A 57,671-nucleotide genomic window follows, 5' to 3' on the forward strand; every position below is an offset into this window, starting at 1 on the left:
CAGCCGGTGCCAGGCTTGGGCACATGGGCTTTGGCTGCACTGGCACTGCTGATGGCTTGTGCGGCTGGTGCACGGCCTTGGCGCGGCGCTAAGGTGGGAGGTTGAGGGCGCGAGTTGAGGGGCGCGTATTGGTGGCCCCTGACATAAGAGAAAGGTGAAAGGTGCCCTCTAACGAGGGCGCTTGATCAAGCCGAGACTCCACACCTAGGACACACTCGGACGAGAGGACGCATGGAAAAAACCGCGTCCCATCGCACAGGGCGGTGGCGCCCCTGCACCGAAGAACGTGTTGACGATCTCCGCACCGTCGCGTCAATCTCAAAAAAAGAGATCGTGCAAAGCAAGGTGCCCATCTTCGCTTGTTGCCGCGAATCACCTCCTTTTGGATACCAGCACGGTCTGCACAAAGATCATGAACACGCGCTAAAACAGCGCCATCATCATGGTTAACGGCCAGATGACCCGACGCTAGTCGACATCTGTGCAGCCACACTGCATCACGAAATATCGCAGGTTGAAATCAAGCAGCAACCTTCTACGGTTCTCTTGGCACTGCACCCAAGCGCCACGAATAAGACTCCTACAATCACAACGAGTACTTAACCTCGCAACTAGGCCTTGCAACTCGATCTCCGCAACTATTGTCCTCTTTGCTTCATGGATTGACACAGCCCATGCCCGCCCCACCTATTCGGCGCATTGCCCATCTGGATATGGATGCCTTCTTCGCATCGGTGGAGTTGCTGCGCCAACCACAGCTCAAAGGCTTGCCGGTAGTGGTGGGCGGCAGAAGCCGCAGTGCAGGCTGGCTAGGCAATGCAGCTTTAGAGGCTCTGCCTGCTCATGCCATTCCATTAGAAGCCTTTGCCCGTCTACACAGTTATACCGGGCGCGGCGTCATCACAACAGCCACTTATGAAGCGCGGCAATTTGGGATTGGCTCGGCCATGGGCATGATGAAAGCGGCCAAGCTGTGCCCTGATGCGTATTTGCTGCCAGCAGATTTTGAGCAGTATCGTGCGTATTCACGCCGCTTCAAAGCCATCATTGCCCAACATGCACCGGCCATCGAGGATCGCGGCATTGATGAGGTGTACATCGACTTCACCGACGTGCCTGATGGGCAAGAAGAAGGCGGGCTGCTGCTGGCCCAGCGTATTCAGCGCGCCATATATGCCGATACGGGCCTGACCTGCTCTATTGGCGTGGCACCTAATAAGCTGTTGGCTAAACTGGCTAGCGAATGGCACAAGCCCAACGGCATTTTCATACTAATGCCAGACCAAGTGACCGAGAAACTTTGGCCTTTGCCCTGTAAAAAAGTCAATGGCATCGGCCCAAAAACCAACGACAAACTGCTCACTCTGGGCATTCACACCCTGCATGATCTGGCCCATACACCAGAGCAGGAGCTGATCGATGCCTTCGGCTCTACCTATGGTGCTTGGCTGCATCGCATCGCCTGGGGGCAAGACGAGCGAGCTTTGGTTATGGAGAGTGCGCCCGTTTCAATGAGTAGGGAAACCACATTTGAGCGCGACTTGCATGCCAAAGCAGACAAAGCCGAACTTTCTGACATATTCACCCATCTCTGCCAGCGCGTAGCGGCCGATTTGCAACGCAAAGGCTATGCCGGACGGACCATTGGCGTGAAAATTCGCTTTCCGGATTTCCGCTCAGCCACGCGCGCCATCTCGATCAACCACCACACCCAGGATGCCGCCACCATCCGACAGATTGCAGGGCAATGTCTCAAGCGCATTGACTTGCAGCGGCGCTTTCGCTTATTGGGTGTGAAGGTAGACAACTTGCTCCCCCTCGAAGAGGCGCAGGACGTCGATAGCAAACTACTCAGCCAAACCAAGCCACACCATGCGTGCGCAGCGCAACTATCTTTGCCTTTTGATGAATGAAATCGGCTGCGCTGCTGCAAATGCAGCGTTTACGGTGCGGAAGAGACGACTGGCGCATCTGCCACGCTGGTGGTATTGGCTAAAGTCGCCCCTTGTGGTGCGAGCAAAGCATTGATAGTGCGTACCTCATCCATGCCCAATGTTCCACTGGCTTGGGCCAGTCGCAAGTGGCTCATCAAAACCGTATAGCGCGCCTGCGCCAGATCTCTGCGCGTCTGAAAAAGCTGGCTTTGCGCGTTGAGCACATCGATATTGATGCGCACGCCAACCTGGTAGCCCAGCTGATTGGCTTCCAGCGCGCTTTGCGAAGAAGCCTCTGCCGCTTCCAGCGCTTTGACTTGGCTTTGACCTGATTGCAAGCCATAAAACGCTTCGCGCGTGGCCTGCGTTGCGCCACGGTTGACTTGGTCAAGCTGTGCACGCGCCTTCTCTTCAAGGGCCAGCGTTTCTCTGATGCGATTTTGCACCGCACCACCTGCAAACAATGGCATATTCAATTCCACGCCGACACTGGCCTCACGGCTGCGCATGCCTGGAATTGGGCTGGAGATGGTGCCATCGCGGTTGTTGGTTTGCCCCACCCGCGCATTCAAGCTCACGGTGGGCAAATGGCCAGTTTCGGCTTTGTCTGTTTCCAACTTGGCAATGTCCAAGGCCAGCTTGGCCTGGCGCACTTGAGGCTGCTGTTCTTGCGCCCAAGACACCCAGTCGAGCACATTGTCAGAAGCCGGATGCGGCAGTGCCGCTGGCAGTTTGAGCGGCCAAGGTTGGCTTTGAATCAGACCAACCGTTTGGTCCAGCGCCAGCTTCTTGACTTGCAAGTCATTGGCCGATGCGATTTCTTGCGCCCGAATCAAGTCAAAACGCGCCTGCGCTTCACGGGTGTCGGTGATGGTGGCGTTGCCTACCTCAAAATTACGCTCAGCAGCGGCCAATTGCTCGTTCACCGCCGCCTTTTGGGCTTGCACGAACGCCAACGTATCTTGCGCAGCCAACACATCAAAATAGGCCTGCGATACACGCACGATCAAGTCTTGCGCTGCCGCATTGAGTGCATATTGCGCAGACTCGACTGCCAATTTGCTCTGCGCCAGTTGCAGCTTGTCTGCAGGACGATAAAGCGATTGTGAAGCGATCAACGCCACACTATGCGTGGTGCCTGTGTGCTGCAACCCTTGCGGATGCACCCGCGTTTGCGCACGCGACAGATCTGCCCCCACGCCCACTTGTGGCAGCAGCGGCGCACGCGCTTGCTCACTGCGGCGCTCTGCAGCTTCTTTCTCTGCTTGCACTGCACGCCATTGCGCGTCGTAGCCGGTGGCGTTCTCCACCATATCCAGCAGGCTTTGTGCCTGCGCAAGCACAGGAGCGGCGCACAGCAGTGCAGATAAACCAAAACGAAGAGTGCAAGGAATAGGCAAACGCATGGATAAGCAATGGAGTAATGCCGCCAACTCAGGCATACGGCAAACACAGAACGAATAGGTGGCGATAGGCTAACGGCAGATTGTTGCATACGATGGCACAGCTTGCGGCACGTTTACACACCACGCCCGACTGGTTTACATAATCAGCACAGGCGCTGCGTGCACCAAGAACCACCGCAGGCGTGTGCGCATACCGTCACAATCCACACAATGGCGCACTATGATGTGCGCTCATTCAATACACAGCACAAAAGCGCTTTACGCACATGGATTGGGATAATTTGCGCTATTTTCTAGCGCTTGCTCGCACCGGCACCTTGATCAATGCCGCTCGTACCGTACAGGTAGACCACACCACTGTCAGCCGCCGCATTCAGGCGCTGGAAAAGCAAATGGGCGTGCCCCTTTTTGCCCGCGAAGCCGCAGGCCACCGCTTGACCGAGGCAGGTCGGCATTTGTTACCACAGGCCGAGGCCATGGAGGAGGCGTTCCTGTCCATTGAAAGCAGCTCTCTAGCCAAAGCAGAAGAAGGCCTTTCTGGCTTGGTGCGTGTGGGCGTGCCAGAAGGGCTCGGTGCGAAAGTGCTGGCTGCCCCTTTGGCCGACTTGGCCAGACAACACCAAAACCTGGTGATAGACCTGCTGGCTTTGCCTCGTCTGTTGCACCTTTCTCGGCGCGAGGCAGATATTGTGATTTCACTGGAGCGCCCCACACGTGGCTCGGTCGTGGTCACCAAACTCAGTGACTATGTCCTGCGCCTGTATGGCGCCAAAACCTATTTAGAGCAGCATCCCCCCATCGCCACAGTGGACGATCTGGAACCACACACCTTCATTTCGTATGTGGATGATTTGCTCTTTTCCAAACAGCTGCAATTTCTTGAGAGCTTTTTTCAACCTGCGCATTTTGGCCTGCGCAGCACCAGTATTTCTGCGCAATATGAAGCCGTGCGCCACGGCACTGGGCTGGCCATTTTGCCTGCCTTCATTGGCGACAAAGACCCCTCGCTCACATGTGTGCTGCCACAAGAAGCACGTTTTCATCGCACCTTCTGGATGTCCATGCCAGCAGAAATCCGCCACCTAGCACGGGTGCAGGCCGTTTGGCAATTTTTACGCGATACCGCACGTGCACCAAGCAGCGGCCTATTGCCACAGTAACGCCCCCGCGCACTCAAAGCCGGCCATGAAGCGGCAAGCTGCAATCAAGTATTCGTGCATGGCCAAGGAGTCCGATTACAATTAATGCAGCGCGGCACTGCTCCACCAAGATGATGCAGGCCGCAATGAGGCCACACACGCTGGCCAACCCAATGCAATTGCACACCGCTGAATGGCAACATTCGGCGGTGCGTTTTTTTGGAAAGCGAAAAATGACCACTCTTCCCGTTACCAAGCGCGGCGCAGAACTACTCAAAGCAGAACTGCAGCAACTCAAAAGTGTCGACCGCCCTGCAGTGATCAATGCGATTGCCGAGGCTCGCGCCCAAGGCGACCTGAGCGAAAACGCGGAGTACGAGGCAGCCAAAGACCGCCAAGGCTTTATCGAAGGCCGCATCAAAGACATCGAAGGCAAGCTCGCTGCCGCCTTGGTCATCGACCCCAGCACGCTCAGTGCGGAAGGCAAAGTCGTCTTTGGCGCCACCGTCGAGTTGGAAGACGAAGACAGTGGCGACCGTGTCACCTACCAAATCGTGGGCGAAGATGAGGCCGACATCAAGCAAGGTTTGCTCAATGTCTCCAGCCCAATCGCACGCGCCTTGATTGGTAAATTTGAAGGCGATGTCGCTGTTGTCAACGCCCCAGGCGGTGAAAAGAGCTACGAAATCGTTTCTGTACGCTACCTTTAAGTCAGACACACTGCACACGACCACTCCAGCGACCTACAAGGACATGCCCATGCGCCCCATTCTTCAACAACAGTTGCCTGTGTATGCTGCAGCGTTGTGGTGGGGCAGCCTGTCTGCCATTGGGTTTCTGGCCGTGCCCATGCTGTTTGCCCATTTGCCCACCGCCAGCATGGCAGGGCAAGTGGCAGCCAAGCTCTTCTCCGCCATGACCTGGGTGTCACTGGCTTGCTGTTTTGTGCTGATTTTTTGCTTCCGCCCTGCACGCGATGGACAAGAAGAAGCATCAACCTCGGCCAGCCCAGCATCACCTGATGCGTCATGGGCACTGGCGCTAACAGGCTGGATTCTCGCAGGTGCAATTGTGGCTCTGCTCAGCGAATTCGGCATTGCCCCACGCATCATCGCGCGGGAAAATCTGGCTTTGTGGCACCGTATCGGAACCGCGATGTACGCTGCGCAATGGCTATGCGCCAGCGTGGTGATGTGGAAACTGGCCTCACGCATCCAACGGCCACGTTAATAAGCGTGGCCTTCGCACTGCTGCGCCCCTTCAGGCCAATGCCACTCAATGTGCAGCAGCTTCTTGCGCAGGTGCTTTCTGCGCGGCAGGCTTTTGAAAAATGCTCGAGCGCAAATGGGCCCCTTCACCAATACCGCGCTTGGCAAACCACCCCTGATTCATCTCCAGCACATACCGAACAGGCTCTTTAGAGCAATGCGAGTCCGTCGTCATGGGTTGCATATCAGCCGTATTGACAATGCGGCCATCATCAGCCACGAAAGCGGCGGTCAATGGCAACAAGGTATTTTTCATCCAGAAACACTGCACATTAGGCGCTTCAAATACGAAGAGCATTCCTTCCTGTTCAGGCATGTTCTGACGGTGCATCAATCCGATCTCGCGCTGCACCGGTGTCGCAGCCACTTGTGCATCAATGCGGTACATGTTGCTCGACAACTCCAGACGAGGCAGATTCATCTGCGGCTGGCCCTTCGCTTGAGGCCCAACTTGAGCATGCACATTTGCAGCCAACGCAAATGCAAGCGCACCAGCCCATGGGGTTAACGAACACGACACACGCCTTTGTCTTTGTGCCTTGCGTAGCCCATGCAAGACGACCGTAATGAAGGAAAGAAAATAAGCGCTCATAAGATAATCTGAACAAGACAAAACTGAAAACGGCCCCATCATACCCTTGCACACAGCAGCCAATGTCGCTGCACTGGCAATCGCGCCTGCCCGACAAAATCAGCCAAGACACATACAATAGCGCGCATTATTGATAGAGGCTATGCGGTGTTCATACCCACATAGCGGACCTCTTCATCCCTCCTCCCCCCACGCAAGCCTAGCGGCAGGCCAGCCTGCTTGCCGCCAGCACCTGCGCCACCTGGGTTTTATGCCCTACGCCCTCATGGTTGCCTCAATTCACATCGTGCCTTTCGCCGCGTTTAACGGCATGCAAGACTTTTTGCAGGCGACGCACGCCACGCTGGAACTACCAGGGTTGCGCAGTTTACTCACGCGCCACACGTTAACCCCTACACACTGGCTGCATGTGCCTGAAGGAAGCTTTGTCACGCCACATGAGCAGGCGCTTGTACAGGCCGTGTGGCCTGCACTTGCGCAGCAAGCGGCCTCCACAGAACAAGAGGCGCCGCCCGTGTCCTTAGCAGCATGGACTGCGGCACAACACGGGCATAACATTCACAGTCAAGATGGCTGGGCCTTGATGGCGCCAGCACACTTGCACATCACCACCGACTCCATCTCGTTGCTTGATCCCAGCGGCCTGGCACTCAGCGCACAAGACAATGCAGCGTTGCTCCAAGCAGTGCAAGCACTTTGGGCTGAAGATGGCCTCACTTTACAAGCATTGCCCAACGGACACTGGCTTGCAAAAGCCCCATGGCTACACGGTTTAGCCTTGCCATCATTAGATCGCGCCATCAACCGCGACGTTCGCGCTTGGATGCCTGAATTGCGCCAAACCAAGACGCTGCAACGTTTGCAAACTGAAGCCCAAATGCTGCTGTACAACCACGCTGCCAATGATGCGCGCACCGCACAGGGGCTTGCCCCCATCAATGCATTGTGGGTATGGGGCACAGGCAGCATCCCTGCATCGCCAATGCAAACGACCCTGCAGATCGAAGTGCATGACACGCTTCGCACTGCCGCTTTGCGGGGCGATTACCGTGGGTGGACTGCCGCATGGCAGACCTTGGATCAAGTACTTCTCGATAGCGTGCAGAACGCGCAGCAAAACACTGACTCGGTGCAATGGATTCTCGCTGGCGAGCAGCAAGCGGTCACGCTGTCGCCGCACACACCAAGCTGGTTCACCCGTTTAACACAAGGCTGGACTTCATGGCGCAAAAGCGACCCCGTCCAAGCCTTGCTACAACAGCTATAAGCTTGCTTGAGAAAACCACTCACGAATACCTCAACCACCTGACTGTTTGCCATTGTTTGAACCTGATTGATAAGTCGTCCCCGTGAAATTCCGCCAACGCCAACCTATTGCAGCCGCACAAAATGCCCTAATCCACGCAGGCACGCACCCATTTCTTGCGCAATTATTTGCAGCCCGGGGCATTGACGATGCCGCACAGTTAGACAATAGACTGCAAGCGCTGCTCCCCCCACAGCAACTCAAAGGCAGCCAAGAAGCCGCCCAATTGCTGGCCGATGCCATTGCCCAGCAGCAACGCATCTGCATCGTGGCTGACTACGACTGCGATGGCGCCACTGCCTGCACCGTCGCCATGCGTGGCCTGCGTATGTTGGGTGCGCAGCACCTCGACTACATCGTGCCCAACCGCATTGAAGACGGCTACGGCCTCACACCCAAACTGGCAGAACGGGTGCACGCCTTGGGTGCAGACTTGTTGGTCACGGTAGACAACGGCATTGCCAGCATCGAAGGGGTTGCCCACGCGCAGGCCTTGGGGCTTAAAGTTTTGGTCACCGACCACCATTTGCCCGGTGAAGTCATTCCCGCTGCCAATGCGCTCATCAACCCCAACCAGCCCGGCTGCACCTTTCCCAGTAAAAACCTCGCGGGTGTAGGTGTGATGTTTTACACCCTGCTGGCTCTGCGCAGTCTGCAAAGAGACAGCGGCCTGTACCAAACCCAGGCGCAACCACGGCTTGATGTGCTGTTGCCCTTGGTGGCCTTAGGCACTGTTGCCGATGTGGTTCCTTTAGACGCCAACAACCGTTTGCTGGCAAGCCAAGGCTTGGCCCGCATCCGTGCAGGGCAACTTCCCCCCGGCATGGCAGCTTTGTTTGAGATCAGCCGCCGCAATGCCGCACGCGCGCATGCCAACGATTTGGGCTTCGCCCTCGCCCCGCGCCTGAATGCTGCGGGCCGTTTGACGGACATGACTTTAGGCATTGAATGTCTACTGACTGATGATCTGCAAAAAGCGCAGGAATTGGCCCAGGCGCTGGACGACATCAACCGCGTGCGCCGTGATCTGGAAGCGGACATGAAGCAAGTAGCCATGGGCAGCATTCTGCAAAAACTCGCTCGCAACACACGCATGCCCGCGGCCATCACCATATCCGACGAAGGCTTCCACGAAGGCGTGGTCGGCATTGTGGCTGCGCGCATCAAAGAGCAATACCACCGCCCAACATTTGTGTTTGCACCAGGCGCCAGCCAAGAAAACAATGGACTGCTCAAGGGTTCAGGGCGCTCTATTGCAGGCTTTCATTTGCGCGATGCCCTCGACCTACTGGCCAAACGCCACCCAGGTGTCTTAGAAAAATTCGGTGGCCATGCGATGGCTGCAGGCTGCACCATCCGCGCCGAGCATTTGGACACCTTTCGCCAAGCCATTCAAACGATTGCAGAGGAATGGCTCGACGATGCAGCGCTGCAAGGCGAAACATGGGTTGATGGGCCTTTGCCCGCTCAGTTTCGCTCCATTGAAACGGCCGAAGCACTACAAATGCAAGTGTGGGGACAAGGCTTTGCAGCCCCTTTGTTCATGGAACCCCTGCATGTACTTGAACAACGTGTGGTGGCCAGTAAACACCTAGCCATCAAAGTGCTGCACCACGGCCAAGTGGTAGAAGGCATTTGGTTTGGCAGAACTGAGCGCTTGCCTGAGCAAACGCCGCTGGCCTATCGCCTGGAAACCGATGAATGGATGGGGCGCAAACGCCTGCGATTTTTGGTGGAAGCGCAAGGCTAAGAGCGGCTAACGCACCCCACCAAACCGAAGGTTTGCGGTTGAGACTAGGCGCAAAACCGCAGGCAGTACGAGTAGTACGACAAGGTTTTGCTTTCGACGTATCAAGGGTTGTGTTGGTCGCTCTAAATCGTGTCGACTTGATCGCTGTTGACATACAGGCCTGTCTGTTCACTACCTCATGAATAGGAATAGGGCCAGATTTTTTGCCTACCCAATGTTATCTGTCTGAAAAAACCGACACCACGACTACAGCGACGGTGCTACCTTCTGCGCTCCCTTTGTGGGGCTTGTTTCGGCTGGCATGCCACCCCAAGCCAGCGCTGCATCTCCACACCTGAAACGTCCTACGTCAAAAGCATGCCACGCGCCATGCTTTTGACGCCATTGATAACAGAGACAAAGCAAATGGGCACAGACAAAACAACACCCACGGCGGGCCATACCGAGACCATCGTTCACCAAGAAGGAGCGCAACTGGACTTCAGCAAAGACATGAGCTACGGCGATTACTTGCAGCTAGACGCTATCTTGAACGCACAAAAGCCCTTGTCCCCCAACCACAATGAGCTACTGTTCATTGTGCAGCACCAAACCAGCGAGTTGTGGATGAAGCTGATGCTGCATGAACTCCATGCAGCCATGGCTGATGTCCGCACAGGCGACTTCCCCCCTGCTTTCAAAAAGCTCGCACGGGCCTCTCGCATCATGGAGCAACTGGTATCCGCCTGGGATGTACTGGCGACGATGACCCCGCCTGAGTACACCGCCATTCGCCCATACCTGGGCTACTCGAGCGGTTTTCAAAGCTACCAATACCGCAGTATCGAATTCAGCTTGGGCAACAAAAATGCAGCCATGCTCAAACCGCATGCCCATCGCGCCGACTTGCTCGCGCAGGTTCAAGCCTGCTACGAAGCCCCTTCACTGTATGACTTAGCCTTGGCGGCACTGGCAAAGCAAGGGCTTGACATTCCCGCAAGCTGCCTAGCGCGTGACTGGCGTCAACCGTACATTGCCGATGCACAGGTGGAGGCAGCTTGGCTGCAGGTTTATCGCAATCCCGAAACCCACTGGAACCTTTACCAATTGGGGGAGAAGCTCGTCGATCTGGAAGATGCCTTTCGGCTTTGGCGCTTCCGTCACGTCACCACGGTTGAGCGTGTCATTGGCTTTCGCAGAGGCACGGGCGGCACAGGCGGCGTGAGCTATCTGCGCAAAATGCTGGACGTTGTACTGTTCCCTGAGTTGTGGAGCTTGCGCACAAGCCCGTAGCCTAGTCTTGCGGCGGCATACCCTCTGCAATCCAATCAAGCGCGCGACAGGCCACGCAAGCATTCCATGGTATTTCTTCGTCTGCAGAAAATTGGCGTGCACCATGCACCAGCCACCCCTGTTTTAACCAGAAGGAGACCTCATGAGTTTGTTTGCATTAACTGGGAAAGTTGCGCTGATCACAGGTTCATCACGCGGCATTGGCCGTGCCATTGCTGAGCGCATGGCCGAACAAGGTGCCAAGGTCGTGATTTCATCGCGCGGGCAAGAAGCCTGTGATGCGGTCGCCAAGGCGATCAACGAACGCCATGGGGCGGGAACAGCGATCGCCATCGCTGCCAGTATTTCATCGAAAGAGGCGCTGGCCAGTTTAGTCTCCAAAGCACGCGAGCAACTCGGCCCGATTGATGTTTTGGTGTGCAATGCCGCCTCAAACCCCTATTACGGACCGATGGCTGGCATCAGTGACGAGCAATTTCGCAAAATTCTGGACAACAACGTGCTCTCTAACCACTGGCTCGTCAATTTGGTTGCCCCAGAGATGAAGGAGCGCAAAGCGGGCTCCATCATCATCGTGTCCTCGATTGGCGGCTTGCGCGGCTCACCCGTCATTGGTGCCTACAACATCTCCAAAGCAGCTGACTTCCAACTGGCACGCAACCTAGCCGTGGAACTTGGCCCACACAATGTGCGTGTGAATTGCATTGCGCCAGGGCTGATTCAAACCGATTTTGCCAAGGCCTTATGGGAAAACCCTGAAACCTTGGCCAAAGCCACCTCTACCACGCCACTGCAGCGCATTGGCCAACCCGATGAAATTGCAGGTGCAGCCATTTTCCTGGCCTCTGATGCAGGAGCATTCATGACGGGGCAAAAACTGGTTGTCGATGGCGGTGTCACTATCGCATGATGCATACCTCTACACTCCATACACACACATGTCTTTGGCGTTAATGCCCACAGCCGCCTCCTCTGCACGAAAGGCCTAACGTGAATGCTACGACCACCTCCACCGCAGCGTTACCTTTGCGCACCGCGTGGGTCATGCTGTTAACATTGATTGGTGGTTTCGCACTCAGCCAAGCTTACCGGACAGTGGCAGGCATTTTGTCCGTCCCCTTGATTGCGCAATTTGGCCTCAGTCCGCACGAGATGGGCACTGTCGCGGCAGCCTTTCACTTCGCCTTTGGAGGCATGCAATTGCTTATGGGCATTGGCATTGATGTGTATGGAATTCGGCGCACCATTTTGTTGGCTTTTCCCTTGGCCATTGTGGGCAGCGTAGTCTCTGCGTTGGCCAATAGCCCTGCTGTTTTGGTCACTGGGCAAGCCCTTATTGGTGTGGGCTGCGCGCCTGCTTTTCTGGTTTGCACCGTCTTTATCGCCCGCTATTTTCCTGGCCATCGCTTCGCCGCTATTTCTGGCCTGGCCCTGGGTTTGGGGGGCTTGGGCCTGATATTCACAGGCACGCCACTAGCCTGGGTGGTTGAGCAGTATGGCTGGCGTTGTGGCTTTTGGGTCTTGGCAGGCTTGAGCTTGCTGGCATGGAGCGTTATTTTCCTTCGCGTCTTCGAACCACCGGCTGCGGAAAATAGAGATGCGCCCCCAATACCCTCCGATACCGCACGCCTTTCTCGTTCTTCCACTCTATGGCGCGCATTGAAGGGCTATGGCGAGCTGCTGCGCATGCCGCATACGGCAGGAATCTTGGCTTTGGTGTTTGTGGGCTACGCCTCATTCATTACGCTGCGTGGATTGTGGTTAGCGCCTTACCTGTCCGATCGTTTCGGGCAAAGCTTGATCTACAGTGGCAACATCGCCTTGGTGCTGTCCATCATTTCGCTATTTTCACCTTCGTTTTTCGGACGTTTGGACCCCGGCGATGCACACCGGCGCAAAGGCTTGATCGCCTTTCCTTGGACCTTGGTACTGCTATTTGCCATTTTGGCCGTGACGCGCCAATTGGGTGTGGCCGTGGTCTGCCTGATCTTGATTTCCATTTTCATGGGCTGCGCCGTTTGGCAATATGCTGATGTACGCAGCGCTTACCCAGTGCACATGACTGGCCGCGCCATGGCCCTCTTTACCATGTCTATGTTTTTAGGCGTTGCCGTCATGCAGTCTCTCTCAGGGGTTGTGGCGGAATGGGCGCTGGCACACCAGCACGACAAATACACAGCAGTATTTGCAAGCGTTTCCATCTTGCTGGCCGCAGGCTCAATCGCTTTTATAGCGCTGCCCAAACCTCGCCATCGCAATGCGCAATAGCAAACCCAGCAATTTTTAGCAACGCTACCAATTGCAGTCATGCGCGGGCTCTTACACGCATGTGGCCCGTATGTAGAGCAGCCAAACGGTACAATTGAGAATCAATCTCAAATTTAATCACCATGGTCAGCCTCAGTCACGCACCTTCCCCATTGTCATCCCCATCCGCTACTGGCACCCGCTGGTTGATTGTGGCCTTGTGTGCAGCCATCATGATGGTCGAAGGTTTTGACTTGCTTATCTACAGCAATGCGATTCCATCTTTATTGATGGATGCCTCCATGGGGTTGGACAAAGCCAAAGCCGGCAATATTGGCAGCATGATTTTTATTGGCATGTTGCTCGGTGGCGTAGCTGCAGGACAAATCACCCAGTCACTCGGCCTGTCACGCAGCATTCGCTATGGGTTTGCTTTGTTTACCTTAGCCACAGCTGCTATCGCCTTTGTCACGAACGGCTGGCAACTAGGGGCTTTGCGGCTTATTGCTGGTTTGGGTTTGGGTGTGGTGTTGCCTGCAGGCCTGTCACTCGCGCGCAGAAACAGTAAACCTCAGCATGGTGCATTGGCCATCAGCTTGGTGATGTCAGGCATCCCTGTTGGTGGGATGTTGGCCGCCATTGTGTCGCAATGGATTATTCCGCACTGGGGCTGGCGCCCCCTGTTTGTAGCAGGCGGTGCCCTAGGACTGCTGGTTTTGGTGGTCATGACACCTTTGCTTTCGCGCCATGAACATACATTGACCAGCCACGCAAACCAAGCAACCGCTGCTTCTAACGTTGAATGGCGCCACATTCTCCGTGGGGCCAGCCGCACTATTTTGTTGATTGGCACTCTGGCCACCTTGGCTGACTTGCTGACTTGGTATGGCGTCGCAGTTTGGTTGACCCAATTGATGTTTGAGTTTGACGTACCATTCAATGGCGCCATGCAAATGATGTTCACACTCAATGTAGGCGCCATTGCAGGCTCTATCTTCACTGCGAGCATTGCCATGCGCTTGGGCACACGCCCTGTAGCTATCGCTGCAGGCATTATTGCCGCCATGTGTTTGGCCGCAATTGCATCACGGCATCTCTCAAGCAGCGTCTTATTCATCGTGATTGCACTGCTCGGCATGAGCGCCATCAGCGCACAAAACCTGGTCAATGCCTTGGTTGCTGATGCATTCCCCGCCGCATATCGCGCTGCCGCTATTGGCATCACATTAGGGATGGGACGTTTGGGCGCGGTGATTGCGCCATCACTGGGTGGCTACATTCTGGCTGGCGGCCATGGCCCTGCTTGGGTACTACAGGCCTTTGCCATCGCTGCCATGGTAGGCGCTGGTGCGTTGCTGTTTCTCACCCCAGCATTGTCCAAACGCTCCCTCCAGGCTTTGGAGAACACAACAGCACGTCGGTCTTGACTCAAAACGAGAAGTTTTTTAAGCCTGACCGAACAAATAGCTGCAAATGGCCACTGAGGCCATAACAGCAACCACGTCCGCAATCAACGCAGCCAGCAGCGTGTGGCGAATACGGCGCACTTGCACCGCACCAAAATACACAGCCAAAACATAAAACGTGGTTTCAGAAGACCCCATGATGGTAGAGACCAAATAGCCCACATAGCTGTCTGGACCGATAGCGGGGTCTGTCAGAATCGATGACATGACACCGTATGAGCCTGAACCTGACAAGGGCCGCAGCAACGCCATGGGCAATGCCTCAGCAGGCAGCCCCAATGGTGCAGTAAACACCGCTAAAGCGCCAACTATCACATCCAGTGCGCCACTGCTGCGCAGCATGCCAACGGCCACCAAAATAGCGACCAGATAAGGCATGATGCGCAACGCCACATCAAAACCGTCCTTTGCCCCTGCAATAAACGATTCGTAAATGCGCACCCCACGCAACCAGCCAAACAGCAAAAAACCCACCATCATGCCCGGCACAATCCAGGGTGCAATCGCTTTGCCCCATACGATGGTCGCGGGAATCGCCAACACCATGGCTGACAAAGCCAGCACACTCACCCAAAATGGGTAAGCGCTTTGGTCATTTTGTGCACTGTCAGCGGTCTCAAGCACGGTAGTGGAGCCTTGCTGAAACTCTTTCACCCAAGGGCGCTCAAGCGCCAGCTCTTCTGCGCTGGCTTGCCCTACCGGGAAATAACGCTGAAAAAGCAGGGCCGCAGCTATAGCGGCAACCGTCGAAACAATGGTGGCAAACAACGTAGTTGGCAAAATGCCTGCTGGGTCCATTGAGCCGGATGCGGCCCGAATCGCAATGACTTTGGCAGGCAGCAAGGTAACACCCGAGGTATTGATTGCCAGGAACAATGCCATGGCATTCGTCGCTGTACCAGGCCTGGCATTGAGCGCATCCAATGCCTGCATCGCGCGAATGCCAAAGGGCGTAGCCGCATTGCCTAGCCCCAAGGCAGTAGCTGACATATTCAGAATCATGGCCCCCATGGCTGGGTGGTTGGCTGGCACCTGAGGAAACAAACGCACCATCAAAGGGCGAATCAGTTTGGCGATGATGGTCAACAAACCACCTTCTTCAGCCACTTTCATCAAGCCCAGAAACAAGGCCATGATGCCCACCAAGCCGATGGCCAGTTCAATCGCCCCTGTGGCCGATGAAATCATGCCCGCAGAAAGTTGCTCCATAGGGCTGGCGCTCGCCGCAGCCTGCGCCGTTGCAGTAGGACCAGGCTGCCATTGCAATTGATGCCAACCGGCAGTTAGAAAAGCAATAACAACAATGGCAAGAAAAAGAATGTTCATGCCGCTGGCTCTATGTCTTTTGACCTGTGCCCGTTAACGGACTGCATCACCGTTTTGCGCACGGTGGCGCAAGGCATGGTCCATCACAACCAAAGCCAACAAAGCCTCTGCAATAGGTGCTGCACGAATACCTACGCAAGGGTCGTGGCGCCCCTTGGTAACCACCTCAACAGGATTGCCATCGATGTCAATCGACTGGCGAGGCGACAAAATCGAGCTGGTGGGCTTAATGGCGATCTTCACGTCAATATCTTGCCCGGTGCTGATCCCGCCCAAAATGCCCCCAGCATGGTTGGTTAAGAAACCATCCGGCGTAATGGAGTCACCATGCTCGGTGCCAAGCTGGCGTGCGCTGGCAAAGCCAGCACCAATTTCCACGCCTTTGACAGCGTTGAGCCCCATCATGGCAAAAGCGATATCAGCATCGAGCTTGTCATACAAAGGCTCGCCCAAGCCCACAGGCACGCCACTGGCTAGAACACGAATCACAGCGCCACAGGAATCGTGCTGCTTGCGCAGCGCATCCATATATTGCTCGAGTGCTTCGGTGTTTTCAACGGGTGCAAAAAACGGGTTTTGCCCCACGTAATCCATCGATTCAAAGGGAATATCAATGCTGCCAAGTTGCGACATGAAACCGTGGAACTGAGTCCCAAAACGTTCGTACAACCATTTTTTGGCCACTGCTCCTGCCGCTACTGTGGGCGCAGTCAAACGCGCCGAAGAGCGGCCACCACCGCGTGGATCGCGAATGCCGTACTTGTGCCAGTAGGTGTAATCGGCGTGCCCCGGACGGAACTGACGCACGATATCGCCATAGTCCTTGCTGCGCTGGTCGGTGTTGCGAATCAACAAGGCAATGGGGGTGCCAGTGGTCTTGCCTTCATAAACACCAGAGAGAATTTCAACCGCATCGGGCTCATTGCGTTGGGTCACAAAACGGCTGGTGCCTGGCCTTCTGCGATCCAATTCCTGCTGGACATCAGCCTCAGACAAGGCCATGCCCGGCGGGCAGCCATCAATCACGCAGCCAATGGCTGGGCCGTGGGATTCACCAAAGTTGGTGACGCGAAATAGGGTTCCAAGGGTGCTGCCGCTCATAGTGGGCGTGATTATGGCAGCTTGCTGGACAGACACAAGCGTGGAACGCAAGCTTGCACACATTTGCACATCCGCCAAACCTACGCTAAAGCCCCTTCGCTACAACATGGGTGAAAACAAACGCATCACAGCTTCTGCCAAACGTTGTCTAAATGGAATATGCCGATGCGTTGGCACGCGGCGAGATTGTCGTAAATCTCGCTCAAACTGTGCAGCCAGATCACTATTGAATGGGGTACCAAATACCGCTACCCCAACCTCATAGTTCAGACGAAAACTGCGCAAATCAAAATTGGCCGTTCCGATGCAGCCCAGGTCATCATCAACCACCAGGGTTTTCGAGTGCAGCATACCGGCCTTGTACTCCCACACCTTCACGCCAGCTTCTATCAACTCGTCGAAATAGGAGCGTGCCGCCAGCGTCACCAATAAAGAGTCGGAGCGCTCTGGCACCAGAACCTGCACATCCACCCCTGCCAAAGCAGCATTGGTCAGAGCCATCATGGCAGCCTCAGAAGGCACAAAATACGGCGTTGTAAGCCACACCCTGCTTCTGGCATTGTGAATCGCCTGCACATAGCTGCGGTGAATGGGTTCTGCAGGGTTGTTTGGACCTGAGGTTTGCACCTGCACATCGAACGGCCCCGTTGGGCTAACGGGCAAATAGTCTTGCACGCAGGCTATGCATTCGCTCAACGGTTGGTCGTTGGCATACGCCCAGTCTTCTAAAAACACCACCTGCAACCAGAACGCAGGATTACCTTGCAGCCGTACATGCACATCGTGGTAGGCATCCGCGCGGATACGTGTATCCTCTTCATCGGTCACATTCACGCCACCCGTAAACGCCACAGAGCCATCCACCACCACAATTTTGCGGTGGCTGCGGTAGTTGATCACGGGGCGCCAGCGCCGGCCAAACCGCGTATCGTGGAACCGAGCAAATGCAATTCCCGCATCCAACATGGGTTGCACAAAGGTCTTGTTCAAATTTTTCGAACCCAAGGCATCAACCAGTAGCCGTACCTGAACACCTTCACGGGCCTTTTGAATCAAAGCATCACGCAGGCGCATTCCCGTTTGGTCTGGCTCATAGATGTAGTATTCCAAGTGCACATGGTGGCGCGCCTGATGAATGGCATGCTCTATGGCATCAAAGGTCTGAGCCCCACTGCACAACAATTGCACAGCTTGCCCACTACAGGGATAAATACCGGTGGTAATCGCACTCAGTTGGGCCAACTGCCTCAATTCAGCAGGTGCATGCAAGGTACGCTCTTTCAGAGCCTGCAAGTCGTCACTCACATACATGGCAACGCGGTTGTTCAAACGCCTGATTTGCTGTTTGCGCAGGCGCTGAGGCCCAAAAAAATAGAAGATAAAAAAACCTAGATACGGCACCAATGCCAGTACCAAAATCCAACTGATCGTCGCCTCAGGTGGGCGTTTTTGCAGCAGCACCCAAATGACCAACACCACCACATACGCTGCCCACGCTAACGCCAGGAAGGCTTTCAGTGAGGTGGTCCAATCCATAGGCATAGTCAAAGGCATCAAAGCTCAGGTAAGGAATGTGCTTGCCAATCCAGCAACGCATTGGCAAGCGTTCGTGCATCACGCTGGGCATGCCCTTGAAGTGCGAGGTAAGGCACCGGCAGCGCATCTCGTGCACATCGTGCTTGCCCCCCCCCGTCAAAACATGTGCACGCCCAATTGCGAGCATGGCCTGCATCAGGGTATGGTGCGCAAGCCTCCTGTATCAAAGCAGCATACCCTGACTGGCCCATTTGTGTAGCCTTCAATGTGTTGCTATATGAAGCGAAGTGTGATCGTAAATAAGACTCTGCACGCCATGTTTTTTTTGTTGTTGCGCCGCTAGGCGCAGGCCAAATACCTGCCGTTTCAGTGCAATGCAATTGCACTACTGCATCCACCTGAACAAGATTATTCTGTCCATCCTCATGTGCATGTAAATGCTTAGCCAAAGCAAAAGCCAGTTGCTCACTCCCATCCTGGCACACAAGCACACATCGTGAAGCTTGGTTAGCACGCAACAGTGCATTAATGGCATCCACATGGCGCGCCAAAGTATGCCAAGCGGTTTTCTTGGGCTTGTCACTGCGCCCCCATCCAATCAAATCAGGGGCAATGACTTGCTGCCCCTGATCAACCAGGCACTGCATTAAGGGCGCCCACCAAGCACTCCAATGCCACAAAGGGTGCAAAAAAATCCATGTGGTTGCGCCCTCGCCCTCATCGCATGCCGTTTTTTGCATGAAGTAATGCATGCGCATACCCATCGTGGCAGGCAATGTGCTGAGGTACAAGCCTTCAGGAGCAGAAGCGGCAAAAGCCGTTGACGGTGTGCGCAAGGCCGTATCAGGTACGCGATGCGCAGTCTGGTTCTGCGCTGCATCGTGTCGCCGTGCAGCAAAAAAATCCGAGAGCAACTGCGCGGCCTCATCAGCCAGCACGCCACCCAGCACCTCTGTCTGGTGATTCAGTTGCCGATTCGCAAACACATCCACCACAGAGCCTGCGGCCCCTGTCTTGGCTTCTTTGGCGCCATAAACCACCCTGCTGAGACGGGCCTGAAACACTGCGCCACTGCACATAGTGCAGGGCTCCAGCGTCACATACAAGGTACACATATTCAAACGGTGGTTGCCCATGACCTGTGCAGCCTTACGCAATGCCAACACTTCCGCATGCGCGGTAGGGTCGCCCAACTGCAAAGTCTGGTTGTGTGCTTGCGCGATCAACTGACCATCACACACGACAACGGCACCTACGGGCACCTCTGCGGCAGCAAAAGCCAGTTGCGCTTGCGCCAAAGCGTATTGCATCCAAGCCGCATCGCGGCCCTCACTCAGCATCTTGCCGCCCTTTCAAAATCAGCTCCAGCGGACACACCATTCAAGACCAAGTAGCCAACCACAGCAACGGGGGAAAACACATATTCGTAGAATGGTTTGTTTTCAAACGCTGGCATGGGCTGGTCACTGGTTGCAGCCCTTTGCGCAAACGCATGCATGGCCCTGCCATCAAGAGGCTGCAGCGCAGATGCCACAAAACAAAAAGGTGAATACATGGAGTGGGCTTACCGCTACTTTGAGAGTCAAACTGAAATAGTTCAAATGAGCGTCGCGCTCGTGTTGCTGGCCGCCATTGCACTGTTGTCTCGGTTTGTGGTGGCTGTCATGTTGCGCCGCGCGCTGGGCAGCTTGCGTGAGCGCTCACAAAGCCGGTTAATCAAAACCTTTCTCGACGACCGTGTACTGGAACGATTGACCAAGATTGTGCCATCCTTGGTTGTGCAGCTTGGGATTGGTTTGGTACCGTTTCTACCCGCCACCCCAGCCTTGGTGATTCGCAACGTGGCTTTTGCGTTGACTGTGCTGCACTCGGTACGAGCCATCAGCATGCTGCTTAAGGTTATCGCCCAGCGTAGCGAAGAGTTCGATGCACAGCACCGCTCGTCTGCACTCAAAAGCGTCACACAACTCATCACGATTGCCCTGTACTGCGCTGCACTGATTGTCATCATTGCTACACTGATCAACCGTTCGCCGGTGGTGGTATTGTCCAGCCTGGGCGCACTTTCTGCTGTGCTGATGCTGGTGTTCAAAGACACGATCTTGTCATTCACTGCGGGGATTCTGATTTCCAGCAATGACATGCTGCGTTCAGGCGATTGGATCGAAATGCCTCAAGCTGGGGCCGATGGCGCCGTCGTCGACATTTCCCTACACACCATCAAAGTGCAAAACTGGGACAACACCATTACCACCATTCCAACATGGAAGCTGGTCTCCGAGAGCTATAAGAACTGGCGCGGCATGTCTGAGTCAGGAGGTCGGCGTATCAAGCGCTCGCTGTGGATCGATGCCAGTACGGTGCGCTTTCTAACCGAGTCAGAGATTCAGAAACTCGATGACATTGAACTCATCCGCGACTATTTGGTGGGTAAGCAGGAAGAAGTAAACAGCACCAATGCCGCACGCAAGAAAACGCTGGGCGAAGCTGCCAGCCTGCCTGCCAATCAGCGCCGTCTGACCAATCTAGGTACTTTCCGCGCCTATGCATTGGCCTATCTGAAGGCCCGCACAGACATCCACAACGGCATGACGCTGATGGTGCGTCAAATGGAATCTACAGCCAATGGGATTCCGATTGAGGTCTATTGTTTCACCTCCACAACCGCCTGGGCCAATTACGAAGCCATCCAGGGTGATATTTTTGACCACTTGATCGCCATCCTTCCTGATTTGGGGCTGCGTCAGTTTCAAACCCCGACAGGCGCGGACATGCGCAGCATGCTAGATGGTTTCAAGCCACTGCCATTGGCTACGCCAAATACGGACAACAAACCGAAAGCCCCTGTAGCGACCAACTGATAACCATAAATTGCTTGCACAAGCATCATCGCCAGTGTGAACACATGGCATGCAAACGTACAAAAAGGCCGGATCAACCGGCCTTTTTCCATCATCAGGCATGCATATCAACTAGGGCGCTTCATTTCGCAAGTGGTTGGGGTGCTGGCATCTTCAAGCGGGTAATACTTCACAGGATGGAAAGAGTAGCCTGTGTTCTCGGAGGAATACGGCATCTCTGGCGTAGCCTTGGTCCAGCGGGAAATATAGAGGCCTTGCTGCAATTGGTGGTCGTCCTTGCGCATCTCAATTTCTTTATCCATGCCCTGAACGCGCAGGCCCTCCAAAGTCGCAGCCACTTTGATAGGCGCGGTCGATTGGGCTTTGGCCATGGCATTGGAGAGCAACGCATAGGCATTAAAAATCGATGCCGTGAACATGTCATCGTTCATGCGTTCTTTGAATCCTTTGGTGATTTCACCAATCGGGCCAGGCAAATTCATATGGTTGTACGACACCATATACACATTGCCCTCAGCACCAGGACCCAATGCAGTGGGCGTGCCTGTCACCCCTCCGTAATAGGTGAAGAACTTGACCTTGTTCAAGCCCGCGTCGTTGGCGGCCTTGATCAACAAAGCCAAGTCTGAGCCCCAGTTACCAGTAATCACTGCATCGGCGCCTGAGGCTCGAATTTTGGCAATGTAGGGAGCGAAATCACGCACTTGCGCCAACGGGTGCAGGTCTTCACCAACAATCTCGATGTCCGGGCGTTTTTCTTTCAGGTTGTCTTTGGCATACTTGGCGACTTGGTGCCCATGCGCATAGTTCTGGTTGATCAAAAAGACCTTTTTCACCTCTGGCAGGTCTTTGATGTAATCGGTCATCGCCTTCATTTTCATAGAGGTATCAGCATCTAAGCGGAAGTGCCAATAACTGCACTTGGAATTTGTCAGGTCCGGGTCCACTCCTGCATAGTTAAGGAAAAGCACTTCTTTGCCAGGATTGCGTGCATTGTGCCGCTCCAGCGCTTCCATGATAGCCAATGAGGCGCCTGAACCATTGCCCTGCACCACGTAGCGAATGTCTTGGTCGATCACCCCTTTGAGCAAACTGGCCGTCTCTTGAGGGCTGAGTTTGTTGTCCAGGCCAATCACTTCAAATTTCACCCCAGCCGGGTTCAACTCAGGGTGGTTATTAAAGTACTCAGCAATGTATTGGTAGCTCTTGAGCTGGTTGGACCCCAACGCGGCCATCAGGCCAGACAGCGGATCAAGCCATGCAATTTTGACGGTCTCCCCCTTTTGGGCCATGACCGTACCACTGAAAGCCACCAATGCCGCCAATGCGGTAGCGCGAAAAGCGATTTTCATACCATGTGTCTCCATTTCAAGTTGTTATCGACCACCAGCCAAAGCCACGCGGCGGTGACCAAGTACGCTGCCCTGCCACGCGTTGCGATCCATCTGATGACACGTTTCACCCTGCAGCACAGCTGCGAGACATGAAAAATCATTCCTTTCACAACGCATTGACCAAACAGTGCACGAGGTGCAGCGTATGGCGCGCCCTACCAACTCCCAATGGGACAAGCCCTTAGATACGCATGATGCGTGTCACCAAGATGACTATTTTGCAATGCAACATAGGGAAAAGCCATGACAGCCTACTGCAGGGTTTCCGTGTCATCATATGGATATGTTTGGAGCGCAATAACGCCCTCTAACCCCAAGCGCCTGCCTATGTCTCGGCATACACACTGCCCTGCTTCGTATTCAGGCCTTTTCATCGTCCAAAGGAGTCTTCTTTATGAGTCGCGAAGTTGTAGTTGTCAGCGCCGTCCGTACTGCCATTGGTACTTATGGTGGAAGCCTGAAAGACATTCCACCAACTGCCTTGGGAGGGTTGGTGGTCAAAGAAGCGTTGGCCAAGGCGCAACTGGAAGGCAAAGAAGTCGGCCATGTTGTGGTTGGCCACGTCGTGAATACAGAGCCGCGTGACATGTACCTCTCACGCGTAGCTGCCATTGAAGGCGGTTGCCCCATTGAAACGCCCGCGTTCAACGTGAACCGTCTTTGCGGTTCAGGCCTGCAAGCGGTGGTTTCAGCCAGCCAAAGCATTTTGCTCGGCGACTGCGATGTGGCCATTGGTGCTGGCGCTGAGAGTATGAGCCGCGCACCATACGCCAGCTTGAACACCCGCTGGGGCGCCCGTATGGGTGACGTTACCTTGGTGGACATGATGGTGGGAGCGCTACACGACCCCTTCAAAAACATCCACATGGGTGTGACAGCAGAGAACATTGCCGCCAAATGGGGCATCAGCCGCGACGAGCAGGATGCCTTAGCCGTAGAAAGCCACAACCGCGCCGAGCACGCCACCGCCAACGGCTACTTCAAAGACCAAATCATTCCCGTCACGCTCAAGTCTCGCAAGGGTGATGTGGTGTTTGATACGGATGAGCATTTCCGTACAGGCGCCAAAACAGAAGACTTCGCAAAGCTCAAACCGGTCTTTCAAAAAGAGAACGGCTCCGTCACTGCGGGCAATGCATCAGGACTGAATGACGCGGCTGCCGCAGTGGTATTGATCGAAGCAGGAGCCGCCCAACGCAAAGGCTTGAAACCACTGGCACGCCTGGTTTCCTATGCGCACGCAGGTGTTGAACCCAGTTACATGGGCATTGGCCCTGTCCCCGCCACCCAATTGGCCTTGAAAAAAGCAGGGCTGACAGTCGCAGACCTCGATGTCATTGAGGCCAACGAGGCCTTTGCAGCACAAGCCTGCGCCGTTACACGCGACTTAGGCCTTGACCCCGCCAAGGTCAACCCCAATGGCTCAGGCATCTCGCTAGGGCACCCTATTGGTGCGACTGGCGCCTTGATTACGGTCAAAGCCATCCATGAACTTCAGCGCATCCAAGGGCGATATGCATTGGTCACCATGTGTATTGGTGGCGGGCAAGGTATTGCGGCCATTTTCGAACGCCTATAACGCTAAGCAAGCGAAGCTGCTGCATTCACTAACACAATCAAGGGCACTGATGTGCCCTTTTCCTTTATGCGCTGTCGTTGCTCGACATATCCGGCAGCCAGCAAAAATGGCATATTTTCTGCTTAAATCCTGTGTAAGAAGCGCCACCGCTTAGTAATTGCCCTCATGACTCAAGCATCCACTTGAAGGTTTCGCCCCAGTAAATTCAGTTACGATGCGGGCTCGCAAATGGGTTGCCGTCTGTTGCCAGTATGACAAAATCAAACCTTGGCAGAGGGTTGTTGAAATATTTTGATTGAAGGACATTTCCATGAAAACACGTACGAGTGCTGCTCGCCGTCAATTGCTTCAAATCTCTGCAGCAGCATTGCTGGGCTTAGGGGTGATTGCTAGCCCTGCGGCATATGCACAAACCAAGTCGGTTGCGGTGACCGCCATCGTAGAACACCCTGCTTTGGATTCTGTGCGAGACGGGATTAAAGAAGAGCTTGAGGCCAACGGCTTCACTGGCGACAAACTCAAATGGCAATACCAAAGCGCGCAAGGCAATCCAGGCACAGCCGCGCAAATTGCACGCAAATTCATTGGCGAAAAATCTGATGTAATCGTGGCCATTGCAACGCCATCAGCACAAGCCGTGGTGGCAGCCACCAAGGAAATTCCAACCGTTTATTCCGCCGTGACAGACCCCGTCGCAGCACAGTTGGTCAAGGGATGGGAAGCCACTGGCACCAACGTGACCGGCGTTTCTGATGCCCTCTCGCTAGAAGACCAAGTTGGCTTGATCAAGAAAATCGTGCCCAATGTCAAACGCATTGGCATGGTCTACAACCCAGGTGAAGCCAATTCTGTCGTGGTGGTAGAAGAACTCAAACGCATCTTGCCAGCGCAAGGCATTGAGTTGGTCGAATCCACAGCGCCTCGTACAGTAGACATCACGGCTGCAGCACGTAACTTGGTTGGAAAAGTGGATGTGATTTACACCAACACCGACAACAACGTTGTTTCTGCCTATGAATCGTTGGTCAAAGTCGCCACTGACGCCAAGATTCCTCTGGTGGCTTCCGACACAGACAGCGTCAAGCGCGGTGCGATTGCGGCCTTCGGCATTGACTACAAAAATCTGGGGCGCCAAACCGGCAAACTGGTTGTTCGCATTCTCAACGGCGAACAGCCCGGCACCATTCCTTCCGAGCGAAGCACTAAAATGGAACTGTATGTGAATCCAAAGGCGGCCAAAGCCCAAGGCGTCACATTGTCTGAAGAGCTCATCAAATCAGCCAAAGAAGTGATTGAATAACCATTTGGATGACTGAGGACTCTGGAGAGTCTGCCCACTGTTGATCTGGGGCAGACTCTCCATTTTGTTTTCTATCTCATACTTCTGCGCACTGCCCATATTGCTACGGTTTGCCAACCACCAAAAGCGAACTATGCTAGGGCAACGCAATGCATACAACGACAAAGAAAGCCAGTTGCGATGACGTTTTACGCTTTCATGGGGTCAATGGAAATCGGCCTGATTTTTGGCTTGGTTGCGCTCGGCGTGCTGATTTCCTTTCGGATCCTCAACTTCCCAGACCTTACCGTTGACGGATCATTCCCGTTAGGCGGAGCAGTGGCTGCCACACTGATCTCCAGCGGAACAAACCCTTTTCTGGCCACGGCCATTGCCACTTTTGCCGGAGCCATGGCGGGCTTTATGACCGGTTGGCTTAACGTCAAACTCAAAATCATGGATTTGCTTGCAGGCATTTTGATGATGACTGCGCTGTACTCCATCAACTTGCGCATCATGGGTAAACCCAATGTTCCGTTGATCTTTGAGCCTACCGTATTCACCATACTCATGCCCGGCATATGGGCTGACTACATTGAAAAACCACTGATCTTGCTGATCATCGTGCTGATGGCCAAGATCGTTCTGGACTGGTATTTTTCATCTGAACGCGGTCTGGCCATGCGCGCCACCGGCGCCAACGCCCGCATGGCCAATGCACAAGGTGTTGCCACCAACCGGGCCAAACTGGTTGGCTTAGCGATCTCGAATGCCCTAGTCGCCCTTGGCGGTGCACTGTTTGCCCAAAGCCAAGGCGGTTCTGACATTTCGATGGGAATTGGAACCATCGTGATTGGCTTGGCCGCAGTGATTATTGGCGAGAGCGTTCTGCCATCGCGCAAAATTCTCTGGGCTACTTTGGCCGTCATCATTGGTGCGGTGCTGTACCGTTTCTTCATTGCACTGGCCCTCAACAGCAGTTGGATTGGCTTGAAATCTCAGGATTTGAACCTCATCGCCTCAGCCCTCGTGGTGCTGGTATTGGTGTTCCCTATCTTGAAGCGTCGGCTCAAAGCGCTGACGAAGTAACCCCATATCCAAAAGGTCAACCATGCTCAAAGCACACGACTTGCGCATCACATTCAATCCCGGGACCCCAATTGAAAACCCCGCGCTGCGGGGCGCTAGCTTGGACATCCCTTCTGGACAATTCGTCTCAGTCATTGGCTCCAACGGCGCGGGAAAATCCACCTTTCTCAATGCCATCTCTGGCGACCTGATCATGGACTCAGGCACTATTGAAATCGATGGCATTGACGTCAGCAAAAAACAGGCTTGGCAACGCGCCAATCTGGTTGCTCGTGTGTTTCAAGATCCCATGGCTGGCACGTGCGAAGCATTGACAATCGAAGAGAACATGGCTTTGGCAATGGCACGCGGCAGAAAACGCCGTTTTGGCTTTGCACTGAACAAGCAAAATCGCGAAATTTTTCGCGAAAAACTGGCCATTCTTAACTTAGGGCTGGAAAACCGCCTGACCGATCGCATTGGTTTACTCTCTGGCGGACAACGCCAGGCAGTCAGCCTGCTGATGGCCTCATTACAGCCCTCGCGTATCTTGTTGCTCGATGAACACACGGCTGCGCTCGACCCGAAAACTGCCGCCTTTGTCCTTGAACTCACCGCTCGCATCATTGAAGAAAGCAAGCTCACCGCCATGATGGTGACCCACAGCATGCGCCAGGCGCTGGACTACGGCAGTCGCACCGTCATGCTTCACCAAGGCAAGGTCGTCTTGGACGTCAGTGGCCCAACGCGCAGTGGCATGGATGTTCCAGACCTGCTGCACATGTTCGAGCGTACTCGAGGTGAGAAAATTTCTGACGATGCACTGTTGCTGGGCTGAATGCCCTCACGCAATGGCTTTTATTGCCATAACGACCAAGGCCAGAGTTCAATCCAACACGCTCTGTACAGTCAATCGTGGCTGGATTGAATTCAGGCCCGTCTGAATCGATTACAATCGCCTGCGACGGGCCTCCCCGCATGGTGAAACAGCCAACCGGGTCAGGTGGGGAACCAAGCAGCCCTAACTGCGTAGTCAGTGCCGGGGTAAGGCTCGTCACCTTTCATCTTTGTCGTTCTTATATACACAAGAATGCACTTCTTCATGGCGCTCACGGCCGCCAACTCGCAAATCCAGCCTCCTTGCCTCGTCATCGGGCATACTGCACGCCCTGTACCCATTGCCGCCACACGGCAGCCAGCCGCAAGTCTTTAGCAGAGTTGACGTACTTTTAACGTCGACTCATCTTGAAATGCAGCCAATCGTTATAATATACGTTGCAGTTGCAAGTGCGACAGCAGCACCTCCGGAGCAGGCAAGCGTGACCAGGACCTCACCGCCTCAATACCCGCAAGGACTGCATACCAAATGTTCGCCCACCATTCTTGCGCCTATTTCTCTGTTGACTGTGTTGACATGCCTCGTTCTGCGGGGCGCTGACGTTTCTCCTGCGCAATTGGATGGTTTTAGAAGCTATTGCAATTGATCGGGAGAATTGAATTTCTGTCCTATTCACCGATGAGATTGCACTATGGCCACCAGCAAGAAAACTTCGGCATCCGCCAAGTCCTCCAACTCCTCTGCCACCAAAAGCAGTAAAGCCAGCACTAGCTCGGCCAAAGCGAAGGCAGACAACGCGGTCTCTGTTGCGCAATCCACATCGGTTAAAAAGACTTCGGCGGCAGCCAAAAAAACCAACACTGCAAGCACTAAAACTGCTTCAGCGGCGGTCAAAGCCACCAAGTCTGCAACTCTCCCCAAAACTGTGACAAACGACAAAAAGCCCACTGCTAAAACTGCAGCCAAAAAAACAACTAAAGCCGCTGATAACGATCTAGAACTCGGCGAAGAATCTTTAACGAAGAAGCCCAAAGCAGCCACCAAGGCAGCAGGCACTCGTGGTAAGAAAAAAACTGGTAAAGACGATAAAAAAGGCAAAGCCAGCTTTGATGACGAAGATGACCTCGATCTAGACAGCGACCTCGAGATCGAAGAAGAAACAGAAGAAGTCGTTGAAGAGGAAACCTCCAGCGACAGCAGTACCGAAAAAGCCAAACCACTGCGCATGAAAATCAGCAAGGCCAAAGAACGGGCCTTGATGAAAGAATTCGGACTGGATGAAGGCGTCATTTCTGAAGAGGAAGACCGCGAACGCCGCGAGCGCCTCAAAACCCTGATCAAGATGGGCCGCACACGTGGCTACTTGACCCATGGTGAGATCAACGACCATTTGCCCGACAAACTGGTAGAGACTGAAACGCTGGAAGTGGTTGTCTCCCTGCTGCGTGATATGGGTGTGGACGTCTACGAGCAAACCCCTGACGCAGAAACACTGCTACTGAACAACTCCGGTCAAAACATCACCACGGAAGAAGAGGCCGAAGAAGAAGCGGAAGCAGCCCTCTCCAACGTAGACAGCGAATTCGGCCGCACCACCGACCCCGTGCGTATGTACATGCGCGAAATGGGTACGGTTGAACTGCTGACCCGCGAAGGCGAAATTGAAATCGCCAAACGCATTGAAGGCGGCATGCAGGACATGATGGAGGCCATCAGCACCTCCCCTGCCATCATTGCAGCCGTCCTGAACATGGGCGAAGAAATTCGTGAAGATAAAGCCTTGATCACGACCATCGTTGACGGTTTTGTCGATCCCGATGAAGCCGATGACTTCGTGGCCGAAGAAGACTTCGATGAATTTGACGAAGACGACGATGACGACGGCAAAGGCGGCTCAAAAGCCATGACCAAACGTCTTGAAGAGCTCAAGAACAAGGCCATGGAACACTTTGACCGCCTGCGTGGCCTGTTTGAAGGCCTGCATCAAGCGTACGACAAGCACGGATGGGGCTCCAAACAATACAGCGAGCAACAAGCGGCTGTCACCCGCGAGCTGATGTCGATTCGCTTTACTGCAAAAACGATTGATACGCTGTGCGACATGGTGCGCGATCAAGTCAAATCGATTCGCGATTCCGAGCGCAAAATCAAGGCTATCGTTGTCGACAAATGCGGCATGCCACAAGCGCGCTTCATCAAAGATTTCCCACCAAACCTGCTCAATCTGCAATGGGTGGAAAAAGAAGCTGCCGCCAGCCAGAAATGGAGCGACGTGCTGGGACGCAATATTCCTGATGTGCAAGAACTCCAGCAAGGTCTGCTTGATTTGCAAAACCAAGTGGTTGTGCCGCTTGATGAACTCAAGAACATCAACAAGCGCATGTTGGCAGGTGAGAAAGCGTCACGCGATGCCAAAAAGGAAATGACCGAGGCCAACTTGCGTTTGGTTATTTCGATTGCGAAGAAGTACACCAACCGCGGCCTGCAATTCTTGGATTTGATTCAAGAAGGCAACATCGGCTTGATGAAGGCCGTCGACAAGTTTGAATTCCGCCGAGGCTTCAAGTTCTCCACGTATGCCACTTGGTGGATTCGCCAGGCCATTACACGCTCAATTGCCGACCAAGCCCGCACCATTCGTATTCCGGTGCACATGATCGAGACCATCAACAAGATGAACCGGATCTCGCGCCAGCACTTGCAGGAGTTCGGCTACGAGCCTGATGCCTCCATCTTGGCCGAGAAAATGGAGATTCCTGAGGACAAGATCCGCAAGATCATGAAAATCGCCAAAGAACCCATTTCGATGGAAACACCGATTGGCGACGATGACGACTCGCACTTGGGTGACTTCATTGAAGACACCAACAACACCGCGCCAATGGATGCAGCCATGCAAGCGGGCTTGCGCGATGTAGTCAAAGACATTCTCGACTCCCTCACACCACGCGAAGCCAAAGTGCTGCGCATGCGTTTTGGTATTGAGATGAGCACTGACCACACGTTGGAGGAAGTGGGTAAACAGTTTGACGTAACCCGTGAGCGCATTCGTCAAATCGAGGCAAAAGCACTGCGCAAACTCAAACACCCGAGCCGCTCAGACAAGCTGCGCAGCTTTATCGACAACTTGTAAAACCGTGCTTGAAGGTCTATTGAATGGATCTTTGAAGCCTGTGTGTAAAAGCCAATGCCCGCACTAGCGGGCATTTTTTGTGCTCTCCACTCTCTCGCCATGACTCAAAACGAGTTCGAGGCGCCACACTGGTCATACACAAGCCGTTTCTGCTCGTACTGCTCTCTCACGATCTTATCGAGCCCCAAGGTTTCCAATTTTTCACGGCATTCTTACCCCAATTCATTGACCCTAGTGAACCAAGTTTGCTGCAATATGCGGTGCTGGCCCTGCTATCTGCCTGCATTGATGTACTGGTCATGGCGGGCTATGCTTCATGCGGAAATTGCGCAGTCAAAATACTCCCCCCGCAAGGAATGAAACTCATCAACAAGGCCTGCGCTGGTGCCATGCCCATCTTGGCGTCCTGGTTGCTATTCGCTAGACGATCCACCCCTTAAGGCCAAGGAAGACTGACGTTCCACACCATGCAGTAAAGCTGTCGCCAAGTCTGGTTGCTGGCGAAGTCGCCTACGCGCCTCTTGCGCAGTCTCCCGCCACTGCTGCAGGTTCGCTTGCGTTGGCCACACGACTGCGCGAGCGGACTGCGGCAACGTATCACGCGTAGAAGGCATGAACTCATCCATCGCATTAAGTAGATGCATAGCCGCACGCCAATCTGCGCAGGCGCCCAACCAATTGAGAAAAGCATTGAGCTTGGCATGGTGGGCATTGTCTTCTTGCGGGTAAATATTCCACAAAAAAGGCTGGCCTGCCCATAAAGCACGTACGAGCGAGTCTTCACCACGCACGATATTGCAGTCACACGCCCAAAGGGCTTGATCGAATTCATCTTGACTGGTATGTGGTAAGGCATAAACAGTCAATCTGCCATGCTTGAGCACCTCTGCTTTCGCCTCGCCCCAGCCCAAATTTTGCCAGCATTGCCGCAGCCAAGTTTGTGAACGTCCTGCCATGGCCAGCACCACAACATCACCACCACCCGAAGCCCATTCGCTAAGCCACTGCGGCAAACAGGCTGGCTCATATGCAAAAAGGCTGATCCACTGCGCATCGCACTGGCTGGCTAATGCAGCAGGCCCGCAATCTGAAAACTGCGCATGATGCAATTGGTGTGCTGCAACAGTTTGCGCACGCCACTGCATGCGGTCAAACACAGCTTGCCGGTCAAGCACATCCAGCTCGCGCAGCAAGCCACCGGTTAGTGCCGTAAAACCTGGATAGAAAAAAGTTTTGGTTTGCCCCTTGGCCAGACCAAACATGATGGGCGACTGCAGCATGTGCATGCGCTCGACATAAGGCTCGGCAGAGAGGTATTCAAGGTTTAACCACACAGGCCAAATGCGCTGAGTAGGTACCGCGACTGGCGTAGTACAAGCCTCATCAACAGTGTCACAAAAGCCAATCTGAGAGGCTAAAGCTTGCAGGTAAACATCGGGGATATCACAGCCAAAGGCCTCGACCAACACGTCCGGAAAATGAAAGCCCTCATGCACAATAGCCGTTTTCTGCGCTTGCACCGCAGGCCAAACCATGACCTCAATGGCGGGATGATGGGAAAAATCAGGAGCCATCCATTGCAGAGGGCTCGCGTCGTCCATCCATAAACGCACACGTTGCCCCAATTGGGCCAAGTTGGTGGCCAAACGCCAGCACACTCCGGCATCGCCATAATTGTCGATGACCTGACAAAATACATCCCATTGCATACATGCCTTTGTTATTCTGGCTACGCCAAGCTTGCATTGCGTGCCCTTTAGTCGCAATGCTCCAATCGGTATTGTGCCGATGGTTGCCTGCTCGCTGAAGCAATCGCAATCCGCCTCCCATATTTTTGTTTGATGACCGTTGATACCCCCACTCTCCAAATCCTGCTGCAGCAAGCATTGCAGTTGCCCCTATTGCCGGGCGTCTACCGGTACTTTGATGCCAACAACCAGCTGTTGTATGTAGGCAAAGCCAAGAACCTCAAGCGCCGTGTAAGCAGTTATTTCCAAAAAGATCATGGCGGCTCACGCATTGGGCATATGGTCAGCAAAATTGTGCGTATGGAAACCACAGTGGTGCGCTCAGAAGCAGAGGCGCTATTGCTGGAAAACAACCTGATCAAAACACAAAATCCGAAATACAACATTCTGTTCCGTGATGACAAGAGCTACCCCTATTTGAAAATCTCTGCCGTAGCAACACCCAAGCAGCCCTTACAGCAGTCACTTGCGGCTGAATGCTATCCACGCATCAGTTATTACCGCGGTGCCACAGACCGCAAACACCATTACTTCGGCCCTTACCCAAATGCCTGGGCCGTGAAAGAAACCATCCAACTGCTGCAGCGCGTGTTCATGCTGCGCACCTGCGAGGACACTGTATTCAATAACCGCACGCGTCCATGCTTGCTGCATCAGATCAAGCGGTGCACTGCCCCTTGCGTGGGACTGATCTCGCACGCTGACTACGTTGCCGACACTGAGCAAGCACAAGCACTGCTGCGCGGGCAGACTGATGCGTTGGTGCGCAAGCTGGAAGCGCGCATGATGGAACACGCCGAGAAAATGGAGTATGAGCAGGCCGCACAGGTGCGTGACCGCATTGTCTCACTGTCCACCGTGCTGCAGCAGCAATCGGTTGAAACCGTCGGCGATGCCGATGTGGACATCATCGCAGTGGTGCGCCAAGGCGGAAAAGCCTGTGTCAATCTGGCCATGGTTCGCGGTGGCCGCCATTTAGGCGACCGTGCATACTTTCCCAGTCAACTCGATGCCGCGTTGGCCATCACCACTGAATCAACGCAACCTGATATACAGACACAAGAAGCCCCCCTCTCTACCACAACACAAGACGAGTCAAACGCTACCGCGCCAAACCGCGAAGCACTCGTTGCCGCCACAGGCCCAGACATCAAACAAATCCCCCTATCTGCCGAAACACAAATTCTTGCAGCGTTTGTAGCCCAACATTACCTGAGCTACCCAGCCCCGCCTTTGCTGGTGAGCAGCGAGCCTATCGACAAAGACCTGCTGGCCATACTGTCGCAAGACGCAAGCAAAACGATTCGCAACGTCCACCAGCCGCGCGGAGAGCGCAAAACATGGCTGGATATGGCGCATAAAAATGCGCAATTGCAACTAGCCCGTCTGCTGTCTGAAGAGGGCTCACAAAAAGCCAGAACACAAGCGTTGGCCCAAGCCCTTGGACTCGACCTTGAAACCAGCGCACTCGATGAGCTGCGCATTGAATGCTTTGATATTTCACACACCGCAGGAGAAGCCACGCAAGCTTCATGTGTGGTGTTTGAGCAGCACAAAATGCAACCCGGTGAATACCGTCGCTACAACATCAGCGACATCACTGGGGGCGATGACTATGCCGCCATGCGCCAGGTATTAACGCGTCGCTATAGCAAAATCATGGAGGCCTTGCAGCAAGAAGACGAGCGCTTGCAGGTCGATCATAGTGATGCACCAAGCGTGGATGCCACAAGTATCGACACACCTCCAAACCCTCCCCAAGCCGGACGAGTCAAACTGCGCATGCCCGACTTAGTGCTCATTGATGGAGGCAAAGGCCAAATCTCCACCGCACGCGAAGTGTTTGAACAACTCGGTCTGGATATTGGTCTACTGGTGGGGGTTGAAAAAGGTGAAGGCCGTAAAGTCGGGCTTGAAGAGCTGGTATTTGCCGATGGCCGTGCCAAAGTGAGCCTCCCCCCTACCAGTGCGGCCCTGATGTTGGTTGCCCATATTCGGGATGAGGCACACCGCTTTGCCATTACAGGCATGCGTGCACAACGTGCTCGCGTCCGCACAGGCGCAAGCCGTCTGGAAGATGTGCCTGGCATTGGCCCCAAACGCCGGGCACGCTTACTGCAACGCTTTGGCGGCGTTCAAGGCGTCGCCAATGCCAGCGTACAAGACCTGATGACCGTAGATGGCATCTCCAGCGATCTGGCAGAAAGCATTTACCATGCGCTGCGGGGTTAACGCCCCTTTTATCTTCGCTCTTTCCTACTGAGCGTCGGTGATGCCCACCTAAATTCATCTGTACTGCACCCCATACTATGCTGGACTCACACTACTACACCTCCATCAAAGGCCTGTGTTTTGCAGGAATGTTGTGCACTGCAGCCAGCGTACAGGCGCAGGCCGCAGTGGCACAAACAGCACGCCCTGCAGAGCCACTACCATGGCAGCATTGCACCTCTAAGCAAGACAATGCAGAGCGATTAGCCTGCTTCGATGCGCTCGCAGCTTCTGCCTCTACAGAGGCCGCAAGCACCCCCAAAAGCGCGGCGTTAGCAACTACAAGTAGGGGAAGCAGCACTGAACACCCTGCACAACTGCCCACCCCAGCCGAACTCAAAGTCACCACGCTTGCCCCTCCTGCAGAGTCGGTCACAAGTGAAGGCTGCCGAGATACCCGTTTTGACACCACTTCACGCATGTGGGAACTGACCAGCGAGACCGATTGCGGTAACTTTCGCTTTCGTGGCTACCGCCCTATTTCGATCGGCCTGAGTGTTGGCAACAACATCAACCGGCAACCTTATTCACCTAGTCCTGAAAATGGCTTGGCCAATTACAACCACTACCAGCGCCATGAAGCCAGGCTACAACTGTCCATTCGCACCAAACTGGCCAGCAACCTCTTAACGCAAAGCAGCAGCAAACGCGACTCGTTGTGGTTTGGCTATACCTTGAATGCCAATTGGCAGGCATTCAATAGTGCGCTCTCACGCCCATTTCGCAATACCGACCACCAACCTGAATTCATGTATGTGTATCCACTCGAGTGGAAACTACCCGGCCAATTCAACGTGCGCTATGCAGGCCTAGGCATCAACCACCAATCCAATGGGCAAAGCAACCCGCTGTCTCGCAGCTGGAACCGTTATTACCTGATGCTGGGCGTTGATGTAGGCCAGAATGTACGACTGCAAACACGCCTATGGCAGCGCGTGAAAGAAAGTGCAGCCAAAGACGACAACCCCAACATCAGTGACTACATTGGCCGAGGCGAGTTTTCTGCCGCATGGGATGTGAATGAACGCAACACGCTCTCCATGACGCTGCGCCATTCACTGCGCAACAGTGCCAAAGGCTCAACACGCTTAGAGTGGTACCACACACTGGGCAACAACTTTGCAGGTGGTAAAAGCAATCTGCGTCTGTACACCAGCATTTTTTCCGGCTATGGGGATAGCTTGATTGACTACAACTATCGGCGCACCGTATTCTCGGTTGGATTTAGTTTGCTGGATTTTTAAACATCCAACACTGAATAGATGAAGCAACGACAGCAAGTAGCCCATCGCGCTGTCGTTAAGGCTAGCGTCCTTGTTCCGGCGAGTATGTCAGCCTCAAAAACAAAAAAGCCAATGCACTTTCGTACATTGGCTTTTATCTTGTGGCGGAGCGGACGGGACTCGAACCCGCGACCCCCGGCGTGACAGGCCGGTATTCTAACCAACTGAACTACCGCTCCACGGTAGGCAGCTTTCGTTGCATTCATGCAGAACACAACCAAGTGCTACAACTTGGCGACCCTACGGGGATTCGAACCCCGGTACCCACCGTGAAAGGGTGGTGTCCTAGGCCTCTAGACGATAGGGTCAAAGCCATGGATCATTTTTTCTTACAGAAAAAATACCGACTAACTTGGTGGAGGTAAGCGGGATCGAACCGCTGACCTCTTGCATGCCATGCAAGCGCTCTCCCAGCTGAGCTATACCCCCAAAAACCAACCATTTCAAAAACTTTGGCGGAGCGGACGGGACTCGAACCCGCGACCCCCGGCGTGACAGGCCGGTATTCTAACCAACTGAACTACCGCTCCACGGCAGGCAGCTTTATTGCATTCATGCAGAACACAACCAAGTGCTACAACTTGGCGACCCTACGGGGAATCGAACCCCGGTTACCGCCGTGAAAGGGCGATGTCCTAACCGCTAGACGATAGGGTCAAATTGGTGGAGGTAAGCGGGATCGAACCGCTGACCTCTTGCATGCCATGCAAGCGCTCTCCCAGCTGAGCTATACCCCCCAATATTTCACTTTCCGCCAATGCTTGAATTTAGGCTTTTGGCCTTTCATTAAATTCTCGTATCTGCGAAAGAGCGAGATTATGGCATGAAAAATTAGGCCTTCGAGAGAAATTCAATGACTTTTTTCTGTCCGAGTAATTCAAGCACCGCATCGACCGATGGCGTATGCGCCACGCCTACAGTCAACACGCGCACCGGCATGGCCAACTGCGGCATTTTCAGGCCCTGCTCTTTGAGTACCGTTTTGAATGTGGCGCTGATGGTTTCTTTGCTCCATGCGATATCAGCAAACGCTGCACGCAGCGCAGCAATGGCAGGACGCGCTGCGTCAGTCACATGCTGCTGATAGTCAGCTTCATTGATGACCGGCACATCCACATAGAACACCTGTGCCCATTGGGCCAAGTCTTCCAGTGTTTCACAGCGGTCTTTGAAGAGTGCAACAATGGAAGTCAGGTGTCCATCATCCAATGCAGCTTGTGCAATCCCCCGCGCAAGCAAACGCGGCTTAAGCAATACAACCAAGGCATCGTCATCCATCGCCTTCAGGTGTTGTGCATTGACCCAACGCAGCTTGGCCTCATCGAAGCGCGCGGCACTGCTACCCAAATGATCCAGATCAAACCATTGCAGGAATTGCTCTCTCGAGAAGATTTCGTCATCACCATGGCTCCAGCCCAAGCGCGCCAAATAGTTGATCATGGCATCTGCCAGGTAGCCTTCGTCTCGGTATTGCGTGACCGCTTTGGCACCATGGCGCTTACTAAGCTTCTCACCCTGCTCATTAAGAACGGTCGGCAAGTGCGCAAAAACGGGTGGCTCTTTGCCCAAGGCTTTAAAAATATTAATTTGGCGTGGCGTGTTATTAACATGGTCGTCGCCACGAATCACGTGGGTGATGGCCATGTCAATGTCATCCACCACGACACAAAAGTTGTAGGTGGGTGTGCCATCAGGACGAGCGATCACCAAATCGTCAAGTTCCTCATTGCTGACCTCGATGCGGCCTTTGACCTTGTCATCCCATACCACTGCGCCAGTAGTGGGATTTTTAAAGCGCAACACTGGCTGCACCCCTTCAGGAAGGGGCGGCAGCACTTTCCCCGGTTCGGGGCGCCAGGTGCCATCGTAGCGCGGCTTTTCTTTGGCAGCCATTTGCTTCTCGCGCAAAGCATCCAACTCCGCCATACTCATATAACAAGGGTAGACCGCGCCTTGTTCCTGCAATTGCTTGAGCACTTCTTTGTAACGATCCATTCGCTGCATTTGGTAGAACGGTCCCTCATCAGGGGTCATGCCTAGCCAACTCATGGATTCAAGGATGACATCCACCGAAGCTTGCGTGGAACGCTCCAAATCGGTGTCCTCAATCCGCAAAATGAAATCCCCCCCATTGGCGCGTGCAAACGCCCAAGGGTATAAGGCCGAGCGGATGTTGCCCAAATGAATAAAACCAGTTGGAGAGGGCGCAAAGCGCGTACGTACTTTATTTTCAGAAGAACTAGACATAGAGATTTCAATCTATACAAATGGACTTATTGCTCCGTAAGGAGCCTACAAGCAAAGCAAAACAACTTACGAGTGGGTTGCCGCGCCATGGACGATTTTTGCGCCAATAGCCCCCAATACCAAACCCGTGAATTTATCAATATAAAAGACGGTGCGATTGAACCACATGCGTACCGCGCCATGTGACAACACCAGCACAATCAAAGCGTCCCACGCAAATACGACCAGCACCATCCACAAACCTAAGCCCACTTTGAACGCGATAGCGACCTCCGGTGTCAGAACCAACGAAAACAGACTGAGATAAAACAGCAGGTTTTTCGGATTCAAAATACCCGAAGCAAAACCAATGACAGCCTCACGCCAGAAACTGGAAGCCCGCTCAATCGGCTCCGCTGCGGCCGCTTGCATTAAAAATGCATAGTCGCTCCTACGGGCACGCAGCGCCATCACACCCAACCACAATAAAAACAAACCACCCGCAATCCGTACGATCATCAGTAGGCCAGCAGATTGACTCAGCACCGTAGCCACCCCTAACAGGCACAACGCAATGTAGACACCGTTAGCAATCGCAATACCCGCAGGAACACCCAACGCCACACGCACAGGATGGCGTGCAGCACTGCGCACCACCATTAGGAAATCAGGCCCAGGGCTGAGCAGCGCCAGAAAATGTGCCAGCGCAACCGCAAGAAAAACTGACATAGATCACCTCTTAGTTAAACGATTGCGCAATGCATACACCCGCCTTCAAAGGCAAGCCAAACCACGCGCCAAATCGTCTTGAATATCCTTGGGATACTCCAGCCCAACAGAAACACGAATCAACCCCTGCCCCACGCCTGCGGCTTGGCGTTGCTCTTCCGACAAGCGGCCATGCGACGTGGTAGCGGGATGTGAGACCGTTGTTTTCGTGTCACCCAAATTCGTGGTCTTGCTGGCCACACGGCAATGATCGACGACAGCAAAAGCATTCGCCCTGAGCTGCTCAGGGGAGTCTCCACGCACATCAAAAGACAAAACTGCCCCCCCAAATCCACCTTGCTGTTGCATGGCCAGTGCATGCTGTGCGTGACTATCCAGACCAGGGTAATACACACGCGAAACGCTCGGATGCGCTTGCAGCCATTGCGCCAACTCCATGGCATTGCGGCTTTGCTCGCGCATGCGAATGAACAAAGTCTCCATTCCTTTTAACACTACCCAAGCGTTAAAAGGCGACAAATTAAAGCCCGCGCTACGAATAAAGGCGCCCAGTTTGTCTTGTACGAGGGTGCTCGGGCCGCAAACAGCCCCGGCCATCACGCGCCCCTGCCCTTCCAAAAATTTGGTACCAGAATGGATCACCAAATCAGCCCCAAAGCCAGCGGCGCGCTGCAATGCTGGGGTCAAGAAGGAGTTATCAACAGCCAGCCAAGCCCCTGCGTTATGCGCCAAGTTGGCCAACGCATGGATATCACATACATCAGTCAATGGGTTAGTAGGAGTTTCTGCAAACAGCAACTTGGTCGTGCCCGGACGGATGGCTGCTTTCCACTCCTGCAAATCCGTCTGAGACACAAACGTAGTCTCTACCCCAAAGCGCGCCAGTTCTGATCCCAAGAGTTTGATCGTCGAGCCAAACATGGAGCGTGAGGCAATGACATGGTCACCGCTTTTCAATAAGCCATATACCACTAAAGAAATGGCCGCCATTCCCGTTGCAGTACCAATCGCACATTCCGTTCCTTCTAAGCCCGCCAGACGCTGCTCGAAACTGGTCACTGTCGGGTTGGAGGTGCGGCTATAGGTATACCCCGGCTCCTCATTGGCAAAGCGGCGCGCCGAGGTCGCAGCATCAGGCTGCACATAGCTGCTGGTCAGAAACAAAGCTTCAGAATGCTCACCATATTGGCTACGCGCAATGGCTTGCCGCACCGCCAATGTTTGAGGATGCAGACCTTCAGGCAACTCGAAATCAGAAGAGGAATCAGTCACAGGGAATACCCCACTCAATACTCAAAGCCGTGTAGTTTATGCCTGTTTTAGCACAGGGCTATGGCTGAGGCCATCGCAGGCGCCAAACAAAAAGCCGTTTGGATTGCTCCAAACGGCTTTTGCTTGCAAACAGCGCACCTATTTCAAACGGCAAGTTGGCTTAGGCCAACTCGGGCTTTTTTATAACGGGTGCTTGAAGCCAGCGCTTCAGGCAGCTTTCACCAAGGCCTTGACCTTGGCAGACAGACGGCTCTTGTCACGAGCGGCCTTGTTTTTGTGGAAGATGCCTTTATCGGCCACAGAGTCGATCACGCTTTGCGCTTTGGCAAATGCGTCAACAGCTTTATCCTTGTCACCAGCCAAAACAGCTTTTTCCACATTCTTCACGAATGTGCGGTACTTGGAACGCAGCGATGTGTTAGCCACATTCAGCTTGATGTTTTGACGAGCGCGTTTGCGGCCAGAGGCCAAACGGGGGTTCTTTTTAACTGGCTTGGTTGCCATGATTCAATCCTTCAATTGTTTGGAGATGTTGTTTGCAAAACAGGAGATTATAGCGTGCTTACAGGCACACATGCAGTTTCCCCTGAACATCTGCAGAAAATGCACGTTACCGCACCATTAGCGGTAGTACACGCAAATGCGCTGCCCATTGATCTCATGCACGTCAATATCCAGCTCATACAGTGGCTGCAACACCTCTGGCCGCACCAACTCTTCTGGCGTCCCCATAAAGTCCAACTGCCCATTTTTCATGGCAACAATACAGTCCGAATACGCTGAAGCGAAGTTGATATCGTGAATCACCACCACAACCGTTTTTCCATGTGTATCCGCAAAATTGCGCAGCAAACGCATCATGGCCACTCCATGGTGCATATCAAGGTTATTAAGCGGTTCATCGAGCAAGATGTAGTCCGTATCTTGACACATCACCATGGCCACAAAAGCCCTTTGCCGCTGTCCGCCTGAAATCTCATCCAAATACCGATCAGCCAGTGCAGTGAGTTCCAGCATTTCCAGCGCATGGTCAATGTGACCCACATCTTGTGCAGTCAACCGACCTTTGGAATGCGGAAATCGGCCAAAGGCAATCAAATCACGCACGGTCAATCGCAAAGACATGGGATTATCTTGACGCAAAATGGCCAACTTTCTGGCCATGACATCACTGGGCGTGCTGCCCACGTCCATGCCATCAATGCGAATGCGCCCTTCATCCATCGGCATCAAACGGCTGATCATGGACAACAACGTGGACTTGCCTGCCCCATTGGGACCAATAAACGACGTCACGCCCCCTTTAGGGATCGTCAAGCTCACGCGATCCACAACAGCCGTTTGTCCATACCGCTTAGTGACACTCTCAACTTCAATCATTGCTGTCCTATCAAAAGATGGCCGCACCAAGTGTGGCTGCGCCTTTTGCCTTTGCTGTTCGCTCTACCATCGTGCGCGCTGGTGCTCAATGCCCTTTGCCCCGCAGGAGCAATAGCAAGAAAACCAATCCGCCCACAAACTCAATCACCATGCTCAACGCAGAGTTGTAGCCGAGCACGTGTTCAAGCACCAATTGCCCGCCAACCAAAGCGATAACCCCCAGTAAAACGGCTGCAGGCAAGGTATAGCGGTGGCGCATATTCCCCATCCATTGGTACGCTAAGTTACTCACCAGCAGCCCCAGAAAGGTAACGGGTCCAACCAGCGCTGTAGAAACCGAAACCAACACCGCAATGCAAAACAAAATCTGCATCACCCGTTTGGAATAATCCACGCCCAGGTTAATCGCAATATCCCGCCCCAAAGCGACAACGTCAAAGCTAAAGCGAATACGCCAAAGAAACGCCGTGACCACAACCAAAGCGATTGCCGAAGTAGCCAGCAAATCTATCGCGATCAGGTTGAAGCTGGCAAAAAAACGGTCTTGCAATGAACCAAATTCATTGGGATCTATAAGGCGCAGCATCAAACCCGTCAAGGCGCGAAACAACACCCCCAAGACAACCCCCACCAAGAGCATCAAATGCAAGCTGCGCACGGCGCCAGAGAAAAGCGTCCGAAACAGAATAAAGGCCATCAACACCATCACGCCCGTTTCACCCGCGAACTTCCAAGCAGGATTGAACGTGGACACCACCTGCATCCCAAATACATAAGCCAATGCGGTTTGAATCAACAAATACAAAGCATCAAAACCCATGATTGCAGGCGTCAAAATGCGGTTATGGGTGATGCTATGGAACAGTACCGTCGAAATACCCACCGCATAAGCAACCAGCACCATGGCGGCAAGCTTAGCCCCACGGTACTGCAATACAAACGCCCAATCAGCCTGAACCTGTATGGTCAAAAAGACCACAGCGCACAGCAGTGCAACTCCTGTCAACAGTGCAATACGAGCCCCTGGGCGGAACATCCTGCGGGAATCACGCGAGCCCCGTTGCGGGACACATCCACGAGATACGTGCGACGAAGAAGACATGGCGTTCATCCCAATTCTGTGCGCTTGCGCCACAGCAAACCCAAAAACAAGATGCTGCCCAAAACACCCATGATAGTGCCAATCGGGATTTCAAATGGGTGTATGACCAAGCGGCCAATGATGTCGCACAGCAGCATCAATGCGGCCCCTGAAAACGCAACCCAAATAACAGAACGCCGCATTCTGTCGCCCATGAAAAGACTGACAAGATTAGGAACAATCAAGCCAAGAAAAGGAATGACCCCCACCGTCACCACAATGGATGCAGTCACCATGGCCACAATCAGCAGCCCAATAAACATCCAACGCCCATAGTGCACCCCCAAACTGGTGGCCACGGACTCTCCCATGCCAATCACTGTGAAGCGATCAGCGGCAAAAAAAGCAGCCACCGTCAACGCAAGTGACACCCACAGTAGTTCATAGCGCCCCTGCAAAACGGCAGAGAAGTCGCCAACTGTCCAAGCACGAATGGCTTGCAACATATCAAAACGGTAGGCCAAAAAAGACGTCACCGCCTCAATCACCCCGGCAAAAACCAGGCCTACAAGCGGCACCAACAAAGCACTACGCATAGGTAAACGCTGCAAAATCAATAGAAAAATACCGGTTGCAGCCAAGGCGAAGCCACTTGCAACCAACATTTTTCCTAGCAATGCCATGCCCGGTGCAACCAGCGCCACCACCAGCATCCCCAGACTTGCAGCACTGACAGTGCCCACCGTCGCGGGCTCCACAAAACGGTTACGGGCCACCATTTGCATGATCATGCCTGCTACGGCAATACTGGCGCCAGCGAGCAGCAAAGCCAAAGTACGTGGAATACGGCTGATCAGAAGTACCTGCGAGACCACATCATCAGCACGAGGCTGGAGCACATCACGTAATGAAATACTGCTGGCTCCCACCAACGTGCTCCACAACGCCAACCCCGCCAACACCAGAAAAGCCAAAGCGTAGACCAGCCAACGTGCCCACGTCGTAGTTTGCTTGATAGGAGATTGTGAGGAGATTGGGCGAACAGACATGCAAAAGTCGAAACGAGAGCGCAACCGATCAACCGCTTGAATGCGCTGCGAAAGAAAGGCCTACCAAGAAGTGGCAGACCAAGAAAAATGCGCAGGTCAGTCAGGCCGCACGTTACTGCCCAGCCAGACTCATCAGTGCATCAGTGCACAGCAGGCGTCGCTTTTGAAAACACCTCATGCAGTTGCCGAACATTGTCGCGCAATGCTGTGATACCGGCATTATCTAAGACATACCAGTTCATGGCATTCAAATACACAATCTGGCCCTTTTTCCCAGCATTGGTCGCCTTGATCAGCGCGTTATCGAGCAAGCGCTCAGCTGCTGCACCTTCTCGGCCAATGGCACTGTCACGATCGAGCACCAACAACCAATCAGGGTTGGATTGCAAAATGAACTCAAACGAAATCGATTGACCATGACGCTCATCACCACTGGCAGCCTGCGCGGGTTGAACGCCAAACGCATCAAAAATCACACCCATACGAGAACCTGGGCCATAACTATTAATGCGGCCGCCACTGACCAGCAACAGCATGGCCTTGCCAGCACTAGGCGTGACGGCTTTCAAGGAGTCAATTTCTGCTTGTGTCTGCTCAATCAAAATTTGTGCTTTGTCTTGCTTACCAAACAGCTCGGCAAGCTTGCGTAAATTGGAAAAAACGCTTTCCACCGCATGGCCTTCATCAATGGCCATATCAACAGTAGGGGCCAGCTTCTTTAACTCAGCATATCTTGGCTCGCTGCGACGACCAATAAAAATAACATCAGGCGAGAGTGCTCGGATCGCCTCGTAATTTGGCTCAAAAAGACTGCCTACTTTTGTATACGTATCGCCCTCATACGACTTCAGATGCGAAGGCATTTTGAAGGCCGGAACCCCCACCACTGCATCCACCCCCAATGCTTGCAGCATATCCAGCGTAGCCAGATCAAACACCACCACTTTTTTAGGATTCAAGGGCAGGCTCTCTTCGCCCTTGGCGTGCTTGAAATCAATGCGTCCAGCTTGCGCCATGGCACCTGCTGCAGTGGCAGCTGGTGCCCCTTGTGCGTAGACCTGCTGCCCCACCACACCAGCCATAGCCAACACCGCCGCAGCTACAAAGCCAACAATCCGGCCAACGCCCCGAACCTTTGGCATATGAACTCGATTGCCGCCAAAACGGATAATAGAAAAACCAGTGCGCATAGTCATCCGTAAACTCTCTGATCAGGAAATATAGAAGTGGTGCTGATACCGCTCAAGCGCCTATTGCCGCAGCTGGTATGCAAAGGATTTTGAACTCCAAACACCAATAATGAGAATGATTTTCAGCCCTAATTCTACCCTTTGAAACACGGCATCCATGCGGCCTCCGCGTCCATCACGGCTGCTTTACACAAGCAATGCACTATTGGCCCACTCCATTGCAGCACATCTTGTTGCCCCCTCATGTGATAGGCCCAGCTTTTAAACATACAATCGCGCCATGTTCATCCCGCTTAAACCGATGGACTGGCCGCATCTGGCTCAGCCAAGATACGGCTCCACAGCATATGCAACAGATGTTTACGAAGCAACAGACAGAAATTAGCGCTTCCAAGCTCCGCTACCGTCTTAGCTTCTCTTTTTTTCGATAGCATTGCTGTGTCAGTCTCACTGCGGTGGGACACCAACTACTCAATAGCAACCTCGTTAATGCATTTGCTTTACAGGTCGCATACCATCCGTCAACCATTACCGTAAGGAATTCATCATGGCTACAGCCCAAAAGCGCACACCTAATGCCGCATTCATGAAGCCTCTGAAGCCAAATGCCCAGTTGGCCGCAGTGATTGGCGCCACTCCTGTTCCACGCACTGAAATCGTGAAAAAACTGTGGGACTACATCAAGGCCAACAACCTGCAAGATGCAGCGAACAAGCGCAACATCAATGCTGACGCGAAACTGCGCCCATTGTTCGGTAAAGACCAAATCACCATGTTTGAATTGGCTGGTTTGATCGGCAAAAACGTCGAAAAATAATCCTGCTACGCACAAGCACCGCAAGAATCGCCTGTTTGTGTGAATCGCATAAAAAAGCGCCTTTAAGGCGCTTTTTCTATGGCTATACAGTAGGGAAAGAGAGAGGAACCACTCCTCTTGCTGTGCCAAGGTTGCAAATCAAGGCAGCAAAATCGTTGAACCGATGGTCTGGCGTGCTTCCAACTTTTCATGCGCCAAGCGAACATCATCCAAAGCGAACCGTTGCTCAACATGGCTATTGACAGTGCCATCCGCAACCACTGCAAACAAGTCATCAGCCATTGCTTGCGTACGCTCTCGTGAAGTGGTGTGTGCAAACAAGGTTTGGCGCGTCACGTACAGCGAGCCCTTGGCCGCCAGAACGGCTGGTGCAAACGCAGGCACAGGCCCCGAGGCATTACCAAAGGTGATCATCAGACCAAAAGGCTGCAAGCAGTCAAGCGAACCTTCCCAGGTATCCCTACCCACCGAGTCGTACACCACCTTGACACCTTTGCCTCCGGTGATGTCGCGCACGCGCTGCACAAAATTGTCCTGGCGGTAGTTGATGGCAAAGCTGGCACCATTAGCCAAGGCCAGCGCGCATTTCTCGTCCGATCCGGCAGTCGCTATCAGCTTGAGGCCCAGCAACTTGGCCCATTGGCAGGCAATCAAACCCACGCCACCGGCAGCGGCATGGAACAAGACAAAATCACCGGGCTCTAGGCCTTCAACGGGCTTGCATTTTTTCAGTAAATACTGGGCAGTTAAGCCTTTGAGCATCATCGCAGCGCCTGTTTCGTAGGAAATGGCATCTGGCAGGCGGCAGACATTTTGTGCGGGCATCACGCGCTCTTGGGTGTAGCTGCCCAGTGGGCCGCTGGCGTAGGCCACGCGGTCACCAGCTTGCAAATGTTCAACGCCCGCGCCCACCTCCAGCACTTCGCCTGCGGCTTCCATGCCCAGGTTCAAGGGCAAATCGTTGGGATACAGTCCTGTGCGGTGGTAGACATCAATGAAGTTCACTCCGACTGCATGGTGGCGAATACGCACCTGCCCCGCTTGCACGGCCCCGACTGGCAGATCGACGACCTGCATGACTTCGGGACTCCCAAACTGCTGAATTTGCACGGCCTTGACCATGGCTGAATCTCCTTGTGAGTGGATTTTTTTGAGTGTTGCTGGCCCAATGGCTGCGCACGGCACAGCCATTGGGCCACAGGGATTCAAAACGTGCCGGAATAACCGCCGCCATCAATTAGGCAGTTTTGGCCAGTGATGTACCCCGCTTGCTGGCTGCACAAGAATGCGCAGTAAGCGCCAAACTCATCCGGCAGCCCCAAGCGCCCAGCAGGAACTGCCGCCGCCTGCTTGTTGCGCACCTCCTCCACACTGAGACCGCTTTTCTCCGCTTGCACAGCAAAATTGCCTTTCAAACGATCAGTATCAAATTTCCCTGGCAAGAGATTATTGATCGTGACCCCTTTCGCGGCGATTTCAGAGCGCGCCAAACCAGCCACAAACCCTGTCAACCCACTGCGGGCACCGTTAGACAGTCCCAAAATATCAATGGGCGCCTTTACCGCACTAGAAGTGATGTTGACGATGCGGCCAAAGCCGCGCTCAGCCATGCCGTCAACGACTGTTTTGATAATCTCAATAGGCGTGAGCATATTGGCCTGCAATGCAGCGTGCCATTCCGCATCGCCCCATTGTCGAAAGTCCCCCGGAGGTGGCCCCCCCGCATTATTGACAACAATATCAAATGCAATACCAGGGCCATCCTGCACCGTGAACACCTGCTCGCGCCCCGCTGCTGTAGTGATGTCAGCAGCAACTGCCAGCACACTAGGTGCCTGTGTCTTGCCATGCTCTTGCGCCCAAGTCCGCGCCAACTTCCCCAACTCATCTGCAGCTTTGTTCAAGCGCACACCACCGCGGCCATTAATCACCACATTAACGCCTTCTTGAACCAATGCGCGCGCGCACCCCAAACCCAAACCCGCGCTGGAACCACACACTAACGCCCAGCGGCCTTCAATTCCTAGTTTCATCGTATCTACCTCTTTCATCCATTCAGGGCTTAGCCTGCTGTTGAATTACTGTGCTCTTGCGTTATGGCAACGCTGACACGCGGGACACATTGTGCCTTGCCTTTGTCCTCCATGCTTGCCGGCGCGATACATGCACAGCATGTATCAGTTGCCATAAAAAAGCCGCCTCAAACGAGGCGGCTTGGCAAAGCTATTAGGCGAGGGCTTCAGTCTTCGACAAAAGCCTCTTCACGCTTGCTGCGAATAGATGGCAGCAACACGATCAGCAACAGCACCCCTGCTGCGATCAACAGGCCCGCAGAGATCGGACGGTTGACCAGCACGGCCCAATCGCCACGCGAGAGCAACAAGGCACGGCGCAGATACTCCTCCATCATCGGACCCAAGATGAAACCAAGCAGCAAAGGCGCGGGCTCAACAGCCAATTTATGGAACACATAGCCAATGAACCCGAAAATCCCCACAAGCCAGATATCGAACGCATTGTTGTTGGTGGTGTACACGCCCAGAGCACAGAACAGCACAATCGAGGGGAACAACCAGTTGTAAGGCACGGTCAGCAACTTGATCCAGATACCAATCATGGGCAGGTTCAAGATAATCAACATGGCATTGCCAATCCACATGGAAGCAATCAGCCCCCAGAACAACTCAGGGTTGTTGGTCATCACCTCTGGGCCTGGCTGGATGTTGTGAATCGTCATCGCGCCCACCATCAAGGCCATCACGGCATTAGGCGGAATACCCAATGTCAGCAGTGGAATGAAAGAAGTCTGAGAGCCTGCGTTGTTGGCAGATTCAGGCGCAGCCACACCACGGATATTGCCTTGACCGAATGGCACTTCACCAGGCTTGAGGCGTGTTTTCTTCTCAAGGGTATACGATGCAAAAGAAGACAGCAACGCACCACCACCAGGCAAGATGCCCAGTACAGAGCCCAAGAGCGTACCGCGGAAAATAGCAGGTGCCATCAGCTTGAAATCTTCTTTCGTGGGCATCAAACCTGTCACTTTCGTGGTCATGATGTCGCGGTTCTCTGGAGGGCGTGCCAAGTTGGCAATAATCTCGCCGTAACCGAACACCCCCATGGCGATTACCACGAAGTCAATACCGTCAGTCAGTTCAGGAATATCCAAAGCGTAACGGGCCACGCCTGAGTTGATATCCGTACCAATCATGCCCAAGAGCAAGCCCAGCACAATCATCGAAATCGCTTTGAGCAATGAGCCCGAAGCCAGCACCACCGCACCGATCAAGCCCAACACCATCAGCGAGAAGTATTCGGCTGGACCGAACATGAAGGCAACTGCTGTCAATGGCACCGCAAAAGCGGCAATCACTAATGTACCGAAACAACCTGCAATGAACGAGCCGATACCAGCAGCGGCCAGCGCAGGCCCCGCGCGCCCCTTCTTGGCCATCTGGTGACCGTCAATCACCGTCACCACAGAGGCTGATTCACCGGGCAAGTTCACCAAAATCGCAGTGGTCGAGCCACCATATTGTGCGCCGTAATAAATACCGGCCAACATAATCAACGCCGACACCGGCTCCAATCCGTAAGTGATTGGCAGCAGCATCGCAATCGTGGGCACAGGGCCCAGGCCAGGCAGCACACCGATTAAAGTACCAAGCAAACAGCCAATAAACGCATACAACAGGTTTGTTCCTGTGAACGCAACGCTGAAACCCAGCGCCAAATGGTCCAACATTTCCATCATGATTTACTCTCCGCTGTGTTTATCCAATGAAACTGGGCCACACAGGCAGCACCAAATTCAAGCTTTTGATAAAGACCAAATAGCTACCTATAGCCAACACAGCGCCAAGAACCACACTGGACTTGAACGACGCGTTATAGCCAGCACGGCTGGCAATCACAGTCAGCACGAAAATGGCCACAATCAAACCAAAGGATGGAATACCTAAAGAAGGCAGGCCCACCAACAAAATCCCGAAGGCAAAGTTGGCTGCCAAGATATAAAACAGTGGCTTCCAAGCCCACTTGCCTACGGGGTCACCATCGGGAGGACCATTTCTGCGCAAGATGGACCCGAGGACAATGCCACCTCCCAAAACGGCTAGCAAAATGCCCAAGATCATGGGAAAGTAGCCTCGCCCCATACGGGCGGCAGTGCCAACCGTGTAATTGGTTGCCCCAACTGCAAAGGTCACCCCAATGGCGGCAAACATCAAACCGGCAAAAAAATCTTTTTGACTTTTTATGAGCATGCGCAGAACTCCTAAAAAACGCGCTGTGACTCGACAACAGGCCACATCCATTGAATGCAACACGGCACTCCATTTCTGCAACCTAACCTGATAACGGCGAAATTCTCCTGCGCAGCACGTTTTGTCATTACAAGGAAACCCCTAATGCATTCTGTTTTGTTGCTCTTTTTTATTTGATTTGCGATACAGACTGACTTAAAGCTGACTAAATACTGACTATTTCCTGACCAATTGTTGACGCATACAAGCTCATACATGCTGCGCGCACTCACAAACAGCACCGACGATGCGCCGCGACCACATGTAAAAAAACAAGCAGAACTTCCCTAATAGGGTTGGCACGACTCGTCTAATAGGCACAGCATTCCTATCATGAGCAACTCGCTCCCCTAGCCATGCACCACCATGCGACTAGATGGCCTAGCAGCAAGTTGGAGGGGCTGCAGCCCTCCTCACGCACCTAAGAACGCCTTAGGTTTCTCTCATCTTTGCCCACCATTGATCGAGTGACCACCTTCTCAGAACCAACAACTAACAGCCACTGGTTCAATCGAAGACCAAGCTTTGGTATGTGCCTGAGCGCGGCACTTGCCGCAGGCCTAGTCGCAGCAGGTCTGCTAGGAGTGACGCAGACCCAAAAAAGTAAAACGATGGACTCACAAAGCGAGGCCATGGCACAGTCGCACGTGGCGCTAGCGTCTCAAAGTGCGCAGTGGCTTAGCCTATCCCTCAACGAAAAGCAAAGCCTACTTGACGCTTTTGCCAGCACACTAGTCCACGTCGATCTCAATGATGCGATCGACGTCAAAGCATGGCTCAATGCCTATGCCGCGCCATTGACCAAAAGCTTCGCGCAAACCTGGCTGGTCGCCCCTGACAGCCAGACAGGTTCACTCCTCAACAGCGACTTGCACACATCTCCACTACGCGCCAGACTGCTGAGCGCAGGACAAACGACGCAAGCACAAATCCTGCCAAGCACGCTTACGCGCACATTGGCATCGCATATACAAGCCAAACAAACCTCCAGTTTCGATGCCATCGAAGCAAACCTGCCAGCACAAGCGCAGGTGCTACACACCAGTTTGGTACTAAACACACAAGGGGCACCCATTGCGGCACTCCTAGGTGTCCTTCCGCTCTCAAGCTACCTGCCACAAGTACAGATAGAGCAGCTGCAAATATGGCCCCAAAAAAATGCCTCTGAAGCACGCCCCCGATTAGAAGGCCTATTTCTGATCAACGGAGAAAACCGCGTCATCGCCAGTGCAGGCACAACCTCTGACGCGGATGTGGCAGTTTCTCGTTCGCTCACCTCAATAGAAAACCAAGAAACGCCACAAAAAAATACGTCGAGCATTGCACTAACGCAGCAAACAGTTCCTGGAACACCATGGCGTGTGGGTATCGCCACATGGTCTGCGCCTGCTTTACGCACATCACCGGAGCATCAACTGATTGAATGGTTTAAAAGCCAAACACCATGGCTACTGACAGTGGTGGTATTAATCGCTATCGGATTCGTTCTTTTTTGGCGCTTCTTTACTGAATCCAAGTTACCACTGCGCTTGTCACGCCCAGAAACGCAAGCATGGCGCCAACATCAACTACCGTGGTATCAGGCCATTCTCAGCCGCGCCTCAATACCAGCACCACTCAGCCACATGCAGAACGAGTTAGCGCCTGAAAAAAAACTCACGAACCCGTGGATCGATCCAACGAAGCCTTCCCGTGCGCACACTCACTTTGTAGACACCAACCATCTACACGCCAGCAACCAATGCATGGTGCTCGTTCGCTATGGCCGTATCAAAACCATTAGCCGTGGCGCAGCGCGCTTTTTAAGAATGGACGCAGACTGCACAAATCGTCCACATTTGCGCCAACGTTTGGTGGCGCCTCATGACTACGAACGCCTGCGTGTACTACTGCACAACGCATTGCAACACAATCCATCATTCACGTTCACCACGTTCATACGCGATCCACAAGGGCAACACCATTCCCTTTGGGTGCAAGCTTTTGCGGTCTGCAGTCCGACCTCTCAGCGCAGCAGCAGCCATTGCATTCTTTTCTTTCAAACTGTTCAGAATGCGCTTGAGCCCTTCACTCCCATGCACATTGCAGGCAATCTTGCACGGGAAATCAATCCCATCACAGCCCTACCCCAGTTCAACATATGGCGAAGTCAACTGGCGCACTGGCTGAATCACGGCAAACCCAAAAAACGACTCGAAACCAGCATTAGCAAACCCGCACAGGACACGACAGCAGGCTTTGTGTTCTATATCACTATCGATGGATTTTCTGTGCTCGTCAGTGAAGGGGGCCAGGCTTTCGGCAACGAAGCTTTACGCTATGTTGCCAATACATTGACGCATGTCTTGGCCATGCAAGAAGCAACCAGTCTGGTTGGGCATGGACAACAAGATCATTTCGCCCTGGCCTGCTTCAACATACAAGAAGCCCAAGCCCATGCACTGGCATCTCAATTACAACAAGCCATTTCCTCGCTGCACGCGAGCTACCAAGGCATACCCATGGCGTTAAGCATTAGCCAGGGAATTGCGCCCCTGCCGTCTCACATTGAGCAATTGGATGCACAACTGCATGCGGCCGATCTGGCTTGCTTTGATGCTGCAGCAAAAGGAATCACGGGCATCAGCATGGCGCAGTCACTTCAAGAGATTTGACCTGCAAGCAGCGACAACCATTGCCAGCAAAGAGTCAATGGAAGGCGCGTTCACGCAACCATTTGGTCGCAACCCACTTTTGGCCTTCCACCACAGGAGCGCCGCCATGCAATGAGAGTGTGCTGGGATGCGGTTTATCAAAGCTGAAAAATACCGCCGTTCCCTGTTGCGCAGCAATTTCCAAGCCGGCATTCGGAAATGTTGTCCCCCCACCGGAAACTGGTGTATTCAAATACAAAAGAAGTGTCCCGACTCGCTGCCCTCCACGACGCAGCAACGCGGAGGTGCTAGGTAGCCCTGGCTCAAAATAGTCGTAATGCGGCTTGTATTCCGCTTTGGGGCCATAGTGCAGCACCTGCAGTCCTTCTCCATTCTCTACAGGCCACCCCAGCAAATGCGCAATGCGCTGCTCTAATGCTGCAATTACAGGATGCTCACCTCGCTCAAAAAACATGCCTTCACTGGTGCGATCGTCATTGAGTTCATCTCCCCCTTCCTCGCTTTGGCTATCCACGGTGAGTGATCGCTGCATACGCGGCTTGGCCAGTTCAATCATGAGCTCGCACTCTTGAGGGGTCAACAATCCTTCTAAAACCACCACTCGTGGCAGCTTCAAATGCATCACCACTTTGACGTTACGGTCCCCTGCATCCAAAAAACTTGGGGAGCCAGACAAAGCCAAGTCAGGGACAGGGACGGACTCAGGTTCATCACTCTTGGCGATAGCTGGCATATTCTCGAACTGCTCAGGCTTATTGCGCTGAAGATGCTCAGTCAACACAGCCTCCAGCGCAGCCAAGGCCACGTCTTCAGTCCACCCCGCATCCAGCATAGCTTGCAATACTTTGGGAGCGGAAACACCGGCTTGCGCCTGGTCAACGATCCATTGACGCAACTCTGGGGTGACCGAAGCCAAATGGGGGTTAGAAGAAAATGGCATGACGACAACTCCTCAATGGACTAGCTATTCGGGCCAGGTTGAACGGCAAGAAAGGCTTATGCGTACATTTGGCTTGAAGGGGCCCTTGTCAGATGCAGCGCCACATAGACACCTGCTCAACAACGACGGTTCAAACCCTGTCAGACTCTTTTCGTTTGAAAACCAGTTGATCGGCAGTCGATGCCTGCTCATCAAAACGATAACCTTCGCTGCTAAAACCCAGCAGCGCATCAGGGTGCTCAATACGCTGCTCTATCGCAAAACGAGCCATCAAGCCGCGCGCACGCTTAGCCAAGAAACTGATGATTTTGTACTGGCCTGCTTTTTCATCTTGAAAAACGCACTCAATCACGCGCGCTTTCAAGCGTTTGGTATCGACTGCCTTGAAATACTCGTTAGAAGCGAGATTCACAATCACCGGTGCCGCCTGTGCTTGCAGACGCTGCAGCAAGTAGGCACTTAAAGGCTCACGCCAATACTGGTAAAGATTTTCCGCTTTACCAACCGGAAACCGGGTTCCCATCTCCAAACGATAAGGCTGCAACAGATCCAAAGGTCGCAGCGCTCCATACAAGCCACTCAGAATCACCAGATGATGCTGCGCCCAATCCAGAGCGACATCGTCCAGCGTACCGGCTTGCAAGCCTTCGTACACATCGCCATTAAAAGCCATCACTGCTTGGCGTGAATTATCTGGCGTGAAGCGCGGACTCCATGCATGGTTGCGCTCCACATTCAAGGTGGCGAGCTTGTCGCTGATCCCCATCAGGGCAGCCAATTGTGATGGTGTTTGTTGCTTGAGCGCTTGCATCAGTACATGCGCCTGCTCGATAAAAGCAGGCTCTGTAGAAGCAAGAGAAGGATCAATCGGTGTCTCGTAATCCAGTGACTTGGCTGGAGAAAGCAAAAACAACATAACAGCTCCAACAATTCAAACGGCACGCGAAAAGAAATGGCCACCTCAGTACGCCGCCATTCATACACACAATAACCAATTGCGGCACGTCAAGCTCAATGGTGGCATCACAACAATGCGCCATGGGTTCAAGCCCGAAAGCAGGAAATGTGTTGCCACATTCACTCAAGCACTAATCCACAAATTTCACTTATTGATGCCGATAGAACACCTGCAATGATGTTAAATCGGCATCAAGCTTCAATAGTAAAGGCCAAAGCAGGCCTTTCTGCGCCATCACCCCTGCTTTGGCAGATCAAAAGGAAACTGCTGTGTACGCAAATCTTGACGCGTTTCAACCAGTTTCAGCGGCTTGTCATCGAGAACCACCACGGCAGGCCTCTCGCGCGGAACATGTACCGGCTTGGGCTGCGCTGCCATTTCTGCTTGTGCTTGAGCCACTTTCTGTGCATCAGAATGTACCCACTGCAATCCAGCTGCAGCCACTACAGAAGAGAGCTCAGGCACATTCAACACAAAGCTCTTGTGCACATGCTCAACAGAAATTGCTTGCACCTCAGTAGCGTGCACTTCTGCTGCCTCGGCGGCTACACCGCTTGCTTCAGTTGACTCAACACGATGACTTGCTACACCCTGCACTGGCTGCACAACAGGTGCTTGCGACACTGGTTGAGAGATGCTCTCGGCAGCACCCTCCTCTGCGCTGTGCACTGAAGTGGACACGTCACTCGTCGCTGCGCTATCGCTTTGATCGGCAGCGCGATCAAAGTAGCTGCGGCGGCGCGGCTGCTGTGATTGTGCGTCTACAGCCAAAGTCGCATCTGGCACCCCATCGACCTCCGTCGAGGGGACTTCAGGCGCTTTTGCATCCTCTTGCCCTTCAACGGTCTCATTCTCACGGTCTTGGCGACGACGATCACGGCCATAACGATCACGAGAGCGGCGTTCGCGGCGCTCTTCACGCTCGGCACCACCCGCTACGGCATCACTGGAAGGCAATGCAGTATCGACTGCTGCGGGTGCAACCACCTGCTCTTCTGGCTGCGTCGACTGGTCAAAGTCAGATGCACCAACGAAACGCTCATCGCGCTGATTGCGCTGCCCCTCTCTGGCTTCGCCCTGGTTGCGCCGCGGATTACGACCACGACCGGAACGCTGCCCATCACGCTCTTGCTGCTCTGCAGATACCGCATTCTGCGCCTGCGCATCCTGCACGCCCCCATTGGCCAACGCTACATCTACCTCTGACGATGCAACGTTCTGACGCGTGCGTCGGTCTTGCCGCTCTGCACGCTCACCTTCAGGTCGCTCTTGGCGCTCTGCACGAGGCGAGCGTGCCTGACGTGGCTCACGCTCGGCGCGCTCCTGGCGCTGCTGCTCAGATTTTTGCTCACTGCGTTCTGAACGCTCAGCACGGTCTCCCCGCGATGGGTTGCGCTCTGTTGAACGATCACCGCCACGCTCATTGCGCTCGCCTCGTTCTGCGCGGTTGCCGCGCTCTTGGCGTTCGCCGCGCTCCCCATCGGCGCCCTCAGCACGGCCAGTGGACTTGCCTGCGCCATTGCGGCCACGCCCGCGCCCGTCCTGACGCCGTTCAGACTGGCCAGCGCCAGTACGCTTGCGCTCGTTGCCTTGTGCGGTCTTGCCCTTCTCGGCTGACTCTTGCGCTTGAGGTGTAGCCGTTGCCGCCGCAGAGCCACCAAAGAAACGATTCCAGATGCGATCCAACCAACCCCATGCTTTAGAAGCTATCGGCGCGACTGGCTCAGGCGCCTTGGCAACCACTGGCGGAGGTGCATCATGCACAACGCCTTTGATGCGCGGCGTCTGGCGATTGGTAGGCTCTTTGGAGCGCCGTGCCGTCGCCAGCGGATCTTCGATGTCTTCTGCCAGCTTGTAGCTTGCAGCAGGATCATCCAGACGGGTGTCGTCGGACTTGAGCCGCTCCATCCTGTAATTAGGCGTCTCCAGCATCTTGTTGGCCACAATCTGCACATTCACACGCTGCTGGATTTCAATCTTGGTGACTTCTGCACGCTTTTCATTGAGCAGGAAGCTGGCCACTTCCACGGGAACTTGGCAATGCACTGCCGCTGTTCCGTCCTTCATGGACTCTTCTTGAATCACACGCAAAATTTGCAAGGCTGAACTTTCGATGTCGCGCACATGGCCAGTGCCGCCGCAGCGTGGGCATGGGATCGACGCCCCTTCAGACAAGGCCGGTTTGAGGCGCTGGCGGCTCATCTCCAACAAGCCGAACTTGCTGATCGAGCCGAACTGCACACGGGCACGGTCTTGGCGCAATGCATCGCGCAAGCGGTTTTCCACTTCGCGGCGGTTTTTCGCCTCTTCCATGTCGATGAAATCGATCACCACCAAACCACCCAAATCGCGTAAACGCAATTGGCGCGCCACTTCGTCAGCAGCTTCCAGGTTGGTGCGGGTCGCTGTTTCTTCGATGTCACCCCCCTTGATCGCGCGCGCCGAGTTCACGTCAACGGCCACCAGGGCTTCAGTTTGGTCAATCACAATCGCACCGCCAGAAGGCAGTTGCACCGTGCGGGCGTAAGCCGATTCAATCTGGTGCTCAATCTGGAAACGCGAGAACAGGGCCGCTGGATCGCGGTAGCGTTTCACACGTGATGCGTTTTCTGGCATCACATAGGACATGAACTGTGCGGCTTGGTCGTAGATCGCATCGGTGTCGATCAGGATCTCGCCAATATCGCTGTTGAAGTAGTCACGAATGGCACGAATCACCAGATTCGATTCGTGATAAATCAGGAAGGCGCCTTTGCTGGCAGCTGCCTCATCAATGGCACTCCATAGCTTGAGCAGGTAGTTCAAATCCCACTGCAGCTCTTCTGCGGTGCGACCGATCCCTGCTGTGCGGGCGATGATGGACATCCCTTTTGGGTACTCCAATTTGTCCATTGCCTCTTTGAGTTCGCTGCGGTCATTGCCTTCGATCCGGCGCGACACACCACCACCACGGGGATTGTTGGGCATCAACACCACATAACGCCCAGCCAAGCTGATGAATGTGGTCAGTGCAGCGCCCTTATTGCCACGCTCTTCTTTCTCGACCTGCACCAGCAGCTCTTGACCTTCGTGAATCGCTTCGTTGATTTTGGCTTGGCTAACCGAAATGCCTTCAGCGAAATACTGACGCGAAATTTCCTTGAATGGTAAAAAGCCATGGCGCTCTTCGCCGTAATCGACAAAGCAGGCCTCCAAACTCGGCTCAATACGGGTGACAACGGCTTTATAAATATTGCCTTTGCGTTGCTCGCGCCCTTCAATCTCGATCTCGTAA

45 protein-coding genes, 6 tRNA genes and 1 other RNA gene (1 of these 52 running past the window's edge) are annotated in these 57,671 nt (G+C 53.9%); 22 read left to right on the forward strand and 30 right to left on the reverse strand.

The window, feature by feature from the left end:
- Positions 1-6: 6 nt before the first annotated feature.
- Both E9531_RS17985 and dinB read left to right on the forward strand, forming a co-directional pair.
- Positions 7-105 carry a hypothetical protein gene (locus E9531_RS17985; protein ID WP_425293578.1) on the forward strand — a complete coding sequence of 33 codons (99 nt, stop codon included), beginning with the start codon at positions 7-9 and terminating at the stop codon, positions 103-105.
- A gap of 569 nt (positions 106-674) precedes the next feature.
- On the forward strand, positions 675-1,913 hold the full coding sequence (dinB, locus tag E9531_RS09975; RefSeq protein WP_136573620.1) for a DNA polymerase IV: 1,239 nt from the start codon (positions 675-677) through the stop codon (positions 1,911-1,913).
- Positions 1,914-1,942: 29 nt separating this feature from the next.
- Here the strand turns inward: dinB and E9531_RS09980 are convergent, their stop codons facing one another.
- A complete protein-coding gene (locus E9531_RS09980; protein WP_136573621.1) occupies positions 1,943-3,340 on the reverse strand; it encodes a TolC family outer membrane protein in 1,398 nt (465 codons plus the stop codon).
- 266 nt (positions 3,341-3,606) lie between these two features.
- Here E9531_RS09980 and E9531_RS09985 point away from each other — a divergent pair, with 266 nt between their 5' ends.
- From E9531_RS09985 to E9531_RS09995, 3 genes are all read left to right on the forward strand, one after another.
- Positions 3,607-4,500, forward strand: coding sequence for a LysR family transcriptional regulator (locus E9531_RS09985; RefSeq protein ID WP_136573622.1), 894 nt, complete (start codon positions 3,607-3,609; stop codon positions 4,498-4,500).
- A 212-nt stretch (positions 4,501-4,712) separates the two neighbouring features.
- Entirely contained in the window at positions 4,713-5,189 is a 477-nt protein-coding gene (greA, locus tag E9531_RS09990; RefSeq protein WP_136573623.1) for a transcription elongation factor GreA, read from the forward strand.
- A gap of 49 nt (positions 5,190-5,238) precedes the next feature.
- Entirely contained in the window at positions 5,239-5,709 is a 471-nt protein-coding gene (locus E9531_RS09995; RefSeq protein ID WP_136573624.1) for a DUF4149 domain-containing protein, read from the forward strand.
- Positions 5,710-5,754: 45 nt separating this feature from the next.
- Here E9531_RS09995 and E9531_RS10000 read toward each other — a convergent pair whose 3' ends face one another.
- Positions 5,755-6,339: a DUF192 domain-containing protein gene (locus E9531_RS10000; RefSeq protein ID WP_136573625.1), complete on the reverse strand. Its 585-nt coding sequence runs from the start codon at positions 6,337-6,339 to the stop codon at positions 5,755-5,757.
- A 250-nt stretch (positions 6,340-6,589) separates the two neighbouring features.
- Here E9531_RS10000 and E9531_RS10005 point away from each other — a divergent pair, with 250 nt between their 5' ends.
- The 6 genes from E9531_RS10005 (at position 6,590) to E9531_RS10030 (ending at position 14,341) form a co-directional block, all read left to right on the forward strand.
- Positions 6,590-7,606 carry a hypothetical protein gene (locus tag E9531_RS10005; RefSeq protein ID WP_158291758.1) on the forward strand — a complete coding sequence of 339 codons (1,017 nt, stop codon included), beginning with the start codon at positions 6,590-6,592 and terminating at the stop codon, positions 7,604-7,606.
- An 82-nt stretch (positions 7,607-7,688) separates the two neighbouring features.
- Entirely contained in the window at positions 7,689-9,395 is a 1,707-nt protein-coding gene (gene recJ / locus E9531_RS10010; protein WP_136573627.1) for a single-stranded-DNA-specific exonuclease RecJ, read from the forward strand.
- A gap of 405 nt (positions 9,396-9,800) precedes the next feature.
- Positions 9,801-10,667 carry a tryptophan 2,3-dioxygenase gene (kynA, locus tag E9531_RS10015; protein ID WP_136573628.1) on the forward strand — a complete coding sequence of 289 codons (867 nt, stop codon included), beginning with the start codon at positions 9,801-9,803 and terminating at the stop codon, positions 10,665-10,667.
- A gap of 142 nt (positions 10,668-10,809) precedes the next feature.
- Positions 10,810-11,577: an SDR family NAD(P)-dependent oxidoreductase gene (locus E9531_RS10020; protein ID WP_136573629.1), complete on the forward strand. Its 768-nt coding sequence runs from the start codon at positions 10,810-10,812 to the stop codon at positions 11,575-11,577.
- Positions 11,578-11,657: 80 nt separating this feature from the next.
- Positions 11,658-12,935 carry an MFS transporter gene (locus E9531_RS10025; RefSeq protein ID WP_244610064.1) on the forward strand — a complete coding sequence of 426 codons (1,278 nt, stop codon included), beginning with the start codon at positions 11,658-11,660 and terminating at the stop codon, positions 12,933-12,935.
- 122 nt (positions 12,936-13,057) lie between these two features.
- Entirely contained in the window at positions 13,058-14,341 is a 1,284-nt protein-coding gene (locus E9531_RS10030; protein ID WP_136573630.1) for an MFS transporter, read from the forward strand.
- An 18-nt stretch (positions 14,342-14,359) separates the two neighbouring features.
- Here the strand turns inward: E9531_RS10030 and E9531_RS10035 are convergent, their stop codons facing one another.
- The 4 genes from E9531_RS10035 to tadA form a co-directional block, all read right to left on the reverse strand.
- Positions 14,360-15,706, reverse strand: coding sequence for a nucleoside recognition domain-containing protein (locus E9531_RS10035; protein WP_136573631.1), 1,347 nt, complete (start codon positions 15,704-15,706; stop codon positions 14,360-14,362).
- Between the two features lie 33 nt (positions 15,707-15,739).
- Positions 15,740-16,807 carry a chorismate synthase gene (gene aroC, locus E9531_RS10040; RefSeq protein ID WP_136573632.1) on the reverse strand — a complete coding sequence of 356 codons (1,068 nt, stop codon included), beginning with the start codon at positions 16,805-16,807 and terminating at the stop codon, positions 15,740-15,742.
- 99 nt (positions 16,808-16,906) lie between these two features.
- Positions 16,907-18,343: a cardiolipin synthase gene (gene cls / locus E9531_RS10045; RefSeq protein ID WP_244610065.1), complete on the reverse strand. Its 1,437-nt coding sequence runs from the start codon at positions 18,341-18,343 to the stop codon at positions 16,907-16,909.
- A gap of 17 nt (positions 18,344-18,360) precedes the next feature.
- The gene (gene tadA, locus E9531_RS10050) at positions 18,361-19,683 is read right to left on the reverse strand and encodes a tRNA adenosine(34) deaminase TadA (RefSeq protein WP_136573634.1); all 1,323 of its coding nucleotides are present in this window, start codon (positions 19,681-19,683) and stop codon (positions 18,361-18,363) included.
- Positions 19,684-19,944: 261 nt separating this feature from the next.
- Here tadA and E9531_RS10055 point away from each other — a divergent pair, with 261 nt between their 5' ends.
- Complete coding sequence (locus E9531_RS10055; RefSeq protein WP_244610066.1) at positions 19,945-21,204, forward strand: mechanosensitive ion channel family protein; 1,260 nt, start codon at positions 19,945-19,947, stop codon at positions 21,202-21,204.
- Positions 21,205-21,311: 107 nt separating this feature from the next.
- Here the strand turns inward: E9531_RS10055 and E9531_RS10060 are convergent, their stop codons facing one another.
- On the reverse strand, positions 21,312-22,556 hold the full coding sequence (locus E9531_RS10060) for a branched-chain amino acid ABC transporter substrate-binding protein (RefSeq protein ID WP_136573636.1): 1,245 nt from the start codon (positions 22,554-22,556) through the stop codon (positions 21,312-21,314).
- A gap of 436 nt (positions 22,557-22,992) precedes the next feature.
- Between E9531_RS10060 and bktB the strand changes: the two genes are divergently transcribed.
- The 5 genes from bktB to ffs all read left to right on the forward strand — a co-directional run bounded on the left by bktB (position 22,993) and on the right by ffs (position 27,583).
- Entirely contained in the window at positions 22,993-24,177 is a 1,185-nt protein-coding gene (bktB, locus tag E9531_RS10065) for a beta-ketothiolase BktB (RefSeq protein ID WP_136573637.1), read from the forward strand.
- 310 nt (positions 24,178-24,487) lie between these two features.
- Positions 24,488-25,477, forward strand: coding sequence for an ABC transporter substrate-binding protein (locus E9531_RS10070; RefSeq protein ID WP_136573638.1), 990 nt, complete (start codon positions 24,488-24,490; stop codon positions 25,475-25,477).
- A gap of 180 nt (positions 25,478-25,657) precedes the next feature.
- Entirely contained in the window at positions 25,658-26,545 is an 888-nt protein-coding gene (locus tag E9531_RS10075; protein ID WP_136573639.1) for an ABC transporter permease, read from the forward strand.
- 22 nt (positions 26,546-26,567) lie between these two features.
- Complete coding sequence (locus tag E9531_RS10080; protein WP_136573640.1) at positions 26,568-27,362, forward strand: ABC transporter ATP-binding protein; 795 nt, start codon at positions 26,568-26,570, stop codon at positions 27,360-27,362.
- A 125-nt stretch (positions 27,363-27,487) separates the two neighbouring features.
- Positions 27,488-27,583, forward strand: an RNA gene (gene ffs, locus E9531_RS10085) — signal recognition particle sRNA small type.
- Between the two features lie 451 nt (positions 27,584-28,034).
- On the opposite strand, the gene E9531_RS17785 is transcribed toward ffs, so the two are convergent.
- Positions 28,035-28,262 (reverse strand): hypothetical protein, encoded by a 228-nt coding sequence (locus E9531_RS17785; protein ID WP_244610067.1) that lies wholly within the window; start codon positions 28,260-28,262, stop codon positions 28,035-28,037.
- Positions 28,263-28,287: 25 nt separating this feature from the next.
- Between E9531_RS17785 and rpoD the strand changes: the two genes are divergently transcribed.
- Entirely contained in the window at positions 28,288-30,495 is a 2,208-nt protein-coding gene (gene rpoD / locus E9531_RS10090) for an RNA polymerase sigma factor RpoD (RefSeq protein WP_244610068.1), read from the forward strand.
- A 413-nt stretch (positions 30,496-30,908) separates the two neighbouring features.
- On the opposite strand, the gene earP is transcribed toward rpoD, so the two are convergent.
- Complete coding sequence (gene earP / locus E9531_RS10095; protein WP_136573642.1) at positions 30,909-32,204, reverse strand: elongation factor P maturation arginine rhamnosyltransferase EarP; 1,296 nt, start codon at positions 32,202-32,204, stop codon at positions 30,909-30,911.
- Positions 32,205-32,336: 132 nt separating this feature from the next.
- Between earP and uvrC the strand changes: the two genes are divergently transcribed.
- Together uvrC and E9531_RS10105 are read left to right on the forward strand one after the other, a co-directional pair.
- Positions 32,337-34,475 (forward strand): excinuclease ABC subunit UvrC, encoded by a 2,139-nt coding sequence (gene uvrC / locus E9531_RS10100; RefSeq protein WP_136573643.1) that lies wholly within the window; start codon positions 32,337-32,339, stop codon positions 34,473-34,475.
- Between the two features lie 77 nt (positions 34,476-34,552).
- The gene (locus tag E9531_RS10105; protein WP_136573644.1) at positions 34,553-35,758 is read left to right on the forward strand and encodes a phospholipase A; all 1,206 of its coding nucleotides are present in this window, start codon (positions 34,553-34,555) and stop codon (positions 35,756-35,758) included.
- A gap of 141 nt (positions 35,759-35,899) precedes the next feature.
- Here the strand turns inward: E9531_RS10105 and E9531_RS10110 are convergent.
- The 14 genes from E9531_RS10110 to E9531_RS10175 all read right to left on the reverse strand — a co-directional run bounded on the left by E9531_RS10110 (position 35,900) and on the right by E9531_RS10175 (position 44,730).
- A tRNA-Asp gene (locus tag E9531_RS10110) sits at positions 35,900-35,976 on the reverse strand.
- A 53-nt stretch (positions 35,977-36,029) separates the two neighbouring features.
- Positions 36,030-36,105, reverse strand: a tRNA-Glu gene (locus E9531_RS10115).
- A 45-nt stretch (positions 36,106-36,150) separates the two neighbouring features.
- Positions 36,151-36,226, reverse strand: a tRNA-Ala gene (locus E9531_RS10120).
- Positions 36,227-36,250: 24 nt separating this feature from the next.
- A tRNA-Asp gene (locus tag E9531_RS10125) sits at positions 36,251-36,327 on the reverse strand.
- Positions 36,328-36,379: 52 nt separating this feature from the next.
- Positions 36,380-36,454, reverse strand: a tRNA-Glu gene (locus E9531_RS10130).
- Between the two features lie 4 nt (positions 36,455-36,458).
- Positions 36,459-36,534: transfer RNA gene (locus E9531_RS10135), tRNA-Ala, on the reverse strand.
- A gap of 94 nt (positions 36,535-36,628) precedes the next feature.
- A complete protein-coding gene (gene gltX, locus E9531_RS10140; protein WP_136573645.1) occupies positions 36,629-38,044 on the reverse strand; it encodes a glutamate--tRNA ligase in 1,416 nt (471 codons plus the stop codon).
- A gap of 66 nt (positions 38,045-38,110) precedes the next feature.
- Positions 38,111-38,752 carry a LysE family translocator gene (locus E9531_RS10145; protein WP_136573646.1) on the reverse strand — a complete coding sequence of 214 codons (642 nt, stop codon included), beginning with the start codon at positions 38,750-38,752 and terminating at the stop codon, positions 38,111-38,113.
- A gap of 45 nt (positions 38,753-38,797) precedes the next feature.
- Positions 38,798-40,024: an O-succinylhomoserine sulfhydrylase gene (locus E9531_RS10150; RefSeq protein WP_211343412.1), complete on the reverse strand. Its 1,227-nt coding sequence runs from the start codon at positions 40,022-40,024 to the stop codon at positions 38,798-38,800.
- Between the two features lie 207 nt (positions 40,025-40,231).
- A complete protein-coding gene (gene rpsT, locus E9531_RS10155) occupies positions 40,232-40,528 on the reverse strand; it encodes a 30S ribosomal protein S20 (protein WP_211343413.1) in 297 nt (98 codons plus the stop codon).
- 117 nt (positions 40,529-40,645) lie between these two features.
- Positions 40,646-41,404 (reverse strand): iron ABC transporter ATP-binding protein, encoded by a 759-nt coding sequence (locus E9531_RS10160; RefSeq protein WP_136573648.1) that lies wholly within the window; start codon positions 41,402-41,404, stop codon positions 40,646-40,648.
- An 85-nt stretch (positions 41,405-41,489) separates the two neighbouring features.
- The gene (locus E9531_RS10165) at positions 41,490-42,506 is read right to left on the reverse strand and encodes an iron chelate uptake ABC transporter family permease subunit (RefSeq protein WP_342210856.1); all 1,017 of its coding nucleotides are present in this window, start codon (positions 42,504-42,506) and stop codon (positions 41,490-41,492) included.
- A 5-nt stretch (positions 42,507-42,511) separates the two neighbouring features.
- Entirely contained in the window at positions 42,512-43,534 is a 1,023-nt protein-coding gene (locus E9531_RS10170; RefSeq protein ID WP_136573649.1) for an ABC transporter permease, read from the reverse strand.
- Between the two features lie 140 nt (positions 43,535-43,674).
- Positions 43,675-44,730 (reverse strand): siderophore ABC transporter substrate-binding protein, encoded by a 1,056-nt coding sequence (locus tag E9531_RS10175; RefSeq protein ID WP_244610069.1) that lies wholly within the window; start codon positions 44,728-44,730, stop codon positions 43,675-43,677.
- A gap of 541 nt (positions 44,731-45,271) precedes the next feature.
- Here E9531_RS10175 and E9531_RS10180 point away from each other — a divergent pair.
- The gene (locus E9531_RS10180; RefSeq protein WP_136573650.1) at positions 45,272-45,541 is read left to right on the forward strand and encodes an SWIB/MDM2 domain-containing protein; all 270 of its coding nucleotides are present in this window, start codon (positions 45,272-45,274) and stop codon (positions 45,539-45,541) included.
- Positions 45,542-45,679: 138 nt separating this feature from the next.
- Here E9531_RS10180 and E9531_RS10185 read toward each other — a convergent pair whose 3' ends face one another.
- The 4 genes from E9531_RS10185 to E9531_RS10200 form a co-directional block, all read right to left on the reverse strand.
- A complete protein-coding gene (locus tag E9531_RS10185) occupies positions 45,680-46,663 on the reverse strand; it encodes a quinone oxidoreductase family protein (RefSeq protein ID WP_136573651.1) in 984 nt (327 codons plus the stop codon).
- Between the two features lie 83 nt (positions 46,664-46,746).
- Positions 46,747-47,574, reverse strand: a complete 828-nt coding sequence (locus E9531_RS10190) for an SDR family oxidoreductase (RefSeq protein ID WP_136573652.1) — start codon at positions 47,572-47,574, stop codon at positions 46,747-46,749.
- A 206-nt stretch (positions 47,575-47,780) separates the two neighbouring features.
- Entirely contained in the window at positions 47,781-49,292 is a 1,512-nt protein-coding gene (locus tag E9531_RS10195; RefSeq protein WP_136573719.1) for a tripartite tricarboxylate transporter permease, read from the reverse strand.
- 22 nt (positions 49,293-49,314) lie between these two features.
- Positions 49,315-49,806 (reverse strand): tripartite tricarboxylate transporter TctB family protein, encoded by a 492-nt coding sequence (locus tag E9531_RS10200; protein ID WP_136573653.1) that lies wholly within the window; start codon positions 49,804-49,806, stop codon positions 49,315-49,317.
- Between the two features lie 650 nt (positions 49,807-50,456).
- On the opposite strand from E9531_RS10200, the gene E9531_RS10205 reads away from it, so the two are divergent.
- Positions 50,457-52,499, forward strand: a complete 2,043-nt coding sequence (locus tag E9531_RS10205) for a GGDEF domain-containing protein (RefSeq protein WP_158291759.1) — start codon at positions 50,457-50,459, stop codon at positions 52,497-52,499.
- Between the two features lie 34 nt (positions 52,500-52,533).
- Here the strand turns inward: E9531_RS10205 and E9531_RS10210 are convergent, their stop codons facing one another.
- From E9531_RS10210 to E9531_RS10220, 3 genes are all read right to left on the reverse strand, one after another.
- Positions 52,534-53,439, reverse strand: a complete 906-nt coding sequence (locus E9531_RS10210) for a 2OG-Fe(II) oxygenase (RefSeq protein ID WP_136573655.1) — start codon at positions 53,437-53,439, stop codon at positions 52,534-52,536.
- Positions 53,440-53,569: 130 nt separating this feature from the next.
- Complete coding sequence (gene yaaA / locus E9531_RS10215; protein WP_136573656.1) at positions 53,570-54,355, reverse strand: peroxide stress protein YaaA; 786 nt, start codon at positions 54,353-54,355, stop codon at positions 53,570-53,572.
- A 276-nt stretch (positions 54,356-54,631) separates the two neighbouring features.
- Positions 54,632-57,671, reverse strand: the 3' portion of a protein-coding gene (locus E9531_RS10220; protein WP_136573657.1) for an Rne/Rng family ribonuclease. 77 nt of this gene lie beyond the right edge of the window; 3,040 of the gene's 3,117 nt are visible here — the last part of the coding sequence; the start codon falls outside the window, past its right edge — the gene reads right to left on this strand; it ends in the stop codon at positions 54,632-54,634.

Source organism: Lampropedia puyangensis, assembly GCF_004833285.1.
GTDB lineage: Bacteria > Pseudomonadota > Gammaproteobacteria > Burkholderiales > Burkholderiaceae_C > Lampropedia > Lampropedia puyangensis.

Coding starts and splice junctions, on each gene's coding strand:
- E9531_RS10145 (WP_136573646.1), bottom strand. CDS start 38,752: ATGTCAGTTTTTCTTGCGGTTGCGCTGGCACATTTTCTGGCGCTGCTC.
- greA (WP_136573623.1), top strand. CDS start 4,713: ATGACCACTCTTCCCGTTACCAAGCGCGGCGCAGAACTACTCAAAGCA.
- E9531_RS10070 (WP_136573638.1), top strand. CDS start 24,488: ATGAAAACACGTACGAGTGCTGCTCGCCGTCAATTGCTTCAAATCTCT.
- E9531_RS10000 (WP_136573625.1), bottom strand. CDS start 6,339: ATGAGCGCTTATTTTCTTTCCTTCATTACGGTCGTCTTGCATGGGCTA.
- E9531_RS10190 (WP_136573652.1), bottom strand. CDS start 47,574: ATGAAACTAGGAATTGAAGGCCGCTGGGCGTTAGTGTGTGGTTCCAGC.
- E9531_RS10055 (WP_244610066.1), top strand. CDS start 19,945: ATGAGCGTCGCGCTCGTGTTGCTGGCCGCCATTGCACTGTTGTCTCGG.
- E9531_RS10005 (WP_158291758.1), top strand. CDS start 6,590: ATGCCCTACGCCCTCATGGTTGCCTCAATTCACATCGTGCCTTTCGCC.
- yaaA (WP_136573656.1), bottom strand. CDS start 54,355: ATGTTGTTTTTGCTTTCTCCAGCCAAGTCACTGGATTACGAGACACCG.
- E9531_RS10160 (WP_136573648.1), bottom strand. CDS start 41,404: ATGATTGAAGTTGAGAGTGTCACTAAGCGGTATGGACAAACGGCTGTT.
- E9531_RS10195 (WP_136573719.1), bottom strand. CDS start 49,292: ATGGAAATGTTGGACCATTTGGCGCTGGGTTTCAGCGTTGCGTTCACA.
- E9531_RS10030 (WP_136573630.1), top strand. CDS start 13,058: ATGGTCAGCCTCAGTCACGCACCTTCCCCATTGTCATCCCCATCCGCT.
- E9531_RS10035 (WP_136573631.1), bottom strand. CDS start 15,706: ATGAACATTCTTTTTCTTGCCATTGTTGTTATTGCTTTTCTAACTGCC.
- E9531_RS10210 (WP_136573655.1), bottom strand. CDS start 53,439: ATGCCATTTTCTTCTAACCCCCATTTGGCTTCGGTCACCCCAGAGTTG.
- E9531_RS10170 (WP_136573649.1), bottom strand. CDS start 43,534: ATGTCTGTTCGCCCAATCTCCTCACAATCTCCTATCAAGCAAACTACG.
- E9531_RS10080 (WP_136573640.1), top strand. CDS start 26,568: ATGCTCAAAGCACACGACTTGCGCATCACATTCAATCCCGGGACCCCA.
- E9531_RS10060 (WP_136573636.1), bottom strand. CDS start 22,556: ATGAAAATCGCTTTTCGCGCTACCGCATTGGCGGCATTGGTGGCTTTC.
- kynA (WP_136573628.1), top strand. CDS start 9,801: ATGGGCACAGACAAAACAACACCCACGGCGGGCCATACCGAGACCATC.
- E9531_RS09980 (WP_136573621.1), bottom strand. CDS start 3,340: ATGCGTTTGCCTATTCCTTGCACTCTTCGTTTTGGTTTATCTGCACTG.
- E9531_RS10205 (WP_158291759.1), top strand. CDS start 50,457: ATGGACTCACAAAGCGAGGCCATGGCACAGTCGCACGTGGCGCTAGCG.
- bktB (WP_136573637.1), top strand. CDS start 22,993: ATGAGTCGCGAAGTTGTAGTTGTCAGCGCCGTCCGTACTGCCATTGGT.
- E9531_RS10165 (WP_342210856.1), bottom strand. CDS start 42,506: ATGTCTTCTTCGTCGCACGTATCTCGTGGATGTGTCCCGCAACGGGGC.
- cls (WP_244610065.1), bottom strand. CDS start 18,343: ATGGATTGGACCACCTCACTGAAAGCCTTCCTGGCGTTAGCGTGGGCA.
- E9531_RS10075 (WP_136573639.1), top strand. CDS start 25,658: ATGACGTTTTACGCTTTCATGGGGTCAATGGAAATCGGCCTGATTTTT.
- E9531_RS10200 (WP_136573653.1), bottom strand. CDS start 49,806: ATGCTCATAAAAAGTCAAAAAGATTTTTTTGCCGGTTTGATGTTTGCC.
- rpsT (WP_211343413.1), bottom strand. CDS start 40,528: ATGGCAACCAAGCCAGTTAAAAAGAACCCCCGTTTGGCCTCTGGCCGC.
- E9531_RS10185 (WP_136573651.1), bottom strand. CDS start 46,663: ATGGTCAAGGCCGTGCAAATTCAGCAGTTTGGGAGTCCCGAAGTCATG.
- E9531_RS10105 (WP_136573644.1), top strand. CDS start 34,553: ATGCTGGACTCACACTACTACACCTCCATCAAAGGCCTGTGTTTTGCA.
- earP (WP_136573642.1), bottom strand. CDS start 32,204: ATGCAATGGGATGTATTTTGTCAGGTCATCGACAATTATGGCGATGCC.
- E9531_RS09985 (WP_136573622.1), top strand. CDS start 3,607: ATGGATTGGGATAATTTGCGCTATTTTCTAGCGCTTGCTCGCACCGGC.
- gltX (WP_136573645.1), bottom strand. CDS start 38,044: ATGTCTAGTTCTTCTGAAAATAAAGTACGTACGCGCTTTGCGCCCTCT.
- E9531_RS09995 (WP_136573624.1), top strand. CDS start 5,239: ATGCGCCCCATTCTTCAACAACAGTTGCCTGTGTATGCTGCAGCGTTG.
- aroC (WP_136573632.1), bottom strand. CDS start 16,807: ATGAGCGGCAGCACCCTTGGAACCCTATTTCGCGTCACCAACTTTGGT.
- dinB (WP_136573620.1), top strand. CDS start 675: ATGCCCGCCCCACCTATTCGGCGCATTGCCCATCTGGATATGGATGCC.
- uvrC (WP_136573643.1), top strand. CDS start 32,337: ATGACCGTTGATACCCCCACTCTCCAAATCCTGCTGCAGCAAGCATTG.
- tadA (WP_136573634.1), bottom strand. CDS start 19,683: ATGCTGAGTGAGGGCCGCGATGCGGCTTGGATGCAATACGCTTTGGCG.
- E9531_RS10180 (WP_136573650.1), top strand. CDS start 45,272: ATGGCTACAGCCCAAAAGCGCACACCTAATGCCGCATTCATGAAGCCT.
- E9531_RS10175 (WP_244610069.1), bottom strand. CDS start 44,730: ATGACTATGCGCACTGGTTTTTCTATTATCCGTTTTGGCGGCAATCGA.
- E9531_RS10020 (WP_136573629.1), top strand. CDS start 10,810: ATGAGTTTGTTTGCATTAACTGGGAAAGTTGCGCTGATCACAGGTTCA.